Origin of the sequence: [Mycobacterium] manitobense, from assembly GCF_025821665.1 — a bacterium.
Taxonomy (GTDB): domain Bacteria; phylum Actinomycetota; class Actinomycetes; order Mycobacteriales; family Mycobacteriaceae; genus Mycobacterium; species Mycobacterium arseniciresistens.
Map to the genome: position 1 here is coordinate 1 of NZ_JACKSJ010000085.1, position 56,356 is coordinate 56,356.

General features: G+C 68.3%; 53 protein-coding genes and 3 pseudogenes (1 of these 56 cut by a window edge). 23 read left to right on the forward strand and 33 right to left on the reverse strand.

Annotated elements, in window-relative coordinates:
- The 12 genes and pseudogenes from H7I41_RS10595 to H7I41_RS10650 all read right to left on the reverse strand — a co-directional run.
- Window positions 1–1,301, reverse strand: a pseudogene (locus H7I41_RS10595) (hypothetical protein); the annotation flags it as partial.
- 24 nt (window positions 1,302–1,325) lie between these two features.
- Window positions 1,326–1,667 (reverse strand): hypothetical protein, encoded by a 342-nt coding sequence (locus tag H7I41_RS10600; RefSeq protein WP_264012535.1) that lies wholly within the window; start codon window positions 1,665–1,667, stop codon window positions 1,326–1,328.
- A gap of 81 nt (window positions 1,668–1,748) precedes the next feature.
- On the reverse strand, window positions 1,749–2,036 hold the full coding sequence (locus tag H7I41_RS10605; RefSeq protein WP_264012536.1) for a hypothetical protein: 288 nt from the start codon (window positions 2,034–2,036) through the stop codon (window positions 1,749–1,751).
- 13 nt (window positions 2,037–2,049) lie between these two features.
- Window positions 2,050–2,325 carry a WXG100 family type VII secretion target gene (locus H7I41_RS10610; RefSeq protein WP_264012537.1) on the reverse strand — a complete coding sequence of 92 codons (276 nt, stop codon included), beginning with the start codon at window positions 2,323–2,325 and terminating at the stop codon, window positions 2,050–2,052.
- A 56-nt stretch (window positions 2,326–2,381) separates the two neighbouring features.
- Complete coding sequence (locus H7I41_RS10615; protein WP_264012538.1) at window positions 2,382–3,176, reverse strand: ESX secretion-associated protein EspG; 795 nt, start codon at window positions 3,174–3,176, stop codon at window positions 2,382–2,384.
- Window positions 3,173–4,255 (reverse strand): PPE domain-containing protein, encoded by a 1,083-nt coding sequence (locus H7I41_RS10620; protein ID WP_264012539.1) that lies wholly within the window; start codon window positions 4,253–4,255, stop codon window positions 3,173–3,175. The genes H7I41_RS10615 and H7I41_RS10620 overlap by 4 nt, the downstream gene beginning before the upstream one ends.
- A 46-nt stretch (window positions 4,256–4,301) precedes the next feature.
- Window positions 4,302–4,598 carry a PE domain-containing protein gene (locus H7I41_RS10625; RefSeq protein WP_264012540.1) on the reverse strand — a complete coding sequence of 99 codons (297 nt, stop codon included), beginning with the start codon at window positions 4,596–4,598 and terminating at the stop codon, window positions 4,302–4,304.
- Window positions 4,599–4,813: 215 nt separating this feature from the next.
- Window positions 4,814–5,098 carry a hypothetical protein gene (locus H7I41_RS10630; protein ID WP_264012541.1) on the reverse strand — a complete coding sequence of 95 codons (285 nt, stop codon included), beginning with the start codon at window positions 5,096–5,098 and terminating at the stop codon, window positions 4,814–4,816.
- 341 nt (window positions 5,099–5,439) lie between these two features.
- Entirely contained in the window at window positions 5,440–5,988 is a 549-nt protein-coding gene (locus tag H7I41_RS10635) for a chorismate--pyruvate lyase family protein (protein WP_264012542.1), read from the reverse strand.
- 62 nt (window positions 5,989–6,050) lie between these two features.
- Window positions 6,051–7,340, reverse strand: coding sequence for a hypothetical protein (locus H7I41_RS10640; RefSeq protein WP_264012543.1), 1,290 nt, complete (start codon window positions 7,338–7,340; stop codon window positions 6,051–6,053).
- Between the two features lie 182 nt (window positions 7,341–7,522).
- On the reverse strand, window positions 7,523–7,873 hold the full coding sequence (locus tag H7I41_RS10645; RefSeq protein ID WP_264012544.1) for a YbaB/EbfC family nucleoid-associated protein: 351 nt from the start codon (window positions 7,871–7,873) through the stop codon (window positions 7,523–7,525).
- Entirely contained in the window at window positions 7,870–8,235 is a 366-nt protein-coding gene (locus tag H7I41_RS10650; RefSeq protein WP_264012545.1) for a hypothetical protein, read from the reverse strand. The genes H7I41_RS10645 and H7I41_RS10650 overlap by 4 nt, the downstream gene beginning before the upstream one ends.
- Window positions 8,236–8,342: 107 nt before the next feature.
- Here H7I41_RS10650 and eccA point away from each other — a divergent pair, with 107 nt between their 5' ends.
- The 3 genes and pseudogenes from eccA (at window position 8,343) to H7I41_RS10665 (ending at window position 12,225) form a co-directional block, all read left to right on the forward strand.
- Window positions 8,343–10,154, forward strand: coding sequence for a type VII secretion AAA-ATPase EccA (gene eccA, locus H7I41_RS10655; RefSeq protein WP_264012546.1), 1,812 nt, complete (start codon window positions 8,343–8,345; stop codon window positions 10,152–10,154).
- A gap of 33 nt (window positions 10,155–10,187) precedes the next feature.
- A pseudogene (locus H7I41_RS10660) lies at window positions 10,188–11,159 on the forward strand (MinD/ParA family ATP-binding protein); the annotation flags it as partial.
- A 157-nt stretch (window positions 11,160–11,316) separates the two neighbouring features.
- Window positions 11,317–12,225, forward strand: coding sequence for a WXG100-like domain-containing protein (locus H7I41_RS10665; protein WP_264012547.1), 909 nt, complete (start codon window positions 11,317–11,319; stop codon window positions 12,223–12,225).
- 28 nt (window positions 12,226–12,253) lie between these two features.
- Here the strand turns inward: H7I41_RS10665 and H7I41_RS10670 are convergent, their stop codons facing one another.
- Complete coding sequence (locus H7I41_RS10670) at window positions 12,254–12,946, reverse strand: DUF3159 domain-containing protein (protein ID WP_264012548.1); 693 nt, start codon at window positions 12,944–12,946, stop codon at window positions 12,254–12,256.
- 67 nt (window positions 12,947–13,013) lie between these two features.
- Between H7I41_RS10670 and H7I41_RS10675 the strand changes: the two genes are divergently transcribed.
- Window positions 13,014–13,745: a helix-turn-helix domain-containing protein gene (locus H7I41_RS10675; protein ID WP_264012549.1), complete on the forward strand. Its 732-nt coding sequence runs from the start codon at window positions 13,014–13,016 to the stop codon at window positions 13,743–13,745.
- Here H7I41_RS10675 and H7I41_RS10680 read toward each other — a convergent pair.
- Complete coding sequence (locus H7I41_RS10680) at window positions 13,734–15,926, reverse strand: S9 family peptidase (RefSeq protein WP_276008621.1); 2,193 nt, start codon at window positions 15,924–15,926, stop codon at window positions 13,734–13,736. The two genes, H7I41_RS10675 and H7I41_RS10680, sit on opposite strands and share 12 nt — an antisense overlap.
- A gap of 188 nt (window positions 15,927–16,114) precedes the next feature.
- Here H7I41_RS10680 and H7I41_RS10685 point away from each other — a divergent pair, with 188 nt between their 5' ends.
- The 3 genes from H7I41_RS10685 to H7I41_RS10695 are packed head-to-tail and all read left to right on the forward strand — an operon-like array spanning window position 16,115 to window position 18,263.
- Complete coding sequence (locus H7I41_RS10685; RefSeq protein WP_264012551.1) at window positions 16,115–16,741, forward strand: TetR/AcrR family transcriptional regulator; 627 nt, start codon at window positions 16,115–16,117, stop codon at window positions 16,739–16,741.
- Complete coding sequence (locus tag H7I41_RS10690) at window positions 16,738–18,066, forward strand: glycosyltransferase (protein WP_264012552.1); 1,329 nt, start codon at window positions 16,738–16,740, stop codon at window positions 18,064–18,066. Before H7I41_RS10685 ends, H7I41_RS10690 begins: the two co-directional genes overlap by 4 nt.
- Window positions 17,997–18,263 carry a F0F1 ATP synthase subunit C gene (locus H7I41_RS10695; RefSeq protein ID WP_264012553.1) on the forward strand — a complete coding sequence of 89 codons (267 nt, stop codon included), beginning with the start codon at window positions 17,997–17,999 and terminating at the stop codon, window positions 18,261–18,263. Before H7I41_RS10690 ends, H7I41_RS10695 begins: the two co-directional genes overlap by 70 nt.
- 13 nt (window positions 18,264–18,276) lie before the next feature.
- Here H7I41_RS10695 and H7I41_RS10700 read toward each other — a convergent pair.
- The 3 genes and pseudogenes from H7I41_RS10700 to H7I41_RS10710 form a co-directional block, all read right to left on the reverse strand.
- A pseudogene (locus H7I41_RS10700) lies at window positions 18,277–19,657 on the reverse strand (HNH endonuclease signature motif containing protein).
- Window positions 19,658–19,726: 69 nt separating this feature from the next.
- The gene (locus H7I41_RS10705; protein ID WP_264012554.1) at window positions 19,727–21,073 is read right to left on the reverse strand and encodes an ammonium transporter; all 1,347 of its coding nucleotides are present in this window, start codon (window positions 21,071–21,073) and stop codon (window positions 19,727–19,729) included.
- 129 nt (window positions 21,074–21,202) lie between these two features.
- Window positions 21,203–22,030, reverse strand: coding sequence for a class I SAM-dependent methyltransferase (locus H7I41_RS10710; RefSeq protein ID WP_264012661.1), 828 nt, complete (start codon window positions 22,028–22,030; stop codon window positions 21,203–21,205).
- Window positions 22,031–22,114: 84 nt separating this feature from the next.
- Here H7I41_RS10710 and H7I41_RS10715 point away from each other — a divergent pair, with 84 nt between their 5' ends.
- The 3 genes from H7I41_RS10715 to H7I41_RS10725 are packed head-to-tail and all read left to right on the forward strand — an operon-like array spanning window position 22,115 to window position 24,288.
- Window positions 22,115–23,335, forward strand: a complete 1,221-nt coding sequence (locus H7I41_RS10715) for an MFS transporter (protein ID WP_264012555.1) — start codon at window positions 22,115–22,117, stop codon at window positions 23,333–23,335.
- A gap of 60 nt (window positions 23,336–23,395) precedes the next feature.
- Window positions 23,396–23,716 carry a carboxymuconolactone decarboxylase family protein gene (locus H7I41_RS10720; RefSeq protein ID WP_264012557.1) on the forward strand — a complete coding sequence of 107 codons (321 nt, stop codon included), beginning with the start codon at window positions 23,396–23,398 and terminating at the stop codon, window positions 23,714–23,716.
- Window positions 23,713–24,288 carry a carboxymuconolactone decarboxylase family protein gene (locus H7I41_RS10725; RefSeq protein ID WP_264012558.1) on the forward strand — a complete coding sequence of 192 codons (576 nt, stop codon included), beginning with the start codon at window positions 23,713–23,715 and terminating at the stop codon, window positions 24,286–24,288. The genes H7I41_RS10720 and H7I41_RS10725 overlap by 4 nt, the downstream gene beginning before the upstream one ends.
- Here H7I41_RS10725 and H7I41_RS10730 read toward each other — a convergent pair.
- Window positions 24,269–24,634, reverse strand: a complete 366-nt coding sequence (locus H7I41_RS10730) for an STAS domain-containing protein (protein ID WP_264012559.1) — start codon at window positions 24,632–24,634, stop codon at window positions 24,269–24,271. The genes H7I41_RS10725 and H7I41_RS10730 overlap by 20 nt on opposite strands.
- Window positions 24,635–24,752: 118 nt before the next feature.
- Window positions 24,753–25,034, reverse strand: a complete 282-nt coding sequence (locus H7I41_RS10735) for a GlsB/YeaQ/YmgE family stress response membrane protein (protein ID WP_264012560.1) — start codon at window positions 25,032–25,034, stop codon at window positions 24,753–24,755.
- A 131-nt stretch (window positions 25,035–25,165) separates the two neighbouring features.
- Between H7I41_RS10735 and H7I41_RS10740 the strand changes: the two genes are divergently transcribed.
- Together H7I41_RS10740 and H7I41_RS10745 are read left to right on the forward strand one after the other, a co-directional pair.
- Complete coding sequence (locus H7I41_RS10740) at window positions 25,166–25,834, forward strand: response regulator transcription factor (protein ID WP_264012561.1); 669 nt, start codon at window positions 25,166–25,168, stop codon at window positions 25,832–25,834.
- A gap of 136 nt (window positions 25,835–25,970) precedes the next feature.
- A complete protein-coding gene (locus H7I41_RS10745) occupies window positions 25,971–27,212 on the forward strand; it encodes an MFS transporter (protein ID WP_264012562.1) in 1,242 nt (413 codons plus the stop codon).
- A gap of 3 nt (window positions 27,213–27,215) precedes the next feature.
- On the opposite strand, the gene H7I41_RS10750 is transcribed toward H7I41_RS10745, so the two are convergent.
- Together H7I41_RS10750 and H7I41_RS10755 are read right to left on the reverse strand one after the other, a co-directional pair.
- A complete protein-coding gene (locus H7I41_RS10750) occupies window positions 27,216–28,211 on the reverse strand; it encodes a glycoside hydrolase family 6 protein (protein ID WP_264012563.1) in 996 nt (331 codons plus the stop codon).
- A 67-nt stretch (window positions 28,212–28,278) separates the two neighbouring features.
- Complete coding sequence (locus H7I41_RS10755) at window positions 28,279–28,947, reverse strand: DUF2306 domain-containing protein (protein WP_264012564.1); 669 nt, start codon at window positions 28,945–28,947, stop codon at window positions 28,279–28,281.
- Window positions 28,948–29,158: 211 nt separating this feature from the next.
- Between H7I41_RS10755 and H7I41_RS10760 the strand changes: the two genes are divergently transcribed.
- Both H7I41_RS10760 and H7I41_RS10765 read left to right on the forward strand, forming a co-directional pair.
- The gene (locus tag H7I41_RS10760; RefSeq protein ID WP_264012565.1) at window positions 29,159–29,788 is read left to right on the forward strand and encodes a TetR/AcrR family transcriptional regulator; all 630 of its coding nucleotides are present in this window, start codon (window positions 29,159–29,161) and stop codon (window positions 29,786–29,788) included.
- Between the two features lie 27 nt (window positions 29,789–29,815).
- Complete coding sequence (locus tag H7I41_RS10765; RefSeq protein ID WP_264012566.1) at window positions 29,816–30,661, forward strand: adenylate/guanylate cyclase domain-containing protein; 846 nt, start codon at window positions 29,816–29,818, stop codon at window positions 30,659–30,661.
- Between the two features lie 7 nt (window positions 30,662–30,668).
- Here the strand turns inward: H7I41_RS10765 and H7I41_RS10770 are convergent, their stop codons facing one another.
- Window positions 30,669–31,544, reverse strand: coding sequence for an SDR family oxidoreductase (locus H7I41_RS10770; protein ID WP_264012567.1), 876 nt, complete (start codon window positions 31,542–31,544; stop codon window positions 30,669–30,671).
- Between the two features lie 51 nt (window positions 31,545–31,595).
- Between H7I41_RS10770 and H7I41_RS10775 the strand changes: the two genes are divergently transcribed.
- Together H7I41_RS10775 and H7I41_RS10780 are read left to right on the forward strand one after the other, a co-directional pair.
- Window positions 31,596–32,177 carry a TetR/AcrR family transcriptional regulator gene (locus tag H7I41_RS10775; protein WP_264012568.1) on the forward strand — a complete coding sequence of 194 codons (582 nt, stop codon included), beginning with the start codon at window positions 31,596–31,598 and terminating at the stop codon, window positions 32,175–32,177.
- Between the two features lie 112 nt (window positions 32,178–32,289).
- Window positions 32,290–33,660, forward strand: a complete 1,371-nt coding sequence (locus tag H7I41_RS10780) for a phenylacetate--CoA ligase family protein (RefSeq protein WP_264012569.1) — start codon at window positions 32,290–32,292, stop codon at window positions 33,658–33,660.
- Here the strand turns inward: H7I41_RS10780 and H7I41_RS10785 are convergent.
- Window positions 33,652–34,491, reverse strand: a complete 840-nt coding sequence (locus H7I41_RS10785) for an alpha/beta fold hydrolase (RefSeq protein WP_264012570.1) — start codon at window positions 34,489–34,491, stop codon at window positions 33,652–33,654. The genes H7I41_RS10780 and H7I41_RS10785 overlap by 9 nt on opposite strands.
- 77 nt (window positions 34,492–34,568) lie before the next feature.
- Between H7I41_RS10785 and H7I41_RS10790 the strand changes: the two genes are divergently transcribed.
- A complete protein-coding gene (locus tag H7I41_RS10790; RefSeq protein ID WP_264012571.1) occupies window positions 34,569–35,153 on the forward strand; it encodes a TetR/AcrR family transcriptional regulator in 585 nt (194 codons plus the stop codon).
- A 15-nt stretch (window positions 35,154–35,168) separates the two neighbouring features.
- Here H7I41_RS10790 and H7I41_RS10795 read toward each other — a convergent pair whose 3' ends face one another.
- Complete coding sequence (locus tag H7I41_RS10795) at window positions 35,169–36,302, reverse strand: cellulase family glycosylhydrolase (RefSeq protein WP_264012572.1); 1,134 nt, start codon at window positions 36,300–36,302, stop codon at window positions 35,169–35,171.
- A gap of 217 nt (window positions 36,303–36,519) precedes the next feature.
- Here H7I41_RS10795 and H7I41_RS10800 point away from each other — a divergent pair, with 217 nt between their 5' ends.
- On the forward strand, window positions 36,520–37,725 hold the full coding sequence (locus H7I41_RS10800) for an FAD-dependent monooxygenase (protein ID WP_264012573.1): 1,206 nt from the start codon (window positions 36,520–36,522) through the stop codon (window positions 37,723–37,725).
- 15 nt (window positions 37,726–37,740) lie between these two features.
- On the opposite strand, the gene H7I41_RS10805 is transcribed toward H7I41_RS10800, so the two are convergent.
- Window positions 37,741–38,364, reverse strand: coding sequence for a flavin reductase family protein (locus H7I41_RS10805; protein WP_264012574.1), 624 nt, complete (start codon window positions 38,362–38,364; stop codon window positions 37,741–37,743).
- A gap of 156 nt (window positions 38,365–38,520) precedes the next feature.
- On the opposite strand from H7I41_RS10805, the gene H7I41_RS10810 reads away from it, so the two are divergent.
- Together H7I41_RS10810 and H7I41_RS10815 are read left to right on the forward strand one after the other, a co-directional pair.
- Complete coding sequence (locus H7I41_RS10810; protein ID WP_264012575.1) at window positions 38,521–39,546, forward strand: fused (3R)-hydroxyacyl-ACP dehydratase subunits HadA/HadB; 1,026 nt, start codon at window positions 38,521–38,523, stop codon at window positions 39,544–39,546.
- Window positions 39,547–39,599: 53 nt separating this feature from the next.
- Window positions 39,600–40,163 (forward strand): TetR/AcrR family transcriptional regulator, encoded by a 564-nt coding sequence (locus tag H7I41_RS10815; RefSeq protein ID WP_264012576.1) that lies wholly within the window; start codon window positions 39,600–39,602, stop codon window positions 40,161–40,163.
- 65 nt (window positions 40,164–40,228) lie between these two features.
- Here the strand turns inward: H7I41_RS10815 and H7I41_RS10820 are convergent, their stop codons facing one another.
- Window positions 40,229–40,372 carry a hypothetical protein gene (locus H7I41_RS10820; protein ID WP_264012577.1) on the reverse strand — a complete coding sequence of 48 codons (144 nt, stop codon included), beginning with the start codon at window positions 40,370–40,372 and terminating at the stop codon, window positions 40,229–40,231.
- A 48-nt stretch (window positions 40,373–40,420) separates the two neighbouring features.
- On the reverse strand, window positions 40,421–42,079 hold the full coding sequence (locus H7I41_RS10825; protein ID WP_264012578.1) for an ABC-F family ATP-binding cassette domain-containing protein: 1,659 nt from the start codon (window positions 42,077–42,079) through the stop codon (window positions 40,421–40,423).
- A gap of 117 nt (window positions 42,080–42,196) precedes the next feature.
- On the opposite strand from H7I41_RS10825, the gene sodC reads away from it, so the two are divergent.
- Complete coding sequence (sodC, locus tag H7I41_RS10830; RefSeq protein WP_264012580.1) at window positions 42,197–43,033, forward strand: superoxide dismutase[Cu-Zn]; 837 nt, start codon at window positions 42,197–42,199, stop codon at window positions 43,031–43,033.
- Window positions 43,034–43,068: 35 nt separating this feature from the next.
- Here sodC and H7I41_RS10835 read toward each other — a convergent pair whose 3' ends face one another.
- The 6 genes from H7I41_RS10835 to H7I41_RS10860 all read right to left on the reverse strand — a co-directional run bounded on the left by H7I41_RS10835 (window position 43,069) and on the right by H7I41_RS10860 (window position 54,258).
- Window positions 43,069–44,430 (reverse strand): cation:proton antiporter, encoded by a 1,362-nt coding sequence (locus H7I41_RS10835; protein WP_264012581.1) that lies wholly within the window; start codon window positions 44,428–44,430, stop codon window positions 43,069–43,071.
- 8 nt (window positions 44,431–44,438) lie between these two features.
- Window positions 44,439–45,281 (reverse strand): ABC transporter permease, encoded by an 843-nt coding sequence (locus H7I41_RS10840; protein WP_264012582.1) that lies wholly within the window; start codon window positions 45,279–45,281, stop codon window positions 44,439–44,441.
- A 14-nt stretch (window positions 45,282–45,295) separates the two neighbouring features.
- On the reverse strand, window positions 45,296–46,144 hold the full coding sequence (locus H7I41_RS10845) for an ABC transporter ATP-binding protein (RefSeq protein WP_264012583.1): 849 nt from the start codon (window positions 46,142–46,144) through the stop codon (window positions 45,296–45,298).
- A complete protein-coding gene (locus H7I41_RS10850) occupies window positions 46,141–51,681 on the reverse strand; it encodes a type I polyketide synthase (protein ID WP_308214605.1) in 5,541 nt (1,846 codons plus the stop codon). Before H7I41_RS10850 ends, H7I41_RS10845 begins: the two co-directional genes overlap by 4 nt.
- 59 nt (window positions 51,682–51,740) lie before the next feature.
- Complete coding sequence (locus tag H7I41_RS10855; RefSeq protein ID WP_372503728.1) at window positions 51,741–53,504, reverse strand: NAD(P)/FAD-dependent oxidoreductase; 1,764 nt, start codon at window positions 53,502–53,504, stop codon at window positions 51,741–51,743.
- A 172-nt stretch (window positions 53,505–53,676) separates the two neighbouring features.
- The gene (locus H7I41_RS10860) at window positions 53,677–54,258 is read right to left on the reverse strand and encodes a TetR/AcrR family transcriptional regulator (protein WP_264012585.1); all 582 of its coding nucleotides are present in this window, start codon (window positions 54,256–54,258) and stop codon (window positions 53,677–53,679) included.
- 94 nt (window positions 54,259–54,352) lie between these two features.
- On the opposite strand from H7I41_RS10860, the gene H7I41_RS10865 reads away from it, so the two are divergent.
- A complete protein-coding gene (locus tag H7I41_RS10865) occupies window positions 54,353–54,790 on the forward strand; it encodes a nitroreductase family deazaflavin-dependent oxidoreductase (protein WP_264012586.1) in 438 nt (145 codons plus the stop codon).
- A gap of 127 nt (window positions 54,791–54,917) precedes the next feature.
- Window positions 54,918–56,356 carry the 5' portion of an alpha/beta hydrolase gene (locus tag H7I41_RS10870; RefSeq protein WP_264012587.1) on the forward strand. Its footprint extends 430 nt past the window's final position, so 1,439 of the gene's 1,869 nt are visible here — the first part of the coding sequence; its start codon is at window positions 54,918–54,920; the stop codon falls past the right edge of the window.

The following is a 56,356-nucleotide window of genomic DNA, read 5'->3' on the forward strand; positions in this document are numbered from 1 at the left end:
CTTTGGCGATTCCCGCAAGTCGGCCGGCAGCGGCACTCGCGAGGCCGCCGCCCTTCGACGGCGCCATGTCGCGCGGACCGGTCCCGGCGCCCCCGCCGGCCCCCGCAGCGGCGCCCGCGCCGCCGCCGGCCTTCTCCGGCGATCCCCCAACGCCTTTGGGACCCACGCGGACCGGTCCCGGCGCCCCCGCCGGCCCCCGCAGCGGCGCCCGCGCCGCCGCCGGCCTTCTCCGGCGATCCCCCAACGCCTTTGGGACCCAGGCCCAGCACACCCTCCGGGGGGCGCGCCGACATCGGAGAAGTCTTGGCTGCATCACCCGCCTGCTTGACGGCGTTGGCGGCCTGACCGGCAGCGTCTTTGGCCGCGTTACCCAGCGCACCTGGGCCGCCTGCGGCTCCGGCCGGCGTGCTCGGTGCACCGGGGACCCCGGGTGGTACCGGGCTTTTCGGCATTCCGCCGAGATCAGGCCTGGGGCCAAGGCCGGCCAGAGACGATCCCAACGACGGACCGCCGAGCCCGCCCACGCCGCCGCCTGACGGGCCGCCTGACGGGCCACCGCCCGCACCGCCACCGAGGGGCGGTACGGGGCCGCCGCCCCGCGAGTCCGTGCCGGTAGGTCCGACGGGCACCGGCCCGACGCCGGGCTGGGCTCCGGTGGTGAACGCCGGATGGTTCTTGGCGATGCCGACGATGTTGGGGGCATAGGCCTCCTTCATCACCTTCTGCGCAAAGGTGGCGTACTCCCGTTCGATCTGGTCCTTGTGTTCCGGAAAGTGTGACAGGTCCGAGAAGTAGTTCTCCCGATTGTTCACGATGTTCTCGCGCGTGGCCATGATGGTTCGCGAGAACGCGTCCACGACAATGCTCATGGCGCCCGCTCCGCTGCCCGCGGCCTGCGGCTCGACGAACGACGACTCGAGGTTGGCCAGCGCAGCGTCGTGTGTGACGCCCGCCCAGCGGTCCTCTCTACCCTCCAAACTGGCCAAGTCGAGCCGGAAGTCCTGCACGGCGCTGACGATGGCGGAGCTGATCTCCTGCCACTTCCCGGTGAAGCTGGGGGCGACGTCCGCGTCAGCTCCCGAGATGTTCTGCCACGCCTGTTCGTAGGAAATGCCGTTGAAGTCCTCGACCGCGACGGTCGACGGGTCTTTGGCGTAGTCGCGGCCGTCGAGTTCCGGCAGACGGGTGTTCGGGTTGCGAGCTTGGATATCGGCGATCTTGCGGTTCTCGAGCCAGTGATCCGGGTCGAGGTCCTCCATGTCGTCGAAGATCGGGTCTGAACCCGCCGGGGGCATGCACATTGCGACTCCTCAGTGCGTTGACGGTCAGCCGGCCTGGTCCTCGGCCTGCATTCGCTTGTACGCCGCATCGACCGTCGCCTCGAACTCGTCGAGATAGTTCAGGTACTTGTCGAGAATCGTCACGATCCCCTTCGGACCGCTTACACCCAGAACCAGTTCAGCACGCGTCTGCTGAGCCGACCCCCAGTTCCCCACATTGCCCAGGTTCGCGAGGCTGATCGCCTTGTCACGTTGGGCTTTCAGCTCGCCCCGGTAGGCGTGGATCAAACCTGTGTACTCGCGATGCGCACTCTCGGACAGTTGCAGATCCGGCGGCCCCGACTCCTTGAGCGCCGACATCTGCAACTTCAGTTGGTCGATCGACATCCTGCTCCGCTCGATTCAGTCGTGATGCGCGGAAGCCCGGGTTCGACGCTGAACTCGGGCTTCCGCATCGTGATTGCCGGTTCAGAAGCCCCCGGCGAGCGAATGATCATGCTCCGCCGTCATCGCCTGACGGTCGACGGCGCCCTGCTGGGTCGCCTGGATCTCCAAGATCGTGGAGTCCAACTGCTGGGTTACCTGGATCTGTGCGCTCTGCAAGGCCGCTGCGGCTTCGCCTTCGTAGACATCCGCCAGCGCTGTGAAGACCGAGTTGACGTCCTCACGCAACGCGTTCGCATCGTTGAGAGTGGCCTTGATCGCGTCCAACTGGTCGTAGTTCGCGCCGTAGTTGTAATGAATGGTGCCTGACATGACTGCTTCCTTCCTACTCTGCTTCCAGATTGACGAGCGAGGTCATGTTGCTCTTGCCCGTTTCGGCGACTTGGGTCATTCGATTGATGATCGCGGTGAAGTCGTCGTTGTGCGCCTGCATCCGCTGGGCGAAGCGGCTTGCTTGGTCGCCCTGCCACGAACTGGACGTCATCTCGACAGTCCTGTCCTGCATCGACTGCCCGAGCAGACGCGCGCTGTTCATCGCCTCGTCAACCTGCGCGATCTTGGCCTGAGCCTCCTCAGGCGTGAGACTGGTGGCTCCACTCATTCCCTCTCTCCTTCTTTCGCTGGTGTCGTTCACTGGTGAATCCTCGGCGGTTTGGGCTACAGGCTCTCCCATCCCTCGTCGGGCAGGCCGACGAGCTGACCGACCGCCGCGGCGATCGCGCGGTCGGTCCCCGGTTTCAGGGTTGTCCAGAGCTGCCCGGTCGGAGAAGCGCTCGGGCTGGCAACAATTCGACCCCGCTTCGTGTAGAGAACCGCAACGGCGGCCGGGCCCCGCTCGATACGGTCCCGTTCAACGGCCAGAGCGAAGTAGACGATCTCGGCGAAGGCGCGCCGCGTCGCCAACGCGGACCCGATCAGGATCGCCGCCCGTGACTCGGCGCCCAGCGCGCACAGTCGGTCGGCGATCTGTGGTCCGTCGTGGGTGTCGCCGATACTTTCGACCATCGCGTCCAGCGGCGCGCCGACGGGCTCGATCGGAGCGGCATCCGCGGTGGGCAGCTCGGCGAGGACCGCCCGCGTGGCCGACCCCAAGTCGGCGTCCGGCAGGGGAGACAGCAGGTACCGGCTCCCCACACGGCGGGCCATCACCCCACGGGCGCCGCGCCGCGCGATTGACACGCGTGCGATGCCGTCCGGTGTCACCAACCGCATCGCGAGTTCGCGGTCGGGCCGCTGCAACACCGTCAGCAGTTCGGAGAGGTCGTCGTCGACGACATCACCGAAGATCAAGCCGCGTGCCGAGAGCCGGCCTGCGGCCGCGTCCAGCGTCGCACCACCGTGCCGCGGGGTCACAGCCAAGACTGTAGGTAGGCTCTGCACGCCGGCCATGCCGGCGACGAGCTGCACTTCGTCGTCGCTCAGCACGTACTCGAGATCACCGGTGACGCTCACGTCTGTGCGCTCCGGTCGTGCCCGATCACCGGCGGAGCCACCCACCGGTCGGCCACCTGCTCCAGATTCTGCTGCGACTCCTCTTCGGCGTAACGAGCAGGTTCGGGTTCGGCGGGGGCTGTGAGCTCGTCGAACATTCCCGAGTCTGGTCCCCAGCTGACGTTGGACACGACGAACGGAGCCTCGCTGTGCCCTGCGGACGGCAGCCACGGCACGTCGGCCTCCGACAGACCCGCACCCGGTTCCCCGGCTCCGGCCAGTGTTCCCGCCGACTGCGGTGACTCGTAATCGCGATCCTGGTCACCGCCACGGCCGAGCCCGGCCATCGGCGCGTATGGTGCGCCGCCCATTCCCGCCGCCGATGCGCCCCCGCCGAATGAGTTACGGTGCAATGCCTTCGGTTCTGTGCTGCCCTTGACGCCGCCCGCAGCCCATGGAGACAACGGCGTCGGCGTCGTGGTCGACCCGCCGCCACCCGCACCACCGCCGGCCGCATCTGCGGTGGCGGAGACCCGTTCGGCGGCCAGCGCGTCGCTCTTGCAGACATCCTGCGGTAGTGGCTGATCCCAGGGCTGCGCGAGATGAGCCACCGCGCCCTCGTACTGCCGCATCACCGCGGCGGCATCGGCGTGATCTGCCCTGGCCGCCTCGTCGAACTCGGCGAAGCGGCCAGTGAGGATCGCGCCGTTGTAGGCCGCCAACGACGCCATCATGTCGCCGGCGGCGCGGGCCTCCAACGCTTCCGACACCGTCGGCATCGCGAGAACCGCCACCGTGTTGGCCACCGCGGCCTCCTCGGCGCGCTGGCCATTGGCCGCGGCGCCGAGACTCACCGCCTGCAACCACCTGCCGAACTCTTCGAGTTTGCGTGCCACCGCGGCGGACGCCTCGCTGTCGAACGAGGCCTTCAGCCGCGTGACGATTATGTCGTAATCGGCTGCTACGGATGTCAACTCATTTGCCACCCGTACCCAGGCGGCGCCGGCGTCTCCGACCGTTCGGGGACCCGGGCCAGTGGTGAGATCACGGGCCAGCTGCTCAGTGCTGCGCGATTCCCAGACGACATCAGTGAAGCCCATCGTCTCACCTCCTTCCCACCTGCTGACGACGACTGTTTCCGTCCGGTCAGACGGTGAAGTCCTGATCTGCGGCCTCGACGTCATGGGCGTGCTTGCGCAGTGTGGCGGCGACTTCGCGGATCTCCACGATGCCCTTGTCCGACGCCTCGACAAAGGACCCTTGAACATGGTTGAGCGTCAGAGCAATTCGCTGCGAGACCTCGTCATCACCGGACGGTGTGACAGTGAGCTGTGGCGTCTCCGACTTCATCACCATCTCAACGCGATTCGCCAACTCGTCCAGTTGGCGGGTCGCTTCGGTGACCTCAGCCGGCTGAATCGACAGTCCGGTGCGATTGTCCATCTGCATACTCCTCGCCTAGATCCTCAGTTCGATGTCCGAATACTCATGCGGATCCGCCTCGCCGATCACGGGAGGCGCTACGGCGCCGAGGTCGCCGATGACCTCGCGTGTGCGCCTGCTGCTCTGCAGAAAGGTTGGGGCGCTGCGTACATACGCCGCGTCGGCCGGATCCGCCTCGTCTTCATTGCTCGCCGCACACACATCACACCCGCGGGTCAGCCGTTGTCCGCGGCGACGATGGCCGTCTTCGCCGCATCGGTGGCGCCGCCGATGGCCGAATGAAGACCACCGACCAGTAACGTGCCGGCCAGATTGCTCGCCTGGGCTGGACCGTAGGCGGCAAGGTAGCCGGCACCGATCGGTCCGACGGCCGCCGCCGCGGCCGCCAGCATCGCCGCCAAATCAGCCGAACCCACTGCACTGACGAGGGCTCCGGCCGTTTCGTTGGCAACCGAGAACACGTCCAAGCCGGACGGAACCGCGTGAAAGACCTCGGTCACGTTGTGCCTTTCTCTACGTCACTATCGGGGAAGTATGAACGCTGGAAAAGCCGCTGCGCGATTACCTTTTGGGTAGTCGTCGGGCGACGGATCCACGGCATTCAGCAGATCGAAACGGTCAGGGCGCTCCACGATCGCCGACCTGGCCGCGCAGGCGTTCCGGAAGCGCCCGGTGCTGTCGCCTCTCAACTGATACAGAGTGTATCGCCGAGAGGTGGGCTACGCAATATCAGACTTCGTGGGACGGAAGTGGTTCAAAACGACCGCTCGACAACGGATCCGTCGCGCACCATTGCGGGTGTCCTCGTGTGACGGCGCATCGCAATTGGTGAGCGGCGACCTCACCGGAGGCTGTGTCGGTGGATTGCGGAACGTCCGCCGCACAAGAAATACTCGGTGATACTCATGATCGGAACGTTTGAGGCGATGGTCCGGTAGCGGCGTGCCACCACGGGCGCGTCCCTTCCGTCGTCGGGACGCGCCCAGGCGGGCACGCCGGCCAGCCACACCTCCGCGGCTTCCTTGAAAGTCTCCATGCCGCTGGCAAGCATGACCTCACCGATGGGGCGCTTCGTTTCTGCCAAGATTCTGCGCACATCGGTCGGCAGATCATCCTCGGCGATCAGGGATTCAGCGGCGACGAAAGGGGTACCGGACCTGCGTCCCACCAGCTTGATCCGGCGTTGCACCACCGAGCCGATCGCGGACCCCCGGAACTCCGGGAAGTCAAGCGATGTCGGATGCCTTCGCTGATCGATGATCTCGACAGCGATTTCTTCGCCCGTGATGACCTCGAGGACGCGCGTCAGCGTGCCGTTCGTCGCCACCAGGATCCGCAGGTCTCGCTTCAGATCGCGAATGTCGGCTCGCGACAGATAGCAAAGTTGCATCCGAAACGTCTCCTCGTGCGATCCCGGCACTGCACCCGCTGGGAAGGAACTGGTTATCCCGCTTAGATTCTCAACTCGACATCCGGTGATTGATGCGGGTCGGCCTCACCGATCACGGGCGGGGCCACCCCGTCGAGATCCCCCACGATCTCCCCACCCTGGTTGCTCGTGTGCAGGAACGACGCGGCTGTGTGTCCATTCGCCGCGCCGGCACCGCCCAGCCCGGCCCCGGCCATCGGGGCGCCCATCATCGGACCGCCCATCGGCATCGGGGACGTGCCGACCCGGGTGGCAGACACAGGCCCGGATGTGGCCGCGGCAGACTGCGCCGCCGACGACATCGGAGGTAGCGCCCTCGACGCCGGGGTGCCTGCCGCTCCGGCCCCGCCGCCGGAGCCCACCGCAGCACCCGCGGCGCCGGGGGTGTGCGGTGGCGGCGACGTAGAGTCCCGCTGAGCATTCAGCTTCGGTTGATCGTCAGCGCTTTTCGGCCCGTTCTGGCCGGCCAGCGAGGTGAGTGGGCCGATCATGCCCGTAGCCATACCGGCAAGCGGGCCGATCATGCTGGACGCGAGCGCCGGCGCGGCGGCGACCGAAACGGGGGCGCCGATCGCCGATGTCGCAGCCGCCTCTGCGCCCAGAGTCGCCTGGGTTTCGGTGATGACCTCGACGGAGGCTGCGACGGCGCGGGCCGCCGCTGCGACGGCCGCAGCCCACCCCCACGGGAAGGCGATGCTGGGACCTATTGCCGCGATCGTGGCCTGGAACTCGCTGATGATGTCGATGTGACGCGCTCGCGCCTGGGCAACCACCGCAGCCGAGTTCGCCAGGCCGGCGCGCAGACCCGATGCTTGTGCGCTGACTTCAGAGCCGTTCGTAAGCGCCGCCCGAGCGGTGTCGGCGGCCGCCGTCCCGGACGCACCTTGCCAGTCGGCAGGCAGCCCACCGACGGCACGAGACACAGTCTTGGCGGCCGAGTCGAGTGCATCGGAGATTCCGCCGAACATCGACGTCGGATCCATGGAGTCGAACATTCCGCTTCCCAGGGTCCCCAGCGCGTCAGTCACCGGGCTGATCATCCCCATGGGATCCACCGGGCTCGCCGGAGCCGCGGCCGGATCGTCAGGCGCCGGTTCGCCATCGCGTTCCTCGGCCGACTTGTCGGCTGCTTGCTCAGCCGGCCGCGGGGCGGCGGGTGACGACAGTCCGAGCCGGTCCAGGATCGCTCGCGTCGGAAGGCTCAGGTAGTCGAGGAGGCCCGCCTCCTGCGCAGCGATCGCGGAGCTCGGGTCGAACCCGGGGAGCTGCCGTGCGAGTTCGCCTGTCGCACCGGACGACGACGCGTCGTTCACTTCTGTGCGCCTCCTCGCAGACGGTGACTAGGGCAGTATCAAATCCCCGCGAGCGCGGCGCGATTACGTGTCAGGTAATGCGCCGGCTCCGCCCCAGCGGTCCTTTCACAATTGGTGATACACGCTGTACCGTCGTGCTCGTGACGGAGCTCGAGGTGCCGCGGCCGCAGGAGCCACGACCACTAACGAGGTTCCGCTGTGGAACCGTCCCAGCACGTCAGCGGAGACTCGTGCAGAGCGCGCATCCGGGCGCCGAACTCGGCGGCGAGGAACCGCTGCCGGTCCGCTGCAACCTGCGCAGCGGCGGCGGCCGTCTCGATGATCATTCGCGCCAGCACGTCGGGGCCGGACGCCAAGGCCCGCGGGGTGAGCCACAACCCGGTCATCGCGCCCAGTCCGTTCACCTCTACGCTCACCGCGCTGTCCCGGCTCGTCACCCGTGCGGACACCGAATGGCAGTACTCGTCCATAGCGGCGAGGAGGTCGCGCTGCGCCAAGATCCGGGCTATCAGCGACTCGGCCAGGCCGGTCACGGCTGCTTGAACCACGTGTCGGGAAGCAGCTCGCTGTCGCCGTACAGCGCGGCCTCTGCGGTTTCCAGCTCCGCTTCGCTCGCCAATCCCAGGCGATCGGCGAGCGATGAGTCCATTTCGCCACCCTCCAGGCCTCGGCGGCGGGCGACCTGCTGGCGCGTCGCCGACACCCGGCACAACAGCAGGATCTCACGCGCTAGGTCCGCAGCGTCTCTGTCCAACTCGCGTCCGTCGATCTTCATCCGGACTGGAAGCCCGCGTTCTGTCGTGACCACGGCGATGCCGCCACCGGCGGAGCGAGTTGATTTTTCGACCATGCGGTCATCCTCCTGCGATTCGACTGCACAACAGATGTCGCCCAAGATAGCGCACATCGCACTTGATGCCGACATATCAACTGAATGGCTGTGGCGCATACAGCTTTTCGTTCGCAACGCGGAATTCGCGTTTCACGACAGGGAGGTTGACGGTGACTGACACCAGGGATGCCCAACGGGCTTTCGACGCCGGCGTTCTTTCCCTTGGCATCCCGATCGACGGTCTGGAGGCGGACCGGGACTTGGCCTATGCACGAATGGCATTCGCCCGCGCCACCGACCTCGACCCCACGATGTGCGATGCGTGGCTGGGCCGCGCCGCGGCAGGCGAGAACACGAGCGAGGTGATCTATCACCTTCACCAGACTCGGCGAACGTTGTTCCGCGAGCAACGACGGCTGGGACTGACGCCGCGCACGATGTCGGCGCGTTTCCAGACGGGCTTGTATCTCGACTACCCGCTGGCCGGCGTGGCGGACGTGTCGCTGGCCTACGCGGCGTCGTTGATCGAGAACAAGGACTTCGGCGACGCCGAGATCGTGCTCGACGAGCTCGGCGATGCCGGCGGGTCAGAGATCGCTGCCTACATGCGCGGCGTGCTGCACTTCACGACTCAGCGGTGGCCCGATGTCCTGACCGCGCTGGCGAAGTCGGCGTCGTTCACCGACGACTACCTCGCCGCGGGGGCGCATCTGATGGTCGGTTCGGCGTGCGCTCAGCTGGGTCTGTTCGGCGAGGGCATTCGTAGGCTCGATCAGGCCGCCGCGGGCCCGGTTCCGGCGGCCCGGCGCGCCGCGGAGTTCTGCAAGGGACTGACGGTGCGCGAGATGGGCAACGAGGAGCAGGCACGAGGCATCTTCGAGCGCATCTACAGCGAGCAACCAGATTTCGGCGCCAATGCCGCCGCTCTGCATGATCCCAACTATCGTCTCGTGATCACCAGCAAGGAGGAGATCGACTCGCGCCTCGACAAGTGGGACCCACTGAGCGCGCCCCGCAACGAGGACGAACTGCCGGTCACGCCCGCCGACCGGGGCAACCTGTATCTGGCCGAAGCACAGCGCGAACTGGATCGCCAAATCGGGCTGGCGAACGTCAAACTTCAGGTGGCCAAACTACGCTCGGCGGCCACGGTCGCGAAAGTCCGCTACGAGAAGGGGCTCAGTACCTCGGCCCGGACCCTCCATCTGGCCTTCACCGGCCCGCCCGGCACCGGCAAGACCACGATCGCGCGCGTGGTGGCGCAGACCTACTGCGGTCTCGGACTTCTGAAGACCCCCGCAGTGGTCGAGGCCAAGCGGCAGGACTTCGTCGGCCAGCACCTGGGGAGCACGGCTATTAAGAGCTCGGCGCTCATCGACAGCGCGATGGACGGCGTGTTGTTCATCGACGAGGCGTACACGCTGATCCAGACCGGCCTCTCCGGCGGCGACGCATTCGGTCGTGAGGCCGTGGATACGCTGCTGGCGCGCATGGAGGAGGACCGGGACCGCCTGGTGGTGATCATCGCCGGCTACGACGCCGAGATCGATCGGTTCCTCGCCGCCAACGAAGGATTGGCCTCACGCTTCACCAAACGCATTCGATTCGGTTCCTACACTCCCGACGAGCTCGGTGCCATCGGTCGGTTGATCGCCGCAGACCGCGACTCTGAGCTCACTGACGAGGCGTACCGGGAGCTGGTTTCTGCGTGCACCGGACTCTATGAGGCGCAGTCCACCGACCGGTCCGGTCACCACCGGCGCAGCATTGACCTGGCCGGCAATGGACGGTTTGTCCGTAATGTGATCGAAGCCGCCGAGGAGGAGCGGGAGTTCCGGCTCAGCGAGCGGTACGGATCCGATCTGAGCGGACTCGGCGAAGCCGATCTGATGCGGATAGACATCTCTGACATGGCGGCCGCACTGGACGGGGTCATGGGAGCGCTGGGCTTCCCGCGCTTCGACAGCCGGGCGCGGCGGTAGCGGCGCGTCATGCGGGACAATCGCAACGGATACCCGGCACCGCACGAGTGGGCGCCGAATGGGCACTCGCCGACCAACGACGAGCTCGGCCTGATCAGGCAGGCCCGGCCGGCCCCCGAGAAGGGCTGGCGCCGAGCACTGCACCGCGCCAGTCTGGGCACCGTCAATCCCGGCGCCTCGCAATGGGAAATTCGGCGCAACCACTTCTTCGACATGATCAACAGACCGGTCCGCGGTGCGTACAGCATCGCGGTGCTGTCGATGAAGGGCGGCGTCGGGAAGACAACCGTCACCGTGGGCCTCGGCGCGACACTCGCCTCGCTCCGCGGTGACCGGGTTATCGCGGTGGATGCAAATCCCGACTTCGGAACGCTCGGACAGCGCGGTCCGGACGAAACTCGTTCGACGGTGCGTGATCTCCTCAGCGATGAATTCGTGGCCCGATACTCCGACGTCCGTCGGCACACCTCACAAGGCTCGAGTCGGCTGGAAATCCTGGCTTCCGAGCGCGATCCAGCAATATCGGAGGCCTTCTCGGACGCCGACTACCATGCCGTGCTGGCCGTGTTGCGTCGGTTCTACAACATCATTCTCACCGACTGTGGCACAGGGCTGGTCCATTCGGCGATGGCCGGCGTGCTCGACCAGGCAGATGCGCTGGTGCTGGTCGCTTCACCCGCGATCGACGCCGCGCGCAGCGCACTGGCGACGCTGGATTGGCTCAACCACCACGGCTACGCGCACCTGGTTCCGCGCGCGGTGGTCGTATTCAGCATGGCCCGACCCGGTCAGGTACCGGTGGACATGAACCGCATGTCCCGCCCGTTCCTCACCCGAGTGCGCGCTCTGCATCAGCTCCCGTTCGACGACCATCTCGCCGAGGGATCGGAGATCTCGGTGGACCTGCTCTCCGGCAAGACCCGTGACGCGTTCATCGAGCTTGCCGCCTCCGTCGCCGACGGATTCGCCTTCGAACATCAGCGTCGGGGCAGCTTCAGCGGCTAGACATCCCGACACCGGCGGCTGTTCACTCCCCGTTCGCGTGGCTGTCACACGTCCGTCTCGTCTGTCCACGAGTGTGGTGGTGTTCGAAATGCGCTGCGCTGGACCGCTTCTGCGGTCGATCAGGATGCCGAGCGCTTGGTACGCGGAGGATTTGCTGGTGGACGTCGTCATACCGACTGGGCTGCAGTGGGTCGCCTACCTGGCCGGCCAGCAGTGGCCGCAGGGTAGCGAGTCGGGGATGCGGCGCATCGGTGCCGTTCTGGAGGAAGGTGGTCGCGACATGACGGCGTTGATCCCCGATCTTCGACGGGTTCGGGCGCGTACGGGTCTAGTGCTCAATGGCGCAACCGCAGCAGCCGCGGACGAGCAGTTCTCCTTACTTTTCGACGGCGAGCACTCGGTGGAGAAGCTGGCCGACGCGTTGTCGGCACTCGGCACCCTCGCCGAGACATGCAGCACGGACATCGAATACGCGAAGTTGTGGATAGTCACCACACTCGGCATCGCCGCCACCGAGATCCGTCTTGCGATCGCCGATGCGCAATGGACCGGGGGCGGGTCGCTCGCGGCGATTCCTGTCGTCGAAGCGGTGACGGTCGCGTCGATCCGCGCTTTGGTCAACAGACTTGGCGCGCGCATCGGCACCGCCGTGGCTCGAGCACTCGACAAGACCATGGTCAAACAGCTTCTCGTCAAGGGCCGCCAGGACCTGACCAAAGCGCTCGGCCAGAGCGTCGCGATCCAGGCGTACCAGATCGCTGCCGGTCATCGCGGGACGCCCGACACCGCGTTGCTGGCTCACCTCGCCGTTGTCTACGGCGTGAGCGGCGCTGTGCAGAAACCGGTGGCGACGTTGGCGGGCGGGCTGCTCGGCCCTGGGGGTTCGGTCGCGGCGCGCGCCGCGAAAGGCGCAGCAACGGACGCCGTCGCCGCCGGAGTCGGGCGGACCGCCGGCATCGTCGCCGGCGGCGGTCAGCTCGACCCTGTAGCCGTGCTCGGCGCCGGAGCCAAGAGCGGTATCAAGGGCGGCGTCACCGGATCCTCGTCCGCGAGCGCGGCCTTATAGGCGGACGGCTCGATCGCAGCGCAGCATCTTATAGCCGGCGTTCTGATTCGCCTGTCTCAGCGTCGACGCGTCCACGTGCGCGGCGCACCGCCCAGTAGGTCACGAGGAGTGCCACGGCGAGCAGTGGATAACCCATCGCGATCCGCGCGAAGGCCAGCCAGCCGGTGAAACCGCTGTCGTAGAGCCACTCCTGGACGGCGAACCTCGCGGCGAACACCGCCACGAACGCGAGACTCGCCACATCGAACGCGTGGACGGCACGCTTGTCCGTACGCCATGACCGGTTCGGATCACGGCTGGTGAGCAGGTTCCAGATCACCCCGACCAACGGCCGTCGCACCAGCACGGAGACCGCGAACGCCACTGCGAGCACCAGACTCACCCAGATGCCCGGTAGGAAGTAGCCTTCGGCGGACCCGGTGTACAGGGCGATCAGCGCCGCGAGAACGACACCGAACAGTCCCGAGACCGCCGGCTGGACCGCCTCCTTGCGGATCGCCCTCAACACGATCAGGCCGACAGCCGCGCCCACCGCGGCCAGAGCCGCCGCGTTCAGGCCCGCGACCGCATTGACGATCACATAGACGAAGGTGGGGACACTCGCGTACACCAGCCCCGACACCCCGCCCATCCGGTCCAGCAGTGTGACTTCGGTGTGCTCCCCGGTTTCCGCTGCGTTCCCGGCTGCGTTCCCGGCTGCGGTGATGTGCTCGTGTGTCATGGCACCGAGTGGACACTCGGACGTTGCGGCATGGTCAAGTCGGCTCGTCGTGAAGCAGAATGGGCCGGTGGCGTGGAGCACCCGGGAGATCGCCGAACTCGCAGGCACCAGCCTGCGGGCGGTACGGCACTACCACCAGGTCGGGTTGCTCGCCGAGCCCGAACGTCGTTCCAACGGCTACAAGCAGTACGGCGTCGCCCACCTCGTCCGGCTGGTGCGGATCAAGCGGCTCACCGACCTGGGGTTCTCGCTGCCCCAGATCGCCGCCATGGGCGACACCGATGACCATCCCGAAGAAGCCCTGCGGGATCTCGACGCCGAGCTCGCCGGCACGATCGAACGGCTGCAGCGGGCGCGCGACGAGCTCAGCCTCATCTTGGAGCGCTCCGCACCGACCGACCTGCCGCCGGAGTTCGTCCCGCCGGACGCGGTGGCCAAGCTGTCCGACGCCGATCGCTCACTGGTCGTCGTCCTGACCCGGGTCCTCGGGCCGAAAGGCATGGAGGTCTACGCCGACCTTCTGCAGAATGCTCCCGACGAGCCATCGGTCTCCGCCTTCGACCACCTGCCCGTCGACGCTGATGAGTCGACGCGCCAGGACATGGCCGAACGCATCGTCCCCTACATTCGCGCGCTCTATGCGGCGCACCCCGGCCTGCGCGACGTCCGCACGGACGCACCCGGCGGGGCGCGCTTCGCCGACGAGACGATCGCTGAGGCGATGTCGGAGCTGTACAACTCCGCGCAGCTCGACGTGCTCGGCCGGGCGGGGCGGATCCTGCGGGCCTCAGCCCCCTAGGGCCGGCATCGGCAGGGGTGCGAGCCGGTAGCTGGGCGGCTCCGTGCCGTGCAGGTGCCGGACGAAGTAGTCCCAGGTGCGGCGGAAGAAGTAGTGCTGGCGACCGACGAGGGCGTGTTCGGCGCCCGGGATGATGAGTAGGTCGAAGTCTTTGTCCGCCTTGATGAGCGCATCGACCAGGCGAAGCGTCTGGTAGTGGTGTGCGTTGTCATCGAGCTCGCCGTGTATGAGCAGCAGCTTGCCGCGGAGATTCTCCGCGAGGGTCGTGTTGGAGATCGCCCGCATGCCCTCGGGGCTCACGTCACCGTGGTAGTGCTCGGCCCACATGGCGAGGTTCACACCGCTGTCATGATTGCCGGAGACCGCGACGGCGACCCCGTAGAAGTCGGGGTACAGCAGTAGGGCCCGCGCGGCAGCGAAGGCGCCCGCGGATTGACCGGTGATGCCGACCCGGCTCGTGTCGAGCCATAGATACCGGTGCCCCAGTTGGCGGATGGTGGCGATGTGGTCGTCCAGAGCACCGGCGTTGCCGAGGTCGCCGTAGGAGTGGTCGTGAAATGCCTTGCTGCGTCCGGCGCTGCCGCGTCCGTCGACCGCGACCACCGCGAAGCCAAGCGCGGCGTACGCTTCGGGCTCGCCGTAGTGCGGCTCGTTGAACGACGGGCCCGCCCGGTAGACCTGCGGTCCGGGGTAGATGTGTTCGATCACCGGGTACCGCCGCTGCGGGTCGAAATCGTGCGGGCGCCAGAACAGTCCGTAGATCGGCGTCTTGCCGTCCGCGGCGGTCGCCCGGAACCGTTCCGGCGGCGCCCATCCGAGGGTTTCCAGGGCGTCCGCGGTCGGGCTCTCGAGCTCGACCAGAACCTGCCCGTCGCGATCGAGCACCTCGGCGCGGGGCGGTCGGCTCGGCGAGGACGCCCGGTCGACGATGTACCCGCCGCCGGGCGGGCTGACGGCGTCATGGTCGAGGTCGTCGTCGGTGAGCCTGGTGAATCCGGTTCCGTCTAGGGCGATCCGGCAGATCTGGCGGACGTAGGGGTCGTCGTCGACGAGACCGCCTGCGACGAACCAGACCTGCCTGCGGTCCTCGTCGACCCACAGCACCTGACGGACGAGCCACTGCCCGGTGGTGACCTGGGTGATCTGCTCCCCGTCGGCCGAGTAGAGGTACAGGTGTCCCCACCCGTCGCGCTGTGACCACCACAGGATCTCGCCGGAGTCCAGGATGTGCACCATCGGCGGCTCACCCAGCTGCGGGGTCGGGTCGACGCGGGTCCTCCCGGTCTCTTCGATCAGCGTCGTGGATTCGCCCGTGGCCGGGTCGAGGCGGCGCAGTTCCAGGGTGCGGGCGTCGCGGGAGTGGTGCAGGTAGTGCACGGCATGACCGGCCTTGCCCGTCCACCAGGCGTAGACGATGGCGGTCGGGTGCATGATCGTGGTCGGCTCGTTCTGCTGCCGGACCACGGTGCCGTTGACGACGTCCAGCACGGTCCACGACAGTGTCGCCTGATCCGGCTCGCCGGGCATCGTGTACCGGGTGCGGTGCTCGACCGGCCGGCCGCCGTCGGATGGCGCCGATTCGATCAGGACCAGCTCGGGCAGGTCGCGTTGATCGATGCGGTGCACCAGGATTCGGGTGGAGTCCGGCGACCACGAGACGACGAACGGCGCGGGCAGACCGAGCATCCGCATCAGCGCCCGCGCCCCGGTCGCCTCGGGTAGTCCGCCGTAGTCGAACTGTGGCTCGGCATCGTCGGTGAGCGCGAACTCCTGCCCACCGTCACGCCTTCGGACCCAGATGTCGCCGTCGCGGCGGAACGCCGCCCATAACTTGTCCGGGGACTGCACCTCGCCGAACGCGGGTGGGTCGGCATCGACCGGCAGGCACGTGCCCGCGTCGTCCGACCATTCCCATCGCGACTCGAACGCGGTGAATTGCAACGTGTCCCCGATCTCGACCGCAGTGATCGGCAGATCGTCTGCCGTCACCGCGTGTCCGGACGCCGTCGACAACGCGGAAGCCAGCCGGTCGTGGTCGAACGCGTCGCGCCGGGCGCCGTTGCCGGGATCCGCCATGACGAAGCGTGACCCCGCCTGGTACCAGAAGCGTCTGCCGTCGTCGATCCACTGTGGCCGCACGGAACTGCCGGGCAACCGGCGCATCCGGTAGGGGCCGAGCATCTGTTCGGCGCGTGCGTAGTCGGCGTGCGTCACGTGGTGTGGGGTCTGTGCCGCTGGGTCTGGTGTCACGACTCCGAGGAGACACCCGGACGTAGCGGCATGGTCAACCTCGTCCGGTACACCTGATCGTGTGATCTGATATCAGATCACCTCTACTAATTCTGATTCGGGCGATCTACGGTCGGTACATGTCAACCGCGGCGCGGCCGGAGTCCTTCACCAGAACAGCGCGCAGGGCACAGATCGTCGGCTGCGCGATCGAGGTGATCGCCGAGGTCGGATATCCGCAGGCGTCGATCCGCAAGATCGCCGATCGGGTCGGGATCGCGATGAGCGCGGTCCTCTACCACTTCGGTAGCAAGGACAACCTCGTCGACGCCATCGTCGAGCACATGTACCGCTCGATGCTCGCGATCGTCGTTCCGGCGGTGGACGCGGAGTCCACGGCTGCGGGCAAGCTCGACGCTTACATCCGTTCCACCATCGGGTATTTCGGGACACACCGGGTGGCACTCGTGGCGCTGACCTCCACGGCGACGAGCTTCCAGCCCGGTGACGGGCGCCGCGTCGAGGAGCTGGGGCTCAGCGACGAGCTCGCCGAGCAGTTGGCCCGGCTGGACCCGCTGGCGATCCTGCGGGCGGGTCAGCGGGCCGGCGAGTTCGGCGAGTTCCCCGCCGAATCGATGGCGATCGCGCTGCGCGGCGCCGTCAACGCCGTCGTCGAGAAGATCCTGCGCGACCCCGGGTACGACGCGCGCGGGTACGGCGAAGACCTGGTCGAAATCTTCGGCCGCGCCGTCGGCGGTTCGCGGTGAGCACTGTCGCGATCGCCGCGGTCGGCAGCCGAGGCGACGTCGCGCCGCTCACCGGTGTGGGGGTGCGCCTGCGGGCGGCCGGTCACCGAGTCGTGGTGGCCGCGTACACACCGTTCGCGGCGCTGGTCACCAACTGCGGGCTGGAGTTCCGCGACCTGCCCGCCGACTTCACCCCCGGCGCCGACCACGCCGACGCCACCTCGAGGGAGACCTTCGCCGCGGTGTTCGGACGGCGCGGGGTGCGGGACACGGGCCGGCTCGTCCTCGAAGCCCTCGGCGATGTGCCGGCCGACGTCCTGCTGCTTCCGCCGCTGGCGGAGTTGGCGGGCCATCCCCTCGCCGAGGCGAAGGGAATCCCGGCCCTGGGGGTGCGACTGCAGCCGTTGTCGGCCACCGCGGCGTACCCGCCATCCGTACTCGGCGCCTGGTCGGCGGGAAGACGAGGCAACCGGTTCGCCGCCGATGCCGGCGCGTGGGTGGTCGACCACCTCTACGGCGGAGTCGTCGCCGGGTTCCGCCGCGACCTCGGGCTGCCCGACATCCCGGCGCGGACACTTCGACGCCACCGCACCGACATGCGATGGCCTGTGCTGCACGGCTATTCGCCCACCATTCTGCCATGGCCCGCCGACTGGCGACCCGGCCTGGAAACGGTGGGGTACTGGTGGCCGCCGCTCGATCCGGGCTGGCAGCCACCGCGGGTGCTCACCGACTTCCTCTCCGCGGGCCCGGCCCCGGTGTTCGTCGGCCTGGGCAGCACGGTGGTCACCGTGCCTCGCGCCCGACAGCTGGCCGAGATCATCACGCGCGCGCTGCGACAGGCAGGTGTGCGCGGAGTCGTCCAGCCCGGCTGGGCGGGTCTCGCGGTGCACGGCGACGATGTGCTGACGATCGGTGAAGCGCCCCACGAATGGCTCTTACCGCAGATGAGTGCGGTCGTCCAGCATTGCGGCGCAGGGACCACCGCGGCCGCGCTCCGAGCAGGCGTTCCCACGATCGCCGTGCCCGGCCCCGTCGGCGATCAGCCGTTCTGGGCACGTCGGCTGGCCGAACTCGGTGCCAGCGCCGCGACGATCCCGCAGCGCACACTCACCGCGGACAATCTCGCCGAGGCGATCCGGATGGCTGTGAACAACCACGAATTGCGTCGCACCACAGCGCGACTCGCTGATCGCATCGCCGGCGAGGACGGTGCGGCGCGTGTTGTCGCTGTCGTCGAATCCCTGCTCGACCCGTCCACTCACCAGGAGAACACATGGCCGCAGATCCGGAACTCGTCCGAGCGATCATCACCGCAGGAGCACTCGCCGGAGGCGGGATCATGATGGCCGGCGGAGCCATCGGGGCCGGCATCGGCGACGGCATGGCGGGAGCGCAACTCGTCGCGGGCGTCGCACGCCAACCCGAAGCGCAGTCACGGATGTTCACGCCGTTCCTGATCACCGTCGGTCTCGTGGAGGCCGCGTTCTTCATCAACGTCGCATTCATGGCGCTGTTCGTATTCGCCACTCCGGGACTGTAGGCCGCGCGGCGACCTAGTTGGTCGACGGTGGTGGTTGGGGTTGGAACGGTGGGTACCACCACCAGTCGGCACGTTCACCGGTGGGCCCGGGACAGGGCGGTACATCGGGTGGGGGTGTGGTCGGTGGTCGGGCCAGTGATGCCGAACTCAGCTGCCGCCCATCGCTGTCGGTGACGATGAGGTTCTGCGCGGGGCCGGTGATGGTGATGCCGCCGCGATGGTGCATCCGGTGGTGGTACGGGCACACCAGGACCAGGTTGTCGAGCTCGGTGGCGCCGCCGTCCTCCCAGTGCCGGATGTGGTGGTGGGCGTGCAGACCCCGGGTGGCCCCGCACCCGGGGACCACGCAGCAGCGGTCCCGGTGTTCCAACGCCCGGCGCAGCCGGCGGCTGATCTGGCGGGTGTCGCGCCCGGACCCGATGGGTTGCCCGTGGCGTTCCAACCACACCTCGAAGGTGGCATCACACAGCAGGAATTGGCGGTCGGCGTCGGTCAGCATCGGACCCAGATGCAACGACGCCACTCGTTCATTGACATCCACGTGCGCCACGACCGTGGTGCGCTGCCCGTGCGGGCGGCGGGCCACCTCGGTGTCCCAGCCGGCCTCGACCACACTCATGAACGCATCGACCGTTGTGGGCATCGGCGGAACCTGACCGTCTGCGCCGTGGCCGTCACCGTCGACATCGACATCGACATGGCCGTCACCCTCGCCGTCGGCATCGACTCCGCCCTCGGCGTGGTCACGTTTCCAGTCGGCGACCATCCCGTCGAGATGTGACTGTACGGCGGCGTCGAGTCTGGCCGCCTCCAGGCGCGGCAGGAAGATCCGATAGGTAGTGCCCTTGTCGTCGCAGGTCTTGCTGTACGTCGGTGCGGGTTCTGGTTTGGGGTCGGGTTCGGGTCGCGGTTCGAGCTTGATCGCGGTGCGCAACTGGTTCACCGTCGCGGCGGTGACCAACTGGGCGTAGTGCGCATCCGAGCCCGGCCCGGCCTTCTCCGCGATCACCCCGACCTGATCGAGTGACACCCGACCGTCGCGCAAGAGTCGGGTGCAGCGCGGCAATTCCTCCCACCGCTGCGCGACGGCGGTGACTATTTCAGCGTTGCGCGGCGACGACCCGGTCTTCCACGCCACCATCGCCGCCACCGACCGCGCGCCCGTCATACCCCACAACCCGTCGCGGTCGATCTCGGCGACGATCTCCACCAGCCACCGACCGCGCGCCCGTCATACCCCACAACCCGTCGCGGTCGATCTCGGCGACGATCTCCACCAGCCGCCCGTCGATCGCATTGCGCTGACCGCACAACTCCGCGATCTCGTCGAACAACACCGCCAGCCGGTCCTTCGGCCTCACCGAAGGAACGAAAGCTGTTGCGCTCGAGGACATGACCCCATCATCGCAGAGGGGTACGACACGTCAGCCCGACAAATCTCGGACTGCGCGGATCGCTGCGACCTAGTCGTCGCGCGCTTTCGACGGCGGGCCGGCAGATTCGTCGTCCGCGGTGTGTGGTCGCTGTGCCAGCGTGCCCGGCGCGCCGAACGGGCCGGGCCGTCGCGGCGCAGCGTGACCGTGAACGCCTTCGGCATAGGCTGTTTCGGCGTGCTGGGACAGGTCGACGCCGGACGTCTCGTCCTCGGCGCTGATGCGGAAGCCCATCAGCCGGTCGATCAGCTTGGCCAACACGTAGGAGGCCACGAACGCATACACCGCGACCACCACGACGGCCATCGCCTGCTTACCGAGCTGGGACAGCCCGCCTCCGTAGAGGAGGCCGCGCGGACCACCGGTCATCACGTCGGTCGCGAGCAGACCGATCAGCAGCACACCGACCACACCGCCGACGAAGTGCACGCCCACGACGTCGAGTGAGTCGTCGTAGCCGAGGCGGAACTTGAGGCCGATGGCGAACGAGCACACGATGCCGGCGACCAAGCCGACCACGGCCGCACCGACGGTGTTCACCGTGCCGCAGGACGGCGTGATCGCGACCAGACCGGCGACCACGCCGGAGGCCGCCCCGAATGTGGTGGGCCTGCCGTCGCGCACCTGTTCCACCGTCAGCCAGCCCAGCATGCCCAGGCAGCCGGCGACCAGGGTGTTCAAGAAGACCGCGGCGGCCGTCCCGTTGGCGGCCAGCGCCGAGCCGGCATTGAATCCGAACCACCCGAACCACAGCAGTCCGACGCCGAGCAGCACGAACGGCAGGTTGTGCGGGCGCATCGCGTCCTTCTTGAAGCCGATGCGCGGCCCGAGCACCAGCGCCAGCGCCAGCGCGGAGGCTCCCGAGACGATCTCCACGACGAGACCGCCCGCGTAGTCGAGCACGCCGAGCTGGAACAGCCAGCCGTCCGGCGACCACACCCAGTGCGCCACAACGGCGTACACCACCACCGCCCATACCGGCACGAACACCACCCAGGCGGCGAATTTCGCCCGGTCGGCGATCGCGCCGCTGACCAGTGCCGCGGTGATGACCGCGAAGCTCAGTTGGAAGGTGACGAACAACAGCTCGGGGACCTGCCCGTGCAGGGTGTCCGGCCCGATGCCGCTCAGCCCGATGTGCGACAGGCCGCCGATCAGACCACCGGGGCCGTCACCGGAGAACGCCAGCGTGTAGCCGAACAGCAGCCACGACACCGTGACCAGCGGGATGGCGATGAAGCTCATCATGATCATGTTGAGCACACCGGTGGTGCGGACCATGCCGCCGTAGAAGATCGCCAGTCCCGGCGTCATCAGCAGTACGAGGGCGGTGCTGGCCAACAACCAGGCGGTTGCGGCGGGGTCGATCTGGTCCACTGTCCGGCTCCTTCGACGGTTCCGGACGAGAATGTCGGCCGCGCGTTTCATACAGGCGACGGCGATGTTTCCGGCGTGTTTCGTCAGGCGCGCAATCGTGCACCCGCAGCGCGGCGGACGTGCTTCGCCTCAGCGGGTGAGACGCACCACCGCGCTCCACGGCCTGTTGCGTGGCGGATGGTGAGGGTCGGGCTGGGGCAGGCGGGCCACCAGCCGAAGGAACCACGGCAGCCGGCGGAGCCGGTGCGCGACGACGAACACCGACTCGACCGCGCCCACCCGCCAACCGCGGTCCTCGAAGTAACCGATCCCTTCGGGCGGGGCGAACTTGAACGGCGCGTTGCGCAGCAGACCGCGGCTGTTCTCGTTCATCGCCTTCTTCAGCCCCGGGCCTGCGAGGTCGAGCATCCACCACGCGACCTCGGGGCGGGTCAAGGCCCGGGACAGGTCGTCGACGTCGGCTGGTTCCAGGTACATGAGCAGGCCCTCGGTGAGCACCAGTGCCGTCGTCGCACCCGCCAGCGCCTCGATCAGGAACCGGTCCCGGGCTTCGGGGTCGGCGAGGTCCACGGGGTACCGCGTCAGATGGCACCTCGGCGTCTCACCGGCGAGCAGTTGCTCCTTCTCGGCGACCAGGCCCGGCAGATCGGCCTCGATCCACCGGAACTCAGCGGGCAGATCCAACCGGTAGGGCCGGGTGTCCAGCCCGGCGGCGAGATTGAGCACGCGATCGCAACCGGCGCCGATCGCGTCAAAGATCAGGTCGTCGATGGTCTTGGTGCGCGCGACCATCCACCAACCCGAACGCATCATCCGGGGCACCGACGCGACGATCTGGCGTCCCCGCTCACCGGCGAGCCGATCGGCATGGGGGTCGTCGAACACCGCATCGGGGCGCGCCGACTCGACGGCGCGATACACGGCCACCCAGCGTGCGGTGTCGGAGACGTTCGACACCGGTGTCGCCGATGCCCCGCCGAATTCGTCAGTGCCCACGTCGTCCGCCTCTCGGAGGTGTCGCCCTCCTCGTCCAGGAGCGTAATGGCGGCCGTACGATTCGCGCACCGCCGTTCGTACCTGCTCGAACCGGACACGAAAGAGGCAACCCGAGGCGTGAAGAACTCGTCCTATCCGCTCATCGCGTCGGGCGCCGCGCTCATCGCCTGCTGTTACGGGCTCGCACGCTTCGGATACGGATTGTTCACGCCGGTGCTCACCGACGAATTCGGTCTGACGTCGACCACGGTCGGCGTGATCGCGGCGGGAAGCTACGTCGGTTACTGCGCGGCGATCGCCGCGAGCGCCGCTGTCACCAATCGTGTCGGTCCGCGGCTGGTGGCGGTCGCCGCCGGTGTCGTCGCCACGGCCGGGATGTCGATGGTGGCTCTTGCGCCGTCGGCATGGGTCCTGGCCGCCGGCGTCCTCATCGCCGGGACCAGCACGGGTATCGCATCGCCCCCGCTGGCGGCCGCGGTGTCGCAACGCATCCACGGCGACGCCGGTGACCGCGCGCAGACCATCGTCAACGCCGGAACCGGCGTCGGCGTCGTCGTTTCCGGCCCCATCGCCTTCGCCTTGTTCGATCACTGGCGATTCGCGTGGGGCGTCTACGCGGTCATCGCCGCCGTCGTGACGCTGTGGGTGGCCGTCACCGTCCGTGGCACGTCGAACTCGGACACCGGCCCGCCCGTCCGCCGATGGCGCACCGGCAGCTGGGGTCTGGTGGCGGCGTCGTTGCTCACCGGCATCGGCAGCATCGCGGTGTGGAGTTTTGGTCGCGACCTGATCAGCACGACCGGTTCGGCGAGCGTCGCCGTCGCGTCGATCGCGTGGACGGTCCTGGGCGCCGCAGGCATCGTCGGAGCGCTCGGCGGCGATGCCGCTCAGCGCATCGGCCTCCGGCGCGCCTGGGTGGTGACCACGCTGGCGATGTCGGTGGCGACGGTCATCCTCGCGCTCGCCCCGTCGAGCATCGCCGCCGTCATGGTCGCCGTCGCGGTCTTCGGGGCGGCCTACATCGGCCTCACCGGGCTCGTCCTGGTCTGGAGCACCCGCGTCTATCCCGATTCGACGTCCTTCGGCGTCGGCCTGGCGTTCTTCATGATCGCGTTCGGCCAGGCGCTCGGCGCTCCCGCCGCGGGAGCGCTGATCGAGGCACTGGGAGCCGCGAACACATTCATCGTGATGGCCGTGCTGGGATCCGCCGCGGCGCTCGTACGTCCCGCAACGGCTTCGGACGACGCGCCTTCTCGACCAGCCTGATCCTTCTGGTCAGCGGACAGCGGTTCCATCGCGGGGTCGTTCGCGCGAAGATCGAAGACCATGACCGATATCAGCCGCCTGCACCGTGAGCTCATCGCCCGCGTGCTCGGCAACGACGCGACGGCGCCGCTCGAACTCCGCCGGGCCGCGTTCGACAACAGGGGTCTGGACGAACCGATGCGCTCGTTGGTCGACAAGGTGGCCGTGCACTCCGACGCGGTGACCGACGAGGACGTCTCCGCTGTCCGTGCCGCCGGGCTCAGCGAGGACCAGGTCTTCGAGATCGTGGTGTGCGCGGCGATCGGCCAGGCGGACCGCCACCACAGCTGTGCTCTTGTCGCGCTCGCCGAGGCGACCGGTGAAGGAAGGGGCGGGCGATGAGACTCGAGATCCTCGACCACGGACACCCATTCGGCACGAAGGCGCTACTGGCGATGATCCGGCTGGTGTCGCGTCATCCGGTGGTCGACGCCGTCAAGCTGGCGCTGTACCGAAAGGATTTCTACGGAGCCGGGGATCTCACGCACGAGGCGATGCGGGGCAGCTCGTCGTGGTCGATCGGGGATCGTGAGCTGATGGCCGCGGTCGTCGCCCAGGCCAATGCCTCCCCGTTCTGCGTCGCGGCGCACTCCACCACGTCGGGCATCTGGTTCGGCGATCAGGCGAGGGTCAGCGCCGTCCTGGCCGATCTGGACACGGCGCCGATCGAGGAGCCGCTGCGGGCGATGCTTCTCATGCTCGGCAAGCTCGCTCGCGAGCACACCGTCGACGTGGACGATGTCCGAAAAGTTCTGTCGGCCGGGGTGTCCGCGGAGCAGATCGAGGATGCGCTGGCGGTATCCCTGGCGTTCGACATCACCGCCCGGCTGGCCAACGCGTTCGACTTCGCGATCGCACCGCCCGACGCCATGACGGCCGGTGCACGACATCTGCTCAAGCGCGGATACCGCTGAGCACCTCGTCGAGAGTTCGGTGAACGCGGACGACGGCGTCCACTCCGGTGAGCGTCAGCGGCCGGCGGGTGGCGGGACCGTCGGCGACCACCGCGAAAGGTGTCGACGGTGGGATATTCCGATGGGTGACCAGGAGCAGATTCATTCCCGCCACCGCCAGGAAGTGCACTTCGGACAGGTCCACGATCAGGGCGTCGGGCGATTCGCTCAACGCGACGTCGATCGCCTCGCTCAGCGCCGGCGCGGTGAGCAAGTCCAGGTCTCCCGAAACGGTGATCACCGCGATGTGTTCGATCCACTCGCTGGTGAGGCCGAATCCGGCGCGTACAGCGTGCTGGCGGATCATGATTCCCCTTTCGACACGCTGATGGGTGTGCTCGTGCAGGTGCCGGGCACGCGAGATGCGAAGCGGCAGAGGCCGACCCCGGTCGTACCGGAGCCGGCCTCTTCGCCGGACTCCGTGCCTAGCGGTGGCTGACGGACTTGCGCCCGCCGACGCGCAGCCAGATCACCAGAACGATGACGGCGCCGATGACGGAGCCGATGAGGCCGGCCGGCTGCAGGAATCCGTCCGAACCGTCCTTGTGGAACAGCAGATACCCGAGGAATCCGCCGACGAACGAGCCGACGACGCCGAGCAGGATGGTCATCGGGATCGACAGGTTCTGCTTGCCCGGCACGAGCAGGCGCGCGAGGGCGCCCGCGATGAGTCCGATGACGACGACGGTGATGATGAGTCCGATCATGGCTGTCAGCCTTTCTGTTTCAGCGCGGTGCGCGCTGGGATCGGGCGGTCGGGCGGCTGCCTGACACTGCACTCAGTCGAACACCCCTAGGGGTGGTGCAGATACACCCCTAGGTAGGTAATCTGAGGTTCATGGCACCGCCGCCGAAGGCACCGATCACCGTCGCCCTGGTCGACGACTACGACGTGGTGCTTATGGGCGTGGCCAACATGTTCGACCGCTACCGCGACCGTGTCGTCGTCGCCGAGATCGATGCGAACATGGGCCTGGAGGACGCCGTCGACATCGTGCTCTACGACTCCTTCGCCCAGCCCGAGTCCGATCACGAGGAGATCGGCCACCTGGTGGCGAATCCGCGTGCACGTCGGGTCGTGGTCTACACCTGGAACTTTCACCCCGCCCTCATCGAGAGCGCCCGGGAACACGGTGCCCACGGCTATCTCTCCAAGACCCTGCCCGCACGGGAGCTCGTCGCCGCCATCGAGGCGGTGCACGCCGGTGAGACGGTCATCAGCGATCCCCCACCGCGGGTCCGGAGCGCTCCCGGGCTCGACTGGCCGGGCCGCGGCGAGGGGCTCAGCGACCGGGAGGCCGAGATCCTCGCGCTCATCACCCAGGGCAAGAGCAACGCCGACGTCGCGGCGCTGACCTACCTCAGCCCGAACACCATCAAGTCCTACATCCGCACGATCTACCGCAAGCTCGGCGTGGCCAGCCGCACCCAGGCGGTGCTATGGGGGGTCAAACACGGCTTCACCCCGGACCACAACCGCATCGAACACTGGAAGGGCGGCCCCTGACCGCCTGCGAGCACAATGCGCACAAGGCGTTATTCGCTGGTTGCGGCGGTAGTGCGCACAACCACGACACCGTCGCTCGCGCTTCGTAGTTTCGAGCCAACACCATCACCGGTGTGTTCGAGAAACGGAGCTCCCGATGCCGCAGCCGACATCCCACACCAAGTGGGCGCCCGACGCGTCCACCGCGCGGCGCATCATCGGCGTCCTGCTCCTGGTCAGTCCCCTCGAACAGGTCGCCTTCGACATCTACACCCCGGCGCTGCCCAGGATCGCCGAGCACTTCGCCGCGTCGAACACGATGGTGCAGAACACCGTCACCGCCTACGTGCTGGGCATGGCATTGGTGGTGCTGCCCGCAGGCCTGCTCGCCGACGCGATCGGCCGCAAGCGCGTGCTGCTGGCCGGGATCGGTGTGATGACCGTGACGAGCATCGGGTGCGCACTGGCGGGCGATCTACCGGTGATGATCGGGCTGCGCCTCCTGCAGGGCTTCGGCGGGGGCACCTGCCTGCTGCTGGCAGCCACGGTGGCCGCGGACTGCTTCCGCGGCGCCAAACTGGTGTCGGTGCTGGGCCTGCTCGGCGCGGCGTGGGGATCGGCTCCCGTGGTGGCGCCGGCCATCGGCGGCTTCATCTCGCAGTTCGGGTCATGGCGATTGGTCTTCGTGGTGCTGGCGGCGCTGACGGCGACGGTCGCGATCCTGGTGACGGTGGTGCTGCCGGAAACGCTGCAGCGCGAACGCCGGTCGCCGGTGGACCTGCGCGCCGCGGCAGGCGTTCTGGCCGAGGCGCTGCGGCACCGCGGCTTCGTCGCGTTCGCGATGATGTTCGGTGTCGTCGCGGCGGCACAGACGGTGTTCGCAGTCGTCGGCCCCTTCCTGTACCAGGACGGTCTCGGATTCTCCTCGGCCGCCTACGGTTTCGTCGCGCTAGGCGTCGGCGCCGCGAACTTCGTCGGCGCGGCGACGTGTAGTGCGCTGGCCCGGCGGACGACGACGCGGCGACTGACCATCGCCGCGTCGGCGGTGCTCGCGCTGGCCGGGGCGATCATGCTCGCCTCCGCGCAATGCGTCGGGTTGTCAGCGCTGGCGATCACCGGTGGCGCGGCGGTCGCGCTGCTGAGCATCGGCGTGCTCGATCCGTTGACCAAGGGTCTGGCGATGGGCGTGTTCTCCCGCAACATCGGGCTGATCACGGGCTTGATCAGCACGTTCTGCTACGGGTCGATCGCGCTGGCGACGGCGTTGATGGCGTGGCTGCCCGAGCGGTCACAGGCGCCGCTGGGCTGGTTCTACGTCGCGGCCGCGGCGGGACTGGTGGCGGTGCTGACCGTCACCGCGCAGCAGAGGTCCCGGCCGGCGGCCGCAGTGTGCGCGTGATGGCTACCGGCCCGCGTTGTTGGCCAGATCGATAGCGAACTGGTTGACGAAGGTCCCCGCGCTCGGTGCGCCGCGGCACGAGCCGTCGGACTCACCGGGCCGTTTGACCCACAGGAAGGCATCGACCTGCGGATTGCCGGTCGCCGTGGTGGGCGCGACGCCCAGCGCGCGGCCGCTGGGGTTGCACCAGTACAGATCGTCACCCTCCACCGGCCCGGCGCCGTTGCGTGAGGTGTCGATGACGAAGGGCTTGCCGCCCGTCATCCCCGAGATCGCTCCGCCGTATCCGAGGTTCTCCTCGGTGGTGAAGAAGTTCGCGGTGTTGAGGCTGAAGCCCCGCGCCTTGGCCACCCCGACGTCATTCAGCCGGGCGGCCATGACGTCGGCCGCCACCCAGCGCGGGTGACCGGCGTCGACGTACACCGCCGTGGCGGGGTTGCGGGTGAGCGTGTCGACGGCGTAGCGGATCAGGTCGTAGCGCTCCTGCTGCTGGTCGGGCGACAGGCAGTCGGCCATGGCGAGCGCGTCGGGTTCGAGGATCACCGCGGCCGGACCGGAGCCCACGGCGGCGGCGACGCCGTCGATCCAGCCCCGGTAGGAATCGGCGGAGCCGAAGCCGCCCGCGGCGAAGCTTCCGCAGTCGCGGTTCGGGATGCCGTAGAGCGCCAGGAGCGGCACGGTGCCAGCCGCCTGTGCGGAGGCGATCAACTTGGCGTCCACCGCGGGCGTCGACAGATGATCCATCCAATACGCCGTCGGCGTGTCGGCGATGGCGTTGAGCTGGGGGTTCGGCGGATCGACGCCGTCCGCGGCGCGTCTGGCCTTCGACGCCGGGTTGACGTAGAAGGCCTTGCCGGCCAGCGGGTTCGCGTCACTGACCAGGCGCACCGCCGGCGCTGGCCCCGCGGCCGGTCCGGGCACGACACCGAGAGCGGCGACGGCCGCGACCGTCACGAAGGGGGTGAACCACCGCGCGACCGCGCCAACAGCTGAGGACATCACCCCAGGGAAATTAGTGGTTCGAATCACTCAGCGCCAATCCGCCCTGTGCGCGGCGAGGCTAGATTCATCCGGGCGAGGCAACGCCGAGTAACGCCCGGCCCTCAGTTGGCGTACGGAACAACGAGGGCAGCCCACGGCGCCGGATGAGGTATTCGGCGACGACGAGGTTCGGCAGCCAACACAGGAAGGGCACCGGCGCATAGGCGTTCAGGGCCACCTGTGCCTCGTCAAGGCCAAGAGGAAGCTGGACGACGGTCAGGATGATCAACCACAGTCGCAGCGTCGGTGCAGCGTAGGTCAGCGCGAAGCTGCGGATCATCCAGGCCTGATGCGAGGCGAAATCCCGGTCACGGGCACTTCGGTAGCCGTGGTAGGTCGACCACATCCACAGAACCGCCAAGGTTCCGAAACCGAACAGCCCTGTGAAGGCGACCGAACTGAAGAAGGCCATCACCAGCCCCGACAGACCGCCTGCCAGAACCGAGGCCACGTACGTCCGGCCCACCCAGCGGTGAGCGAGACGCGACCGCCGCCGCAATCCGCGAGAGAACTGGAAGCCGCCGACCAGCAGCGCCAATCCCGCCGAGGCGATGTGCACGTAGAACGCGATCTGAATGGCGAACGGTCGCTCGGCGTAGGTGCCGGCGAGTCCCGTGTCGCGCTGAGCCAGGGCCTCCAGAGTGCCGCTGACGTACTGGCTGGGGAAGAACACCGCGACAGCCAGAGACGTCAACAAGATCACCAACCATGGCGCGTGCCGAAGCCTCGATGTCGAACCCGAACCAGCCGCCGAGCTGTGAGTGGTCATCCACGCATCTCCTCTGCCAGGCCGTCGGAGTCGTCCGATCCGCGACAACGGTAACTTAACGGCCGTAAACATACAAGCGTTAGATGTATTCCGCAGGGCTGCGTATGCTCACATGCGTTTACACAGGAAGGCGCCGATGGCGGTACGTCAACGCAACGCACGGGGCGAGGGCCGGAAACTCCGCGACGATCTGCTGGTGGCCGCACAACGTCTCCTCGAGCGCACCGGCAGCGAGGACGCGGTCAGCTTGCGCGCGGTCGCGCGTGAAGCCGGGGTGTCGGCCCCGTCGATCTACGCGCATTTTCCCGATGGTCGAGCGATCGTCGACGAACTGGTGCAGCAGACATTCGCCCAACTCTCGGCCCTGCTTCGCGAGGCGCGCGACCAGTCAGGGCCCGGTGACCGGCTCTTCACCATCTGTATGGCGTATATCCGGTTCGGCCTTCGTCAGCCGGAGCGGTACCTCACGTTGTTCGAACGTCGGCGAAGCCTCGCACGGACCGAGCAACTCGCCGCGGGGGGACCTGCTTTCCTGTACCCCAACGGCGCCGAAGCGTTCGGCATCCTCGTCGAGGCGCTTGCTGAATCGACCGGCGCAACGCGTGATTTGGCCGAGCAGCACGCCGCGCTGCTGTGGGCGGCGTTGCACGGTTACGTGACCCTGCGCGCCAGCTCGCCGAAATTTCCGTGGTTCGCCGACGAGGAGCAGGTGTGCCGGGAACTGGTGGACCGCGCGGTGTACTACGCGCGGGCACACCACTCATAGCCCGGACTGCTCCGCGATACTCGTCAGGTGACCGTTGCGCTGCTGATCGTGATCGCGCTCGAGACCGCCGGCCTGATCGCGCTGGGGATCGTGTTGGTCGTGTCGCGGCGAAGCTTGTCGGCGACGCGTCGGGCTCTCCGACGCCGGCAGCGGGAGGACGAGGCGCCCCGCCGCAGGAGTAAACCGGTGGGCGTCGGCCCCCTGGCGGTCAGGGCGGTGACGAACACGGTGCAGACCGCCGACGCGATCCTCCGCAGAGGCATCGGGGGGCAGGTGCGAAGCTCGATCGAGGACCTCGCCGGCTGGGCGCGCGTCGAGCGGCCCGAACTCGCGAAGATCACCGCCGCGGGCACGGTCGTCCTGGTCTTTTCCGATATCGAGGGCTCCACCCAGCGCAACGAGTCGATGGGCGACCGCGCGTGGGTGCAATTGCTCGAACGGCACAACAAGCTGATCGGCGGACTCGTCACCGACCACGGCGGCTACGTCGTCAAGAACCAGGGTGACGGGTTCATGATCGCCTTCGCCGAGCCGGTCGATGCGGTGCGGTGCTGCATCGCCGTCCAGAACGCTCTGACGCAGGACGGCCGGCGGTGGGACGGCATCCGGGTGCGGATGGGCGCGCACGTCGGCACATCGGTGCGGCGCGGCGAGGACCTCTTCGGCCTCGACGTCGCCGTGGCGGCGCGCGTCGCAGATCTCGCCGACGGCGGCCAGATCCTGGTGACCGCCGCGCTGCAGGAGTCGGTCGGCGGAGTCGAGGGCGTCGAGTTCGGGGCGCCGCAGGAGGTGGAGTTCAAGGGAATAGGCGGGATTCAGACGGTCTACGCGGTACTTCCCGCGGAGCAGGAGCCGCGACTCCTGCAGCGGTGAGCCGGGCTCAGTTGCCGGCCTTCGGGAAGTGGGGACGCAGCGCGGCGACGAGGACGCGGTCGAGTGCGCCGTCGGGCAGGAATCGCACCATGCGGGTGATCAGCGCGGCATCACGGCCGACGGTGTAGCGAGTGCGCGGCCTGCGCGCGGTCACCGCCTTCGCGATCACGCTCGCCGCGGCGCTCGCCGGCAAACCAGACTCGGTGGACGAGATGGCCTGTGCGTTGACGGCATGCACCAGCCCGCCGTAGCGCCCGCGCTGCTCCGGCGTCATCGTCGACACCAGCTCGGTCGCCGTGGCGATCGCCCGGCCGAGCATCTCCGTGTGCACGGCGCCCGGTTCGACCACCACCACCCGGACGCCGGACGGGGCGAGTTCGCGCCTCAAGGAGTCACTGACCGCTTCGAGCGCGAACTTCGTTCCGGCGTACGGACCGTAGGTGGGCATCGCGACCCTGCCGCCCACCGAGCTGATATTGACCACGCGTCCCTTGCTGCGGAGGAGGGCGGGCAGCAGCGCCTGGGTCACCGCGACCTGACCGAACAGGTTGACCTCGAACATGCGCCGCCACTGTTCGACGGGGAACGCCTCGATCGGCACGTTGGCCTGGATCGCGGCGTTGTTGACCAGCGCCCGCAGTGTCCGGCGCTGCGGGTCGTCACGCACCCTGGCCACCAGAGCCTGGATGTGGTCCGGGATGGTGACGTCGATGATCACCGGTTCGATGCCCGGCGCCCGGATCGCGTCGGCGTCCCGCTCGCGCCGCACTCCGGCGAGGACGTGGAATCCCCGCCGTCCCATTTCGCGTGCCGTGGCCGCGCCGATGCCGGTGGACGCGCCGGTGACGGCGACGAGCTCGCCAACTACAGATGACATCGTCATCTCAAGACCGTACCTGTCCAGCTGACAGTGTCAACATATGATGGGCGAACCATGAAGCGCGCTGAATCAGCCGCCGCCACGCGCCGGGCCCTCCTGGACGATGCCGCTGCACTGCTCGACGCAGGAGGTCCCGCCGCCGTGACACTGCGGGAGGTGGGCGCGCGCGCCGGCCTCAGCCGCGGTGCGCCCTATCGGCACTTCGCGGATAAGGAGAGCCTGCTGACCGCGGTCGCCGTCGAGGGCTGGGAGCACATCGGCGTCCACATGCAGGCGCTGCGGAACGACCGAGGCCTCTCCCCCGCCGACAGGCTGCGCGCCGCGCTCGTCGGCGTGATCACGCTCAGTCGCGAACGGCCGCACCTGTATCGACTGATGTTCCGCCCCCCGGCCGGCGACCCCGCCGCGACGGCCCGCGCCGCGCAACGCATGTGCGACGAGTTCCTCGCGATCGTCGCCGCGGTCGTCGGCGACGAAAATCCGCACCGGTACGCGGCCATCTTCCTCACCGGCGCACACGGCGCCGCCGGCCTCGACGGGAGCGGCCTGCTCAGCACGGACGTGTGGCACACCACCGCCGAGGAACTCGTCGACGCCCTCCTGGCCATGGCAGCACAGGCCGGTCGCCGGGATTGACCGCGGAACGGCCGGTCGGCTGCGCGGTGTAGCGGGGCCCAGGGTGCTCGCCGTTCGCAGGACAGGATCCGCCGGGCTCCATAGCGTTGCGGCCACGAAGGAAGGAACCGCCATGGGACGGTCGGCCTATCAGCGCATCCGCGCCGCCCACCTCGACGCCGTGCAGGCGGCGCTCGACGATCATGTTGGCCGTCTCGACTGGCCGGCGGAGCAGATCCGGCGGCACCGCGACCGCAGGCTGCGCGCCCTGCTCAGATATGCCCGCGAACGGTCCGCGTTCTACTCCGAACGGCTGCACGGCGTCGACCTCGAGGCGGTGACGGCCGCAGACCTGGCGTCGATCCCGATGCTGACGAAATCCGAGGCACAGACCGAGTGGGATTCGATCGTGACGACGCCTGACCTCGATCACGCAGCAGCGGAACACATTCTGGGCGGGCAGACGTGGTTCTCCTACACCGCTCACGATCACCAGGTGTTCAGCAGCGGCGGCTCGAGCGGCGTGCGCGGGGTGTATGTCTGGGACTGGCCGTTCTTCGTGACCACCGCATGCCTTGCCTGGCGCATGCAGGCGCGTGCCGAACGTCGACGCGAGCCGACGCCGAGGGCGCTGCTGGCGGTGCTGACCGCCGGAGTGCCACCGCACGCCAGCACACCGCTGTTCGACGTGCCCACCGTCGCGGGCATGGACACCGTCGTCATCGAAGCCGGTGCACCATTCGACGAGGTGCTCGCGGCGGTGCAGAAACACGCCCCCACCCACCTCGTGGGCTACGCCAGCGTCATCGGGCGGCTGGCTCGCGCCACCCTGGCGGGTGACCTCCGGATCACCCCCTCGCGGGTCAGCACCAACTCGGAACCGCTTCTGCCGGAGGATCGTGACGCGATCGTCGACGCGTGGCACGCGCCGCTGCACAATCTCTGGGGCTCGACCGAAATCGGCGTGCAGGCGGTGGGTTGCGGGCAGGGGCAGGGACTGCACATCTGCGAGGACGAGGTGATCCTGGAACGCGTCGACGGTGATGGTCTGCCGGTGGCGCCCGATGAGCCCGCGGCACGCACCCTGGCCACCGGTCTGTCCAACCGCACGTTCCCCTTCATCCGGTACGACCTCGGCGACCAGATCACGATGATGTCCGGCCCGTGTGCCTGTGGCAGCGCGTTCGCCCGGGTCGCCGACATCAGCGGCCGCCGCGACGACGACTTCGTCTACGGCTCACAGTCGGTGCCCGCCAGCGCTTTTCGTCACGTACTCGGCACCGATCCACGCATTGCCGAGTATCAGGTGGTGCAGACCGAGAACGGTGCGGACGTGCTGGTGATAACCGGCGCCGACATCCAGTCCCTGGGCCCGGCGCTGGTGGCGGCGATGCGGCGGCACGGCGTCGCGCACCCGGCGGTCCGGATACAGGCGGTCGACACGCTGACCCGCCACTCGGGCAGCGGCAAGCTCAAGCGATTCGTACCGCTGGCGTCACACTGACCCGGTCATCGGAACGAACTCCCGTAACGCTTCTGCCATCGCCTCGGGCTGGTCCTCGGGAATGAGTGTCCAGGAGTCGTCGACGATCACCTTGGTCGCGTCGGGGTAGAGCTCGACCAGCCGGTCCGCATGCTCGAGCGGCATCATCAGGTCCTCGCGGGCCCAGACCACGAGCACCGGCCGCGTGAATGCCCGCATCTGCTCCGACATCTCCAGCAGACGCCGGCGCGAAGGAGCGCCCGTCGCGAACTTGACCAGGTCGCGCCGGATCGCGGCGTTCTGCACGACGGGGCGGAACCACTCGTCGTACAGCGCGTCCGGCAGTCCCTTCTTGCTCAGCGCGCCGTAGGCACGCCGGCTGTGCCGGAAGAAGCTGGTGCCGAACATCCGGCTGAGGACCCATCCGCCGCCGGGGAACCGGCACAGCATCGCGGCCGGGCGCGCCGGCTTGGGCGGGTAGTTGTCGAACGCCGTGCACGAGGCCAGCACGAGCCTGCCCACGCGCTTGTCCCGTCCTTCCGAGATGACGAATTGTCCTCCGCCCCAGTCATTGAGGACCAGCGTCACGTCATCGAGGTCGAGGGCATCGAGGAAGTCGGCGAGGATGCGGGCCATCCCGTCCTCGGTCAGCACCGCGTCGTCGTTCATCGGCGTCGTGTGGGCGCCCATGGGAAGGGTGGGCGTGATGCAGCGGTAACCGGGAAGCAGTGGCAGCACCTTGCGCCACTGCCGGCCGTCCATGAGCAGGCCGTGGCCGAAGACCAGGACGGGACCCTGCCCTCCGGTGTCCTCGTAAGCGATGGGTCCGGCCGGTACGTCGACTGTGGGCATCCAGACCTCCTAGATAGATCGTTCTACTCAGGCTGACGATATGCTGTGCCAGGACGCTTGCGCAAGGAGGAGTTGTCATGGCCGATCTCGGCACCCGCGACCGGATACTGGAGGCGACGGCGGAGCTGTACCGGCGCCAGGGCATGTCGGCGACCGGCCTCAAGCAGATCTCCGGCGCGGCGCGGGCGCCGTTCGGCTCGATCTACCACCACTTCCCCGGCGGCAAGGAATCGATCAGCGCCGAAGTCATTCGCAGCGAGGGGGTTCGGTACGGCGAATTCGTCGGCGCGCAGTTGGCGCAGACCGACCCGGCGACCGGCATCCCGCAGTTGTTCATGAACGCCGGACGGCTCCTGCAGGCTCAGGACTACAGCGAGGCCTGCTCGATCGAGACCATCGCCCTGGAGGTGGCGAGCACCAACGAGCGGCTACGCCTGGAGGCCGCCGAGGTGTTCGAGAGCTGGCTGGCCGGGCTCGCGGACTGGTTCGGCCAACTCGACATCACCGGCGAACAGAGCCGGCGGTTCGCGCTCGTGACACTGACGGCCCTCGAAGGAGCGTTCGTGCTGTGCCGCACCCTGCGCTCGATCGAACCGATGATCGCCGCGGGCGACGGGGTGCAGGCCGCCGTGAGTACGGCACTCGCCGAGGTGAGCGCGTAGGGATCGCCTGAACCGTCAGGTGGGCTTCGCTCCGGAGAGCTGGCGTATCACCCGGATCTCCTCCTCGTCATGGGGCCGCCCGTCGGGATAGAGCAGGTCGCTGAACCACCGCTCCGGTGGCTCGGCGTAGGGCTTCTTCCAGGAATCCCACGGCAGGTACGTCTGCGTCCGCCCGGCGATGAAACCCCAGTTGTAGGCGGCGACGTTGCGCCGCTTCGCGACCGGCAGCACACCTTCCACGGTGCTGCCCAGGCCCCGCGCCAGGTATTCGGTGCACAGGATCGGCCGTCCGAGCGGCGCGAGTTCGTCGATGCGGGCCTCGAACTCGGCCGGGTCTCCGTAGCTGTGGAAGCTGATGACGTCGGAGTGCTCGAGCTGGATGCTGCAGATCTTGCTGCGGCTGCCGGGATCTTTCCAGTGCCCCTGCCAGACGCCGCTGGTCAACGGCTGCACCGGGTTGACGGCGCGGGTCCACTGAAACACGTGCGGGAGGAACGCAGCCACCAGTTCCTGCTTGTCCTCGTGTTCGACCTTGCGGTAGTCGCGGGCCGGATTGTCAGGCTCGTTCCACACGTCCCAGCCCAGCACGCGGGGATCGTTGGCGAACATGCCGACCACGCCGGTGACGTAGCTCTGCAGCACGCGGGTGTAGGCGGGGTCCCGCAGACGATGCGCCCCGGGACCCTGCACCCAGCCGGAGTTGTGCACGCCGGTGACCGGCGGCCGCTGCTTACCCGGCTTGGGCAGCGGGTCCCAGCACGAGTCGAACAGCACGAAGAGCGGCTTGATGCCGTTACTCGCCGCGATCCCGACGAACTGCGTCAGCCGGCGCTTGAACCCCTCCCGATCGGTGGCCCACAACTGATCGTGCAGGAACACCCGGACGGTGTTGAATCCGATGCGCTGCGCCAGCCGGAGTTCGGCATTGATGCGCGTCGGATCGTAGGTGCCGGCCTGGAACATCTCGATCTGGTTCACGGCGGTCGAGGTGACGTAGTTGGCGCCGAGTAGCCAGCCCTGGGCGGCGTACCAGGCGTTGGCGCGATCGGCCGACCATCGAGGAGCCTCAGCAGAAGCGAGAGGCACTCTGGTCAGCGTCGCAGCTGCTGCGAGGTACAGCGGGAGCTTGAGAGCAGTTCGCCGTTGCACGTCGTGACTCTAGTGTTCGGCTCGGTGCCGACGGCCGCCAGAATGCTTCCTGCAACACAACGGATTTCGAATCGTTATCCATCTCCGTCCGGAGGCGGTCCTCGACCGGCCCGCGGGTGGCGCTGATTCGGATCGGCCCGCAACGGGCACACCAGGAATCTCCCATCTCCATGGCCCAGCTGCCGCCGGCGCCTTCCCAGACAGGACGCTGCGCTTCATGAGTCCCCACGCTGTCATCTCGGGCGCCGGCATCGCCGGACCCGCGCTCGCCCATCAACTCACCGCCCGCGGCTGGCGAACGACGGTCGTCGAGCGCTTTCCGCGGCGTCGCGAAGAGGGCCAGAACGTCGACATCCGGGGCGCCGCCCGGGAGGTGGTCGCACGGATGGGCATCGACGACGACGTTCGCGCCGCAGGCACCGGCGAAATCGGAACGCGCTTCGTCAAGGCGGACGGTTCGGCGGCGGCGTCGTTCCCGGTGGCCTCGCCGGGGGGACGCGACGGTCCCACCGCCGAGCTGGAGATCCTGCGAGGTGAACTGTCGCGCATCCTGATCGAGCACACCGAGGAGACCACCGACTACCTCTTCGACACCCGGATCGCCGACGTCACGGATCACGGTAGCCATGTGACCGCCATGATGGATGACGGTGCCGCCATCGACGCCGACCTCGTGGTGATCGCCGAGGGCCTGCACTCGCGCTCGCGCCGCTTCGTCTCGTCCGTCGACGTCGACGATCTCGGCATGTACTTCGCCTACGCCACCATCCCGCGGCTCGAGTCCGACGACCAGTGGTGGAACTGGCAGCACGCGACGCAGCATCGCGGCGTGCATCTGCGGCCCGACAATCTCGGGACCACCCGGGCAATCCTCAGCTTCATCTGCGACGTGCGGGGATTCGACGACCTCGACCGTGACGGTCAGATCACCATCCTGCGCAGCACGTTCGCCGATGTCGGCGGCGCCGCGCCGCGGGTGATCGCCGCACTGCAGGACGGTGCACCGATGTACTTCTCCGCCGTCGGCCAGGTGCGCAGCCCGTCGTGGAGCAGGGGCAGGATCGCGCTGCTCGGGGACGCCGCGTTCTGCAATGCGACGTTCGGCGGCGCCGGGACCAGCCTGGCACTCATCGGCGCCTACGTGCTGGCGGGCGAACTGGCCGGTGGCGACGACGTCCGACGGGCGTTGACGGAATACCAACGCGTCATGCAGCCGTTCGTCGCCACCGCGCCCACCGTGCGCGCCGGTGTGCTCAGATTCGCCAATCCACGGACACGCAACGGGATTCGCGTTCTCCACGCCGGCGCCGGCCTCGCCGCGGGGCCCATCGGCAGGGCCGTCGCCGCCGTCAGCAGCAGGGGCCTCGGCAACATCGGAGGGGACCCGCTTGCCCTGCCCGACTACCCGAACCGACACCGCTGACGGCCGGCACCGCCGCTAGCCGGGCCGGGTCATGGTGAAGACGCTGTCGGGGCCGATCTCGGAGTAGGCGGCGGGCCCGCCGGCCCGCAGGATCGGCCGCGGACCGGGTGTGTCGTAGATCCCGTCGACCAACCACTGCTGGTCGATGTGCACGGCGACCACCTGCCCGAGCACCAGCCATGTCTCGACCGCTTCGCCCTCGGTGTCCTGGAGCTGGACGAGCTGCGTCAGGCGGCACTCGAAGTTGACCGGGCTCTCCAACACCCGCGGCGACGCGACGAGGGTCGACGACACCGGTGTCAGCCCACTCCGGGTGAACTCGTCCTGATCGGACGGCAGCGTGGCGGAGGTCTCGTTCATCGCGGCCGCCAGTTCGCGTGTCGCCAGGTTCCACACGAACTCGCCGGTGGCGTCGATGTTCGAGACGCTGTCCTTCCAGCCGATCGAGGCGAACCCGACGATCGGGGGGTGGTAGTTGAACCCGTTGAAGAAGCTGTACGGCGCGAGGTTGCGCACTCCGTGTGCGTCCTGGGTGGAGATCCAGCCGATCGGGCGCGGTCCGACGATGGCGTTGAACGGATCGTGCGGCAGCCCCGTTCCGTCGGCGGTCCGGTAGTAGTGGGCTCCTGTCCCAGCCATGACACCTCTTCTGATCGCACGACGTTCTCGAGGAGCGTCAGACTGCCACGCTGCCGTCACCGGCGCAGCGCAGCGGTGTGAAGGGCGCCGGACCCGGCGCGTTAGTGTGCTGTGTCGGCCTCAGCGACCAAGCCGATGGAAGAGTTGAGCACATTCATGACCGCAGCAGCAGAACCTTCGCCGCTCGAGGCGCGGGTCGGCCACTACTACCAGATGGACGGCACCTACCTGGTGGGCCGCGAGACGTTACGCGACTACGCCCGCGCGGTGCAGGACTATCACCCCGCGCACTGGGACGTCGCCGCCGCCGAGAAGCTCGGGTATCCCGACCTGGTGGCGCCGCTGACCTTCACCTCGACTCCGGGCATGAAGTGCAATCGCCACATGTTCGAGCAGGTCGTCGTCGGTTACGACACCTACATGCAGACCGAGGAGGTCTTCGAGCAGCACCGGCCCATCGTGGCCGGAGACGAGCTGCACATCGACGTCGAACTGACCTCGGTGCGCCGGATCGCCGGTAGGGACCTCATCACCGTGACCAACACGTTCACCGACGCCGCCGGCGAGAGGGTGCACACACTCCACACCACCGTCGTTGGCGTCACCGCCGAGGATCTCAACCCGGAGATCAAGACCGCGGTGAACAACGCGATGATGCACGACGTCAACATCTTCGGGGTCGGCGAGGAGGAGTACCGCAAGACCGAGCGCCCCGACGGCGAGGTCCGGATCTCCACCCGCGACGCCGACCGCACGCCGGGGACGCCCTCCTTCGACGACGTGAAGGTCGGCGACGAACTCCCGGTGCACCACGCCCGGCTGTCCCGGGGCGACCTGGTGAACTACGCGGGCGTGGCCGGGGACGCGAACCCCATCCACTGGGACGAGGACATCGCGAAGCTGGCCGGGCTACCGGATGTGATCGCGCACGGAATGCTCACCATGGGTCTCGGGGCGGGCTTCGCCTCGGCGTGGTCCGGCGACCCGGGAGCGGTCACCCGCTATGCGATCCGGCTGTCCGCGCCCGCGGTCGTGTCGTCCGCCGAAGGTGCGGACATCGAGTTCAGCGGCCGGATCAAGTCGCTGGACCCGGCGACCCGCAGCGGCACCGTCATCGTCGGTGCGAAGTCGGGCGGCCGGAAGATCTTCGGTCTGGCGACGATGGACGTCCGCTTCCGCTGACCGCCGGCGCGGGGATCGGCGGATCGCTCGCCGCGACCGCTTATCGTTGCCGGATGAGCACCGGCCGATCGCGCAATGCTGCGCAGACGCGCGCCGACATCCTGGCTGCGGCTCGGCTCCGGTTCGGCTCCGACGGCTACCAGAGCACCACGCTGCGCGCCGTCGCCGCGGACGTCGGGATCGATCCGGCGCTCATCATCAGGTACTTCGGCACCAAACAGGAACTCTTCGCCGAGGCGGCCGAATTCAAGATCGACCTGCCCGACCTGAGCGCCGTGGAGCACGATGAGATCGCCGACGTCCTGCTGTCCCGTTTCTTCGCGGTGTGGGAACGCGACACCACGTTCGTCGCTCTGCTGCGCGCGGCGATGACCAGCGAGACGGCGGCGGACACCATGCGGAAGGTGTTCGCCACCCAGGTGGCGCCGGCGTTCGCGGCTGTCGCACCCGATCACCCGGCCCAGCGCGCCGGCCTGATGGGCGCGCTGGTGATCGGTCTGGCCACCACGCGATACGTGCTCGCCAACCCGGCAGTCGCCGATCTCAGCCAGCAGGAGATCATCCGCTGGACCAAGCCATTGATCCGTCAGCTCCTCGTCGGCCCCTACTCCGCCTGAGTCCGAGCGATTTGGCGTGATCGCGCGCGCTGTCCGCGCGTGATCACGCCGAAATGACCGGTTGGTCAGGTGTTGAAGTCGGGTGGGGTGGCGACGGGTTGCTCGGGCGGGTCCTGCGTCTGCGTGTCCTCGTCGAGCGCCTGCTGCTGGACTTCCGCGGCGTGGCGCAGGTTGTCTCCGGTGTTCTCCGCGTGGTCGGGCGTGCTCATAGGGGGTCCTTCCCGTCGACCCATGGCTTACCCGGATGGCGGCAGGCTTCACACCTCCGTGACCCGGCCGCCGGCCACCCGCCACGACCGGTCCAGCCGGACGTTCTGCAGCATCCGGCGGTCGTGCGTCACCAGCAACAGCGCACCGTCGAAGGTGTCGAGCGCCTGCTCCAGCTGTTCGATGGCCGCGAGGTCGAGATGGTTGGTCGGCTCATCGAGCACCAGCACGTTCGTGCCACATGCCTGCAGCAGCGCGAGGCCGGCGCGGGTCCGCTCTCCGGGCGAGAGTGCGTCGACCGGACGTTCCACGTGATCGGCGCGCAGCCCGAACTTCGCGAGCAGCGTCCGCACGTCGGCGGTCGACCATGTCGGCACCCGCTCCTCGAAGCGGTCGACGAGTCGGCCGGATCCGGTGAAATCTGCCCGCGCCTGGTCGATCTCGCCGACCGCGACGTTGGCGCCGAGACTCGCACGGCCCTGATCGGGACGCCGCCGACCGAGAAGCAGTCGCAACAACGTCGACTTCCCCGCGCCGTTAGGGCCGGTGATGCCGATCCGCTCACCGGCATCGACCTGTAGCGACACCGGCCCGAGCACGAAATCACCCTGGCGCACGACGGCTTCGTCGAGTGTCGCCACAACCGAACTCGACCGCGGCGCAGCGCCGATGGTGAACTCGAGAGTCCACTCCTTGCGGGGCTCGGCGACCTCCTCGAGGCGTGCGATCCGGCTCTCCATCTGGCGGACCTTCTGCGCCTGCTTCTCGCTGGACTCGGTGGCGGCGCGACGCCGGTTCTTGTCGTTGTCAGGGGCCTTGCGCATCGCGTTGCGCACACCTTGGCTCGACCACTCCCGCTGAATGCGTGCGCGCGCCACCAGATCGGCCTTCTTGTCCGCGAACTCGTCGTACTGCTCGCGCCGGTGCCTGCGGGCGACCTCACGCTCCTCGAGGTAGCTCTCGTAGCCACCGCCGAAGACGGTGGTGGTGTTCTGCGCCAGATCCAGCTCCAGGACGCGGGTCACCGTGCGGGCGAGGAACTCCCGGTCATGACTCACCAGCACCACACCGCCGCGAAGATCACGGACGAACTGCTCGAGGCGGGCCAGCCCGTCCAGGTCGAGATCGTTGGTCGGCTCGTCGAGCAGGACGACGTCGAAACGCGACAGCATCAGGGCCGCGAGCCCCACCCTCGCCGCCTGCCCGCCGGACAGGGCGGTCATCGGTGTCGTCTCCGGCCGCACCGCGTCGGAGTCGAGCCCGAGGTCGGCCAGCACGGCTGGCACCCGCTCGTCGAGGTCCGCGGCGCCGGTGACGAGCCAATGATCCAGCGCCGCAGAGTAGACAGCGGCCGGATCGCCGTGCGCAGGGTCCGGATCCGCCAGTGCCGCGGCCGCCTCGTCCATGGCCCGCGTGGCGTCGGTGCAGCCGGTACGGCGCGCGATGTACCCGGCGACCGTCTCCCCCGGGACCCGCTCGTGCTCCTGCGGCAGCCACCCGACGAACGCGTCGGCCGGGGCGATGCTCACCGCACCGTCGAGCGGTTCGAGATCGCCGGCCAGGATCCTCAGGAGCGTGCTCTTCCCGGCCCCGTTGGCACCGACTACTCCGACGACGTCGCCGGGAGCGACGGTGACGTCGAGCCCCTCGAAGAGGGTGCGATGCGCGAATCCACCCGCCACGTTCTTCGCGACGAGCGTTGCGGTCATGGGTCCATCGTCGCATCACCGGGTCGCGGGTTCGGCGCGCAGCCGAACCGACGCCGACGCGCACCATGAGGTCGGGCGGCATGTGTCGCCGGTCACATTCGGGGTAATCGGTGCGCCATGGCAAACCGAATCGCCGTCGCGGCGGCCCTGCTGGCGGCACCCCTCGCTGTGCTCGGCGGATGCCGCTCAGCCGATCAGACCGATGAGAACGCGACCGATCCCGCGCCCGCCGGGACCGAGAGATTGACCACGCAGCTGAGGACGGCCGACGGAACGCCGGTCGCCAACGCGACCCTCGACTTCGCGAACGGCTTCGCCAGGATCACCGTCGAAACCGTCGAGAGCGGCATTCTGAGCGCCGGCTTCCACGGAATGCACATCCATTCCGTCGGCAAATGCGAAGCCGATTCGGTAGCCCCCACCGGCGGAGACCCGGGCGACTTCCTCTCCGCGGGCGGCCACTTCCAGGCTCCGGGCCACACGGGGCATCCCGCGAGCGGGGATCTGACCTCGCTCGAGGTGCGCTCGGACGGCTCGGCCGAGCTCGTCACGACCACCGACGCGTTCACCGCCCAAGATCTCCTGGACGGAGCGGGCACCGCGTTGATGATCCACGAGGACGAGGACAACTTCGGCCACATCCCGGATCGCTACAGCCAACCGGACGGGACCGCGGGCCCGGATCAGAACACGCTCGCCACCGGCGATGCGGGCGGACGCATCGCCTGCGGCGTGATCGAGGCGGTATCGGACACGACATCGACCACGACCACCACCACGACCACGACGACCACCACGACTCCGAGCACCGTCACCGAGACGACGGTGATCAACCCGACGGTGATCGTGCCGCCGCCGGTCACCGAGACGGTGATCCCGAGCACCACCACCACCGTCACCACCCCGGCCACGACGACTGCGACGACGACTGCGACATTGCCGCCGCCTGGCTAGAGCCGCCTGGGCGGGCTCGTCCTGAGACCGTGCGACTACGAGTCGGATGCGTACGACGCTCGAGGCACGTCGTCGTGCGGCTCCTCCCCCGCAGGACCGAACTTCGACCCCGTTTTGCGCAGCCGGCGTTCGAACAGTCGCTGTAGCGGCGTGGCGAGGAACGTGGTGATGATCGTCATCAGCGCGAGAATCGTGTAGAGCTTCCCCGAGATCAATCCGGCTTCGAGACCGATGTTGAGCAGGATGAGTTCCATCAGTCCGCGGGCGTTGGCCAGGGCTCCCATCGAACCGGCCTCGTACCAGCTCATCCCCTGCGAACGCGCCGCCAGCCCGATGGCACCGAACTTGGCGGCGAACGACACCACCAGGACGAGCCCCGCCATCAGCAGGGTCGACGGGTCGAGGATCAGGGTGAGCTGCGTGTTCAGCCCCGAATAGATGAAGAACGCGGGCAATAGCAGGTATCCCACCAGCGGCTCGAAGCGCTCCCGGATCGTGTCGAGCAGCGCACCGCGCGGCATGACGGCGCCTGCCACGAAAGCGCCGAACACGGAATAGATCCCGACCACATCGGTGAACCAGCTGGCCATCAGAACGACGATGAGAATGATGCTCAACTGGGCGATCGGCAGCCCGCCGGTGCGTTCGACGTCGCCGCGGGGCGGCGTCCACGTCTCCAATTTCGCGAGCAGCGGGCGGCCCAGGTAGGCCATGAACAGCAGATAGAGCAGCCCGCCGCCGATGGCGAGGAACGCGCCGAACAGGCTTCCCTTGGTCGTCGCCACGACGGTCGCCAGCAGCACCCAGGCGCACGCGTCGTCGACCGCGGCGCAGGACAGCGCCATCGTCCCGAGCCTGGTGTTGAGCAGGCCGGAGTCATAGATGATCCACGCCAGCATCGGGAACGCGGTGATGGCGACGGCGGCCGCGACGAACAGACCGCCCTGCCAGTGCACCACCTTGTCGGTGAAGTATCCGCCGAGGCCGACCATCCACCATCCGACGAGCCCGCCGAGGACCAGCGGGACGCCGATGCCCGCGGCCGCGGTGACACCCGCCTGCCGCACGTGTGCGCCGAGGATGTCCAGCTTGAACGACGCCCCGACCAGGAACATGTAGAGCACGAGCCCGAGTTGGCCGACGACATAGATGGCGGTGAGGTTCGGGTGGGTGAACGTCTCGGCCCCGATGGTGAGCTTGGTCGGGAAGAGCCACTGCTGCGCAGCGGGCCACAGCCAGCCCAGAACCGAAGGGCCGAGCAGGAATCCGGCCACCATGATCGCGACCACCTGCACCTGGGCGAGTCGGCGGAACAGCGGCCAGAGCAGGCGGTAGGTCAGCAGGATGACGGCGACCTGCAGGAAGAAGTGGGCGGTGATCGAGAGCAGAGAGGGCAATGCGGTTCCTAACGCCGATCCGACCAACGGAACACGGACAGGCACGCGAGTAGACCGGCGATGCTCCACGCCGCGAGCACCAGGAAGATTCGCCCGTGTTCCCAGCTGCCTGCCGGTTCGAAGGCGACCATGTCAGAAGGCAGCAGCACCGACCGGAATCCCTGCGCCATCCACTTGACGGGAAAAATCGATCCGGCGATCAACATCCAGGCCGGCAACACCATGAGCGGTACGTAGGTTCCTGACAGGAACTGCAGGCCGACAGCCGGGCCATTGGTCATCACGGCAGCCGAGAGGGCGTTGTTGACGAGGTTGCTGACGAAGATGCCCAGCAGTGAGCAGCTGATGATGCCGAGGACGAAGACCCATGCCAGGGTGAGCCACCCGGAAAGGTCGGCGGGAAGGTGGAGTCCGAAGACCAGCACTCCCACCGCCAACAGGATCACGGCCTCGGCGAGACTCACGATGGCGACGAGCATGATCTTCCCGATGAAGTACGACGACGCGGTGGCCGGTGTGCCGCGCAGTCGCCGCAAGGCCCCCGTCTCACGATCGGCGGCGATGCCGACGCCCAGGTTGACGAACGATGTCGAGAGGATTCCGTAGGCGAGCATGCTGGCCGCGATGACGGCGCCCGTACTCGTCTGCGTGCCCGGCAGTTTCGCCGTGAAGATCGATCCCAGCAGCAGGCATATCACCGCGGGCATCGAGAACGTCAAGACCACTTGTTCGGGCCTGCGGTAGAACATCTTCAATTCGGGCACCACACGTGAGAATCCGATGCGCACCGCCGAGGGCAGCGCCGGCTCCGGGTTCGTCGCGCGGTGGCGCGGCGGTGTGGTTCCGGTCATGTGCTCGAGGGACATCACGTGTGGCCGATCAGATGCAGGTAGGCGTCTTCCAGCGTCGGCCGGGTGATCGTCAGCTGGGCCAGCTCCACCCCGTCGGCACTGCGCCGCCGGACCAGTTCGGTCGGGAAATCCGTTGTCTCTTCCCGGAGCTCGCCGCCCTCCACCCACCGGACCGTCGCCGCCGAGCTGACGTGCTCGGTCAGCATCACCGGCGAGTCGACGGCCACCACCCTGCCGCCCGCGATCACCGCGACACGATCCGCGAGCGCGGCGGCCTCCTCGAGATAGTGGGTGGTCAGCAGGACGGTGGTGCCGTCGGCCGCCAGAAGCTTGATGAGTTGCCAGAATTGGCGTCGCGCCTCCGGGTCGAATCCGGTTGTCGGCTCGTCCAGGAACAGGAGCTCGGGCCTGCCGATGATGCCGAGGGCGACGTCGAGGCGGCGGCGTTGCCCGCCGGAGAGCGCCCGCACCCGTGAACCGGCGACGGCGCCGAGGCCGACGAGTTCGAGCACCTCTGCGGGGTCGCGCGCGGTGCCGTAACAGCTCGTGAACATGCGGACGGTCTCGATCACCGTGAGCATCCCGGCGTCACTGACCTCCTGCAGCACGATGCCGATCCTGGCCCGCCAGTTCCGGCCCGCGGTTTCTGGGTCCATTCCGAGCACGCGGACGGCACCCGAATCGCGGGTTCGGTTGCCTTCCATGATCTCGATGGTCGTGGACTTCCCGGCGCCGTTGGGGCCGAGGATGGCGAAGACCTCGCCGTAGCCGACGTCCAGATCCAGGTCCCGCACCGCCTTGGTGCGTCCGTAGGCCTTGGACAGCCCCCGGACGTGTATCGCGGTCGAGTTTGCCGCCGTCATGGGGCGGCGCCACCCTCGAGTTCGGCCAGCAGTTCCCGTAGTTCGGCATCCGACAGCTCGTCGATCAGCCGGTTGACGTCGTCGTCCGTCGACGTCTCCGATGGGGCTTCGGTTATCGCCGCGGGCGTTTCACCCGCGGCGGCCGTCGCAGACGCCTCGCCGTGGATCGAACGCAGCTCGGCGAGCACGCGATCGGCCAGTGAATCGACGCTCACCCCCTTGAGGATCTCGAGCACCGGGAGGTCGATCGAGAACGTGGTGTTGATCCTGACCCTGAAGTCCATCGCCATCATCGAGTCCAGGCCGATGTCGTCGAGCATGTCGTCGTTCTCGAAATCGGTGACTGCGCAGTCGAACACGGCGGCGACGAGGCGCTCGACCTGACCGACGACCACCCCGAGGCGCTCGGGCTCCGGCGTGCTCGCGAGCACGTCGAGTATCGAGCCGTCCGATCCGGTGTGCCCGGACGAGGCGATGGCGGCGTCGAGGTCGGCGAACATCTTCGGCAGGTGCCCGCCCAGGAGTTGCCGTGCTCGGCTCCAGTCGGCGCTGATCGCGATGATGTTCGGCGTCGCCTGGTTGATGAGGCGGTCGAGGATCCGGGCGCCCGCCGAGGGCGTGATCAGTTCGATTCCCCGCATGGCGTAGACGTTCTCGAGGTTGAGTTCTTCGACCATGCCCACCGACCACGGGCCCCACCCGATGGTGAGCGCAGGCAGGCCGTCGGCATGCCGCTGATGGGCGAAGGCGTCGAGGAAGGCGTTGGCGGCGGCGTAGTTGCCCTGACCGGGCGAGGCGACCACCGATCCGGCGGACCCGAACATCACGAAGAAGTCGAGGTCGTGCTCGGCGAATGCGGAGTGCAGCGCCCGGGTTCCGGTGATCTTGGGAGCCAGCACCTTGAGGAAGTCGTCCTCGCTCACGTTGACGAGCAGCTGGTCGTGCACCGATCCCGCGGCGTGGATGACTCCGCGCACCGGTCGGCCGCCCGCGCGGTCGAGGTCGGTCAGCCAGGCGGTCAGCTCGTCGGCGTCGGTGATGTCGACGCCGGCGATGCTCACCGTCGCACCGAGACGTTCGATCGCCGTGACGGCGTCGACGGTGGCGAAGTGCCGGTCGCCCTGGGTCAGGTCGGGCCAGCGATCCCGCGGCGGGAGCCCGCTGCGGCTGAGCAGTGCGATGTGTCGCGCGCCGCGTTCGGCGAGGAAGGTGGCGACGGTGCGGCCGAGCGCTCCGGTGCCGCCGGTGACGACATAGGTCGCGTCCGGGGAGAGCTTGGTGGGGAACGGTTTCGTCAGTGTTGTGCTGACGCGCAGTCGGGGGACGAGCGTGACCTCGCCGCGGATCGCGACCTGGTCCTCGGATTCGGGGTCGAGGATGTGCCGGCAGACCCGTGTCGCGGTGTCGTCGAGGTCGTCGGCGGCGTCGATGTCGACGAGTCCGCCCCAGCGTTCCACGAACTCCTGATGGCCGATGACCCGGCCGAGCCCCCAGACCGCGGCCTGGTCGACGGCCAGCGGTTCGGTTCCCAGTGCCGGTTGAGCGTTGGCGGTGATCAGGTACAGCCGCGGTGTGACGGTGTCGTGTGCGGCGAGGGCCTTCGTCAGGCGCAGAACCGTGAGGACCCCCAGCTGGTGGCTCATCTCGGGGGTGTCGGCGTCGACGTCCACCGGCCAGCAGTCGACGACGCCGCCCAGGCCGCCCTCGCGCTCGAGGTGCACGTCGAACAGCCGGGCCAGCTGCTCGGGGCTGCGCGGGTCGATCGCGTAGCCGCCGTCGATCTCGGTCAGCGCCTCGACATTCCGGTGTGCGACGGTGTGCACGCGGTGGCCGCTGCGCCGCAGCCGGTCGGCGATGCCCGCGCCGACGTCGAGGCCGTCGACGAAGACCAGCCAGGACGCGGGCTCGACCGGGTCGGGGTGCTCGGGACTCTCGGGCAGCGGTTCCCACTGCAGTTCGTAGAGGCCCTTGTCGATGCGCTCGGGCGACATGCGGGACGAGGCGCTCAGCGATGCCACCGTGAAGCCCTCGAAGACGGCGACCAACTCGCCGCGGTGGTCGCAGATCGTGATGTCGCTCGCGATCTCCTCCGCGGTCGCCGACACCACGCGCAGGTGCACGGTCATGTCGCTCGTGGCCGGGCCGTAGACGGCGCTGCGCCGGATCCGGCTGGGCAGGTAGGTGCTGCCGTCGGCGTCACGGCCGGGAAGCGGTGTGCCGAAGAGTGTTTGGAAGGCGGCGTCGACGAGCGTGGGATGGAACCGGTAGTGGTCGACTTCGCCGGCGACAGCCGGCGGAATGCTGATGTCGGCGACCGCCCAGCCGTCGCCGGCGGTGAGTCCCGTGATCGACCGGAACGCGTCGCCGTAGTCGAATCCGATCGCCCGGGTGAGGGCGTAGAAGTCGTCGCCGCTCATGGTGCCGCCCGGCTGCCCGCCGGTCCCGAGGTCGCGGCTACGCGGAGACCTCGGGAGCGTGTTGAGTTCCGCGGTCGCGGTGATCGTCCACTTGAGTTCGCCGTCGGCCGTCGCGGTGAACGCGGCGAATTCCAGGCCGCCGGTGTCCTGGTTGAGGGTCGTCCGCAGGATGGGGTCGCACGTGTCGTCGAGGATGAGCGCCCGGTGCAGCACGAGGTCGTCGACGCCGAGGTCGGTGCCGTAGGTCTCCCGCGCGGCCGCCGTGGCCATCTCGATGTACACCGCCGCGGGAACGACGACGCTGCCCTGCACCCGGTGATCGGCGAGGAACGGGACGAGGCGCGTACTCAACTCGACTTCCCAGGTCGGATGCACGGCGCTCACCGGTTGCCCCAGCAACGGGTGGACCGGGTGGTAGTGCAGCGCCTCCGCCGCTTCCTGGGTCTCGTTCCAGAACCGGCGGGACTGCCAGGGGTAGGACGGCAGCTTCAGCAGCCGTGCGTCGGTGCGCGGATGCAGTGCCTCCCAGTCGATGTCGTGTCCGTGGTCGTGTAGCGCGCCGACCCCGGCCATGAACGTGCGCACGTCGTCGTCGTTGCGCCGCTGGGTCGCCAGCACCACGGCTTTCTCGGCTCCGGCGATCTCGAAGATCGACGCCGCGAGCACGGGATGCGGGCCCAGTTCGATGAAATGGGTGTAGCCGTCCTCCATCATGGCACGCATCGCGGGCTCGAAAAGCACTGTGGCGCGCGTGTTCTGCCACCAGTAGGCGGCGCCGGCGTCGTACTTGTCCAGGCGTTCGCCGGTGACTGTCGAGTACAGCGGGACAGTCGCCGGGTCCGAGGACATCCCCTCGAAGGCGTCGTAGAGGTCCTCCTTGATCGCCTCCATGTAATGGGTGTGATACGGCACCTTGCCGGTGAGGAACCGGTTGAAGATCTCGTTCTCGTCGAGGCGGCGGGCGATGTCGTCGAGGACGTCGCCGTCGCCGGCGATGGTCACCGCGGACGGGCTGTTGATCGCAGCCACGGACACCCGCCGGCCGAACTCGTCACGTGTCCTGTCATCGATTGCCGCCAACAGCGATTCGGCGTCGAGACCGACGGCGAGCATCCGGCCGAGGCCGCTGGTGCGCTGCTGGAGCCTGCTGCGGTGATAGATCACCTCGACGGCCTGCTCGAAGCTCAGCAGGCCCGAGAGGTGGTGGGCGGCCACTTCACCGGCACTGTGGCCGATGATCGCGTCGGGTGTGATCCCGAGCTGCTCGAGTTGCGCGGCGAGCGCGACCTGGACGGCGAAGTTCGCGGGTTGCGCGAACTCGGTTTCGCCCATGCGGGAGGTGGTTTCGTCGCGGCGGAGCTCTTCGGTCAGCGACCAGCCTGCGTAGCGGGCGAGTTCGCGGTCGGTTCTGGCGATGCTGTCGGCGAAGGCCGGCAGCACGTCGAGCAGGTCGCGGCACATCCGCCACCACTGCGGACCCATCCCGGTACAGACGAACGCCAGCTTGGGCGTCGTCGAAGCTGTTCGCGCCGAGGCGATCTGCCCGCCGTCGGCGAGCGCCCGGAGCTGGTCTCGAGCGTCGGAGACGTCGGACGCGACCAGGGTGTGGCGATGGTTGAGGTGGGCGCGTCGTTGCGACAGCGTGTAGCCGAGATCGTGCAGCGTGATGTCGCTGTGAGCACTCAGGTGGTCGGCCAACTGGCGCGCCGTCGCCACCAGGGCCTCCTCGCTGCGCGCCGAGATCGGCAGCAGGGTGAGCGGGAGGTCACCGACGGGCTTCGAGGGAGGCGCACCGAGGGGCGCGGGCGGTTCGGCCAGTACGACGTGGGCGTTGGTGCCGCCGAAACCGAACGAGTTGACCCCGGCGATGCGTCGTTCCCGGCTGGGGAACGGGCGACCCGTTCGTGGCACGTCGAGCCTGAGCTCCGTGAGGGAGACCTGGCTGCTCGGATTCTGCAGATGCAGATGGGCCGGGATGTAGCCGTGCTTGAGCACCAACGCCGTCTTGATCAGTCCGGCCACCCCGGCACCCGCCTCCAGGTGGCCGATGTTGGTCTTGACCGACCCGATCAGCAGCGGGTCGGTCGGGGCCCGGCCCGAGGTCAGCGCGGCGGCGAGTGCCCGCATCTCCACCGGGTCACCGACGGGCGTTCCGGTGCCGTGTGCCTCCACGTAGCCGACGTCGCCGGCGTGGACGCCCGCCCGCCGCAGCGCCGACCCGATAGCGGCTGCCTGCGCCTCCGCGCGGGGCACGGTGATGCCGTCGGTGCGGCCGTCCTGCGACACCGCCGTGCCGAGGATCTGCGCGTAGATCTCGTCGCCGTCGCGCAGCGCCTGCTCGAGTGGCTTGATGACGACGACCGCGCCGCCCTCTCCCCGCGCGTACCCGTCGGCGGACTCGTCGAACGCCTTGCAACGGCCGTCCGGGCTGAGGAATCCGCTCTTGGACTCCGCGATCGCCGTGTTCGGGCCGATCATGATGTTCACACCGCCGGCCAGGGCGAGATCGCTCTCGCCGTTCCAGATGCTCTGCGCCGCCAGGTGCACCGCCACCAGCGAGCTCGAGCACGCTGTGTCGACTGTCATGCTCGGACCGCGGAAGTCGAAGGCGAACGAGATCCGGTTCGCCAGCATCGTCATCATCATCCCGGCGGCGGAATGGGTCTTGAACTGGTAGCGGCTGCCGCGGCCCAGATTCTGCAGCAGTTGGTAGTCGAGGGTGAAGCCGCCGATGAACACCCCGACGTCGCGTCCCGCCAGCCGGTCGGGAGGTATCCCCGCGTCCTCGAGCGCCTCCCACGTGGTCTGCAGCATCAGCCGCTGCTGCGGGTCGATCGAGTGCGCCTCGCGCGGCGAGATCCCGAAGAACTGCGGATCGAATTGGTCGATGTCGGCGAGGAAACCTCCTCGCCGGGTGACCATCTTGCCGACCTTCGCCGGATTCGGATCGTGGAAACGTGCGGCGTTCCACCGTGATTCGGGAACGTCACCGGTGGCGTCGGTGCCGCTGGTCAGCAGATTCCAGTAGCCGTCCGGGGAATCCGCGCCGCCGGGCAGGCGGCACCCGATTCCGACCACCGCCAACGGCGCCGGCGTCCCTCGGTCACTGAGCATCTCCATGCGTGCCCTCCACGCCTCGTCGTGAAACACGGTGGATCGCGATCGGCGCGAGCCGCGACTCAACTCGGTCGGAGCTCGGGGACGGCGGTGTGGATCCACTCCGTGCTGATCGGGTTGTCCTGTTGTTCGCGGCGGTAGACGGAGCGGAGTTCCCGCAGCAGGGAGTCGCGCTGCCACGCCTGCACCTGCGCGACCGCGGCGTCGTCGGTGAACACCCCGGACTTGGCCGCGAGGACGGTCTCGACGAGCTGGCCTGCCATCTGACGGAGCAGCCGGCCGTTGGCGTCGAACTGCTCGGCGAAGTTCGGCGCCGTGCCCATCATCGCCGTGTGCAGTGCCACCATGAAGTTCAGCGGCGAGTACAGGTCGACGAACTGCACCGGCGAGCCGCCGCCCTCGACGGCAGCCCATTCCCGGAAGAACCGTTGAACCCGGTTGCTGAGTGCGATCAGGCCTTCGAGGTGAGGCACCACGGCGGGATCGTCGGCGACAGAGACGAACCGGCCGTTCTGGTAGAGCAGGCCGACGAATCCCCAGTAGAAGGCGACATCCCAGATGATCTTCGCCGACATCACCGTCGGCGTGCCCATCAGCGTGTACTGATCCTGGTACACCGCGAGCCACATGTCGGTGAGCGACCGGAACAGGGAGTCGCTGATCCCCGACCTCGCGACGACGTCTTCGCCGTCGAGGTCGCGGGTGATCATGTCGGTGATGAGGCCGTTGCCGATCGCGACCAGATCCAGTCCGGACGAGTACAGCGGGTCGAGGAAGATCGCCGCGTCCCCGGTGATGCCCCAGCGCTCCCGGCCGTCGAACACCTTGGTGGCGCCGTGGCTGTAGTGCTTCATCACCCTGAAGTCCTTGATCTGGTCGTCGTGCTTGGCCAGTTCGTCGGCGCACTGCGGTTCGTGTTCGCGGATCCAGGCCTTGGCCTTGGCGAGGGTGTTGAAGTCGTCGAAGGCGTGGAACCGGGGGTCGGCGACGATGCCGACGCTGGTGGCACCGGAGGCGAGCCGGATGAGCCAGACCCAGTAACCCTCGCCCATGAGGTGGTTCGTGGACATCGCCCGGTCACCCTCGACCAGGCGCGACTGCCAGCTCGGGTCGTCACTCCACTTGCCGACGTCGAGCTCGACCGCGACCCGGAACCAGGCGGCGTTGCAGTGGTGCTCGGTGGCCCGTTTCAGTTCCAGCTGACGCGGCAGTGTCCGGTTCCGCCCCGAGGCGTCGACCACCCAGCGGGCGGTGGTGCGGGCGGTCTGGTCGCCGTCCTGGAAGGTGACCGTGTGCGGGCGGCCGTCGGCGCCGAACTCGACGTTGCGGACCCGGCCGCGGGCGATGTCGACCCCGGCCGCCAGGCAGCGGCGGGCGAGTTCGTTCTCCAACCTGCCGCGGTCGATCTGGTAGGTCACCTGCGGCACGAACGAGGAGCTGCCCAGCTCCACCCGGCGCGCGATGTCGGTGTTCCCGTCGTGTGAGAAGAACATCCGAAGCCCCATCTTGCGGAGCTGCGCGGTGCTGAGGTGGTCGCCCAGACCGAGCCGGTCACGCAGGTAGTGCGCGGAGACCTCGACGGTCGACTCGCCCACGGTGTGGGTGATCTCGGGGACGGGATGCGCGGACGGCTCGATGATCCGGATCCGTGTCCTGGGACGTGCGGAGCGGATCTCCAGCGCCAGCGTGAGCGCTGCGACGCCGCCTCCGACGATGACGAGATCGTGGTCTGCGGCGGTGTCGCCGTCGTCGGACAGCTGAGACCGGATCCGGCGGGCCAGTGCCGCCCGTGTCTCGGAGTCCAGCCGCGACAGCTGCGCTCGCACCTCCACGCGTCACCTTCCTTTCGCCGCCGGAGGAGAAGAGTTACCCCACCGTCAGCGACGCTACACAGCAATTCTCGGTCGAAAAGCCTGGTGAGCGGCTTCGTCACGAAGACGTCAGTTCCTCGCGCGGCAGCACGAGGGGCCTTCCCCCGACTGCCGGCCGACGGGCCTGCTACGTCCGCGTCGGGCTCTGCAGGACCGCGGCGATGAGGCCGGTCAGCGCGTCGACCGCGGCGGCGACCGAGGTCGCCCCTCGGTTCATCTCGGCGGCGATCGCCTCGGCTGCCCCCAGGATGCCCACGCAGCACAGGCGAAGCGCTGCCGGCGGGAGGCTCGAGTGCGGATTCAGTGCGCGGACCATCAGGTCCGTGTAGCTGTCGAGCATGTCGTGCTGCAAGGCCTCCATCTCCGGGTCGCCCTTCAGCGCGGCGGAGATCACGGTGAACTCCGGCGCCTCGGTGGCGCAGGAGAAGTAGGCGGTGCTCATGACCCGTGCGGTCTCGCCGGGACTGTCTCCGGCGTCCTGCAGCGCCCGCTGCGTCGCGGCTCGGTGTCGTTCGTCGAGCTCGCGGTAGAGCGCGAGCAGGAGGCCGGGGCGGGTCTCGAAGTGCAGGTAGACGATGGGCCTGCTCACCCCGGCTGCCTGCGCGAGGGTCAGCAGCGTCAGGTCGTCGGTCCCGCGGTCTCGCACGATCGCCAGTGCCGTGTCGAGCAGCTGTCGCCGCCTCTCCTGCTTCGACAGCCGGCCGGTCATCGACGGCGCTCCTTCCCTCTACCTACACTTTGTAACTTACAGAGTGTAACTTCCCGTAGGGCGCGTCGCACCACCGAACACTCAGGAGAGACACATGAAGATGGCGTGGTACATGAAGCCCGGCAACAAGGTGATCGTGGCCCTGTCGCGACTCGGATTGAGCTTCGGCGACAAGGGTCCGGTGGTGCTGACGGTGACCGGGCGCAAATCGGGGGCGGCACGTTCGACGCCGGTGACGCCGATGACCGTCGACGGAAAACGGTACGTCGCCGGCGTCCCGGGAGCCGACTGGATCGCCAACGCGCGTGCGGCGGGCCGGGCCACGCTGCAGCGCGGTCGTCGAACCGAGCAGGTCCGGATTGTCGAGCTCGCCGAGCAGGAGGCTCGACCGCTGCTCCGGCAGCTGCCGGAGCTGGTGCCGGGCTGGGTCGGATTCCTCCGCAAGGGAGGCCTCATAACCGACGGCACCCCCGATGAGTTCGAGGCTCTGGTCGGCGCCATGCCGATCTTCCGCCTCGATCCGCGGCCCTGAACGGATCGGTGACACTCCGCCGTGGTCACGGCCTGCCGGACATCGCACTGAATTGGCGAAACCGCAATGCATTTCACGCATCCCGCATAGCATCCCGCCCGGGTCACATTCGGTCGGAGGGGGATTCATGAGGCAGGTTTCGGCATGGGTGGGGGCCGGCGTGCTGACAGCCGGCGTCTCGGCGGCGATGTTCGCCGGGGCGGGCGCGGCGAACGCCGACGAAGGCGGATCGGATCCCAAGGACACCGCGACATCGGCGACCAGCGACGCCCCATCGAAGACGACGGCCTCGGCCGAACACCGGAAACGCCCCGCCCTCGGTGAACGAAATTCCGGCGCAGCAAAGGAGCCGCGCCGCGCCGGCCACCTTCGGCGTGGCGAGGCTTCGGTGCGCGACAGCGTTCGCGGTGATCGCGACCCGGGTGCCGATGAAGCCGTATCCGCCGATCAGGAAACCGCCCGAACAGCCCGGACCGACAAGAAGCGCCGCGGCGTCGTCGAGCCCGACGCGCGGGCCGGCACCGAACCCGGCATCGAGTCTGTGGCGGCACCGAGCGTCGCGACGAAGGAGCCGGCCACCCGCCCCGGACTCTCCGACATCCGCCGCGAGATCACTGCGCGCCTGACGCCGCGCATCCCGGACCGCGAGCAACCGGCCAAGACCGTCGACACCAGCCCGGGCACCGACGCCGTGACGACGCTGCAGGCTCCCGCGTCCATCGCCGCCGAAGACACCGCACCGGCCGCCGCGTCACGCAAGATCCCGGTGATCGGCGAAATCCTCGGGCCGGACCAACCGGATTACCCGCCGCTGGTCAGGGCCGTCGGATCGGCCATCTTCAACCTGCTCGGCGCCGTGGTGCAGGCCGTCGACGGCCCGCCCCGGGTGCCGCATGAGTTGCGGGACTCGGTCAAGGTCAGCAGCTCCACCCTGGTCGTCTCGCCAGGAAACGAGATCGCGGCCGACTGGTACTTCCCCGCCGAGGCCGATCCGGCGAAACCTCCCCAACGGATCATCTACCTCCAGCACGGCATCCTCGCGAGCGGACCGATGTACAGCCACACCGCGTCCTATCTGGCGCAGCGCACCAACAGCGTCGTCGTCGTGACCACGGTGACGTCCAACCCCTTCGCCGACGACGGCATGTGGCTGGGCGGCGACAACATGCACAAGGCGGTCGCCCAGCTGTTCCTCGACGACGACCGTGAAGCGCTGAACGCGTCCCTGACGACGGCCACGCTCAAGGCCGACGCTCCGATCATGACCGTGCCCAAGGACTTCGTCCTCGTCGGTCACTCTCTCGGCGGCGGCTTCGTGCCCGGTGTCGCCGGTCACTACGCCGAGGGACTGGTGACCCGCCGCGACGACCCGGCGAACGCCGAGGACGAGGCCAATCACCTGGCCGGCGTGGTGATGCTCGACGCGGTGCCGTTCCACCCGATCATGCCGCGGGCGACGGACCGCCTGAAAATCCTTGAGTCCAGCGGTGATCCCGCCGACTACGTGCCGATGTACGAGATCGGTGCGCCGACCAACCTCTTGAACGCGTTCAGTTCGGTGAACGA

Excerpts from the sequence above, each read along its gene's own strand:
- H7I41_RS10850 (WP_308214605.1), bottom strand. The coding sequence starts at position 51,681 with ATGGAGATGCTCAGTGACCGAGGGACGCCGGCGCCGTTGGCGGTGGTC.
- H7I41_RS10805 (WP_264012574.1), bottom strand. The coding sequence starts at position 38,364 with ATGGCTGGGACAGGAGCCCACTACTACCGGACCGCCGACGGAACGGGG.
- H7I41_RS10610 (WP_264012537.1), bottom strand. The coding sequence starts at position 2,325 with ATGAGTGGAGCCACCAGTCTCACGCCTGAGGAGGCTCAGGCCAAGATC.
- H7I41_RS10790 (WP_264012571.1), top strand. The coding sequence starts at position 34,569 with ATGGCCGATCTCGGCACCCGCGACCGGATACTGGAGGCGACGGCGGAG.
- H7I41_RS10715 (WP_264012555.1), top strand. The coding sequence starts at position 22,115 with ATGGCGGCCGTACGATTCGCGCACCGCCGTTCGTACCTGCTCGAACCG.
- H7I41_RS10625 (WP_264012540.1), bottom strand. The coding sequence starts at position 4,598 with ATGGACAATCGCACCGGACTGTCGATTCAGCCGGCTGAGGTCACCGAA.
- H7I41_RS10620 (WP_264012539.1), bottom strand. The coding sequence starts at position 4,255 with ATGGGCTTCACTGATGTCGTCTGGGAATCGCGCAGCACTGAGCAGCTG.
- H7I41_RS10635 (WP_264012542.1), bottom strand. The coding sequence starts at position 5,988 with ATGCAACTTTGCTATCTGTCGCGAGCCGACATTCGCGATCTGAAGCGA.
- H7I41_RS10800 (WP_264012573.1), top strand. The coding sequence starts at position 36,520 with ATGAGTCCCCACGCTGTCATCTCGGGCGCCGGCATCGCCGGACCCGCG.
- H7I41_RS10770 (WP_264012567.1), bottom strand. The coding sequence starts at position 31,544 with ATGACGATGTCATCTGTAGTTGGCGAGCTCGTCGCCGTCACCGGCGCG.
- H7I41_RS10725 (WP_264012558.1), top strand. The coding sequence starts at position 23,713 with ATGAGACTCGAGATCCTCGACCACGGACACCCATTCGGCACGAAGGCG.
- H7I41_RS10670 (WP_264012548.1), bottom strand. The coding sequence starts at position 12,946 with ATGACACACGAGCACATCACCGCAGCCGGGAACGCAGCCGGGAACGCA.
- sodC (WP_264012580.1), top strand. The coding sequence starts at position 42,197 with ATGGCAAACCGAATCGCCGTCGCGGCGGCCCTGCTGGCGGCACCCCTC.
- H7I41_RS10845 (WP_264012583.1), bottom strand. The coding sequence starts at position 46,144 with ATGACGGCGGCAAACTCGACCGCGATACACGTCCGGGGGCTGTCCAAG.
- H7I41_RS10785 (WP_264012570.1), bottom strand. The coding sequence starts at position 34,491 with ATGCCCACAGTCGACGTACCGGCCGGACCCATCGCTTACGAGGACACC.
- H7I41_RS10680 (WP_276008621.1), bottom strand. The coding sequence starts at position 15,926 with ATGCTCGGCCCCTACCGGATGCGCCGGTTGCCCGGCAGTTCCGTGCGG.
- H7I41_RS10600 (WP_264012535.1), bottom strand. The coding sequence starts at position 1,667 with ATGTCGATCGACCAACTGAAGTTGCAGATGTCGGCGCTCAAGGAGTCG.
- H7I41_RS10695 (WP_264012553.1), top strand. The coding sequence starts at position 17,997 with ATGGCCGCAGATCCGGAACTCGTCCGAGCGATCATCACCGCAGGAGCA.
- H7I41_RS10820 (WP_264012577.1), bottom strand. The coding sequence starts at position 40,372 with ATGAGCACGCCCGACCACGCGGAGAACACCGGAGACAACCTGCGCCAC.
- H7I41_RS10740 (WP_264012561.1), top strand. The coding sequence starts at position 25,166 with ATGGCACCGCCGCCGAAGGCACCGATCACCGTCGCCCTGGTCGACGAC.
- H7I41_RS10685 (WP_264012551.1), top strand. The coding sequence starts at position 16,115 with ATGTCAACCGCGGCGCGGCCGGAGTCCTTCACCAGAACAGCGCGCAGG.
- H7I41_RS10780 (WP_264012569.1), top strand. The coding sequence starts at position 32,290 with ATGGGACGGTCGGCCTATCAGCGCATCCGCGCCGCCCACCTCGACGCC.
- H7I41_RS10815 (WP_264012576.1), top strand. The coding sequence starts at position 39,600 with ATGAGCACCGGCCGATCGCGCAATGCTGCGCAGACGCGCGCCGACATC.
- H7I41_RS10865 (WP_264012586.1), top strand. The coding sequence starts at position 54,353 with ATGAAGATGGCGTGGTACATGAAGCCCGGCAACAAGGTGATCGTGGCC.
- H7I41_RS10730 (WP_264012559.1), bottom strand. The coding sequence starts at position 24,634 with ATGATCCGCCAGCACGCTGTACGCGCCGGATTCGGCCTCACCAGCGAG.
- H7I41_RS10775 (WP_264012568.1), top strand. The coding sequence starts at position 31,596 with ATGAAGCGCGCTGAATCAGCCGCCGCCACGCGCCGGGCCCTCCTGGAC.
- H7I41_RS10840 (WP_264012582.1), bottom strand. The coding sequence starts at position 45,281 with ATGACCGGAACCACACCGCCGCGCCACCGCGCGACGAACCCGGAGCCG.
- H7I41_RS10860 (WP_264012585.1), bottom strand. The coding sequence starts at position 54,258 with ATGACCGGCCGGCTGTCGAAGCAGGAGAGGCGGCGACAGCTGCTCGAC.
- H7I41_RS10825 (WP_264012578.1), bottom strand. The coding sequence starts at position 42,079 with ATGACCGCAACGCTCGTCGCGAAGAACGTGGCGGGTGGATTCGCGCAT.
- H7I41_RS10605 (WP_264012536.1), bottom strand. The coding sequence starts at position 2,036 with ATGTCAGGCACCATTCATTACAACTACGGCGCGAACTACGACCAGTTG.
- H7I41_RS10760 (WP_264012565.1), top strand. The coding sequence starts at position 29,159 with ATGGCGGTACGTCAACGCAACGCACGGGGCGAGGGCCGGAAACTCCGC.
- H7I41_RS10810 (WP_264012575.1), top strand. The coding sequence starts at position 38,521 with ATGACCGCAGCAGCAGAACCTTCGCCGCTCGAGGCGCGGGTCGGCCAC.
- H7I41_RS10735 (WP_264012560.1), bottom strand. The coding sequence starts at position 25,034 with ATGATCGGACTCATCATCACCGTCGTCGTCATCGGACTCATCGCGGGC.
- H7I41_RS10745 (WP_264012562.1), top strand. The coding sequence starts at position 25,971 with ATGCCGCAGCCGACATCCCACACCAAGTGGGCGCCCGACGCGTCCACC.
- H7I41_RS10750 (WP_264012563.1), bottom strand. The coding sequence starts at position 28,211 with ATGTCCTCAGCTGTTGGCGCGGTCGCGCGGTGGTTCACCCCCTTCGTG.
- H7I41_RS10720 (WP_264012557.1), top strand. The coding sequence starts at position 23,396 with ATGACCGATATCAGCCGCCTGCACCGTGAGCTCATCGCCCGCGTGCTC.